Annotated in this window: 54 protein-coding genes (1 of these 54 only partly in view); 20 read left to right on the top strand and 34 right to left on the bottom strand. The window is 34.1% G+C overall.

What is annotated here, in order from left to right; all coding sequences use genetic code 11:
• The 3 genes from IMCC3317_RS12135 to IMCC3317_RS12145 form a co-directional block, all read right to left on the bottom strand.
• Positions 1–633 carry the 5' portion of an NAD(P)/FAD-dependent oxidoreductase gene (locus IMCC3317_RS12135; protein WP_160129761.1) on the bottom strand. It extends 423 nt beyond the left edge of the window, so 633 of the gene's 1056 nt are visible here — the first part of the coding sequence; the start codon lies at positions 631–633; its stop codon lies off the left edge, out of view.
• 226 nt (positions 634–859) lie between these two features.
• Positions 860–1102, bottom strand: a complete 243-nt coding sequence (locus tag IMCC3317_RS12140; RefSeq protein ID WP_160129762.1) for a NifU family protein — start codon at positions 1100–1102, stop codon at positions 860–862.
• Between the two features lie 20 nt (positions 1103–1122).
• A complete protein-coding gene (locus IMCC3317_RS12145) occupies positions 1123–2250 on the bottom strand; it encodes an Mrp/NBP35 family ATP-binding protein (protein WP_160129763.1) in 1128 nt (375 codons plus the stop codon).
• Positions 2251–2487: 237 nt separating this feature from the next.
• On the opposite strand from IMCC3317_RS12145, the gene IMCC3317_RS12150 reads away from it, so the two are divergent.
• On the top strand, positions 2488–6252 hold the full coding sequence (locus tag IMCC3317_RS12150) for a T9SS type A sorting domain-containing protein (RefSeq protein ID WP_160129764.1): 3765 nt from the start codon (positions 2488–2490) through the stop codon (positions 6250–6252).
• 101 nt (positions 6253–6353) lie between these two features.
• Here the strand turns inward: IMCC3317_RS12150 and IMCC3317_RS12155 are convergent, their stop codons facing one another.
• Genes IMCC3317_RS12155 through trmB form a run of 3 tightly spaced genes read right to left on the bottom strand, consistent with a single transcriptional unit; the run spans position 6354 to position 8004 of the window.
• Positions 6354–6689: an MGMT family protein gene (locus tag IMCC3317_RS12155; protein ID WP_160129765.1), complete on the bottom strand. Its 336-nt coding sequence runs from the start codon at positions 6687–6689 to the stop codon at positions 6354–6356.
• Entirely contained in the window at positions 6686–7330 is a 645-nt protein-coding gene (locus IMCC3317_RS12160) for a lysine transporter LysE (protein ID WP_160129766.1), read from the bottom strand. The genes IMCC3317_RS12155 and IMCC3317_RS12160 overlap by 4 nt, the downstream gene beginning before the upstream one ends.
• Positions 7330–8004, bottom strand: coding sequence for a tRNA (guanosine(46)-N7)-methyltransferase TrmB (trmB, locus tag IMCC3317_RS12165; protein ID WP_160131914.1), 675 nt, complete (start codon positions 8002–8004; stop codon positions 7330–7332). Before trmB ends, IMCC3317_RS12160 begins: the two co-directional genes overlap by 1 nt.
• 71 nt (positions 8005–8075) lie before the next feature.
• Here trmB and IMCC3317_RS12170 point away from each other — a divergent pair, with 71 nt between their 5' ends.
• Positions 8076–9137: a glycosyltransferase gene (locus IMCC3317_RS12170; RefSeq protein WP_160129767.1), complete on the top strand. Its 1062-nt coding sequence runs from the start codon at positions 8076–8078 to the stop codon at positions 9135–9137.
• Here the strand turns inward: IMCC3317_RS12170 and IMCC3317_RS12175 are convergent.
• Positions 9111–10154 carry a sensor histidine kinase gene (locus IMCC3317_RS12175; RefSeq protein ID WP_160129768.1) on the bottom strand — a complete coding sequence of 348 codons (1044 nt, stop codon included), beginning with the start codon at positions 10152–10154 and terminating at the stop codon, positions 9111–9113. The two genes, IMCC3317_RS12170 and IMCC3317_RS12175, sit on opposite strands and share 27 nt — an antisense overlap.
• A gap of 13 nt (positions 10155–10167) precedes the next feature.
• Complete coding sequence (locus tag IMCC3317_RS12180) at positions 10168–10851, bottom strand: response regulator transcription factor (protein WP_160129769.1); 684 nt, start codon at positions 10849–10851, stop codon at positions 10168–10170.
• A 465-nt stretch (positions 10852–11316) separates the two neighbouring features.
• Between IMCC3317_RS12180 and IMCC3317_RS12185 the strand changes: the two genes are divergently transcribed.
• From IMCC3317_RS12185 to IMCC3317_RS12195, 3 genes are all read left to right on the top strand, one after another.
• Complete coding sequence (locus IMCC3317_RS12185; protein ID WP_160129770.1) at positions 11317–13134, top strand: T9SS type A sorting domain-containing protein; 1818 nt, start codon at positions 11317–11319, stop codon at positions 13132–13134.
• 343 nt (positions 13135–13477) lie between these two features.
• Positions 13478–14455, top strand: coding sequence for a LuxE/PaaK family acyltransferase (locus tag IMCC3317_RS12190; RefSeq protein ID WP_160129771.1), 978 nt, complete (start codon positions 13478–13480; stop codon positions 14453–14455).
• A gap of 230 nt (positions 14456–14685) precedes the next feature.
• A complete protein-coding gene (locus IMCC3317_RS12195; RefSeq protein ID WP_160129772.1) occupies positions 14686–15987 on the top strand; it encodes an MFS transporter in 1302 nt (433 codons plus the stop codon).
• Between the two features lie 230 nt (positions 15988–16217).
• Here the strand turns inward: IMCC3317_RS12195 and tyrS are convergent, their stop codons facing one another.
• Positions 16218–17519, bottom strand: a complete 1302-nt coding sequence (tyrS, locus tag IMCC3317_RS12200) for a tyrosine--tRNA ligase (RefSeq protein WP_160129773.1) — start codon at positions 17517–17519, stop codon at positions 16218–16220.
• A 66-nt stretch (positions 17520–17585) separates the two neighbouring features.
• On the opposite strand from tyrS, the gene IMCC3317_RS12205 reads away from it, so the two are divergent.
• Positions 17586–18590, top strand: coding sequence for an NAD-dependent epimerase/dehydratase family protein (locus IMCC3317_RS12205; protein WP_160129774.1), 1005 nt, complete (start codon positions 17586–17588; stop codon positions 18588–18590).
• A 248-nt stretch (positions 18591–18838) separates the two neighbouring features.
• Here IMCC3317_RS12205 and IMCC3317_RS12210 read toward each other — a convergent pair whose 3' ends face one another.
• From IMCC3317_RS12210 to IMCC3317_RS12225, 4 genes are read right to left on the bottom strand one after another with little or no spacing between them, the layout of a single operon-like run.
• Positions 18839–19732 (bottom strand): TolB-like translocation protein, encoded by an 894-nt coding sequence (locus IMCC3317_RS12210; protein WP_160129775.1) that lies wholly within the window; start codon positions 19730–19732, stop codon positions 18839–18841.
• A 14-nt stretch (positions 19733–19746) separates the two neighbouring features.
• Positions 19747–20205, bottom strand: a complete 459-nt coding sequence (locus IMCC3317_RS12215; protein ID WP_160129776.1) for a DUF4296 domain-containing protein — start codon at positions 20203–20205, stop codon at positions 19747–19749.
• Positions 20202–21536, bottom strand: coding sequence for a dihydroorotase (locus tag IMCC3317_RS12220; protein WP_160129777.1), 1335 nt, complete (start codon positions 21534–21536; stop codon positions 20202–20204). The genes IMCC3317_RS12215 and IMCC3317_RS12220 overlap by 4 nt, the downstream gene beginning before the upstream one ends.
• Positions 21529–22266: a polyprenol monophosphomannose synthase gene (locus tag IMCC3317_RS12225; RefSeq protein ID WP_160129778.1), complete on the bottom strand. Its 738-nt coding sequence runs from the start codon at positions 22264–22266 to the stop codon at positions 21529–21531. Before IMCC3317_RS12225 ends, IMCC3317_RS12220 begins: the two co-directional genes overlap by 8 nt.
• A 272-nt stretch (positions 22267–22538) precedes the next feature.
• Here IMCC3317_RS12225 and IMCC3317_RS23890 point away from each other — a divergent pair, with 272 nt between their 5' ends.
• Positions 22539–23198, top strand: coding sequence for a DUF4271 domain-containing protein (locus IMCC3317_RS23890; protein ID WP_160129779.1), 660 nt, complete (start codon positions 22539–22541; stop codon positions 23196–23198).
• 21 nt (positions 23199–23219) lie between these two features.
• Positions 23220–23966 carry a uroporphyrinogen-III synthase gene (locus IMCC3317_RS12235; RefSeq protein WP_160129780.1) on the top strand — a complete coding sequence of 249 codons (747 nt, stop codon included), beginning with the start codon at positions 23220–23222 and terminating at the stop codon, positions 23964–23966.
• Between the two features lie 183 nt (positions 23967–24149).
• On the opposite strand, the gene pckA is transcribed toward IMCC3317_RS12235, so the two are convergent.
• Entirely contained in the window at positions 24150–25748 is a 1599-nt protein-coding gene (gene pckA, locus IMCC3317_RS12240) for a phosphoenolpyruvate carboxykinase (ATP) (protein ID WP_160129781.1), read from the bottom strand.
• 130 nt (positions 25749–25878) lie between these two features.
• Positions 25879–26277: a DUF423 domain-containing protein gene (locus tag IMCC3317_RS12245; protein ID WP_160129782.1), complete on the bottom strand. Its 399-nt coding sequence runs from the start codon at positions 26275–26277 to the stop codon at positions 25879–25881.
• Positions 26278–26367: 90 nt separating this feature from the next.
• On the opposite strand from IMCC3317_RS12245, the gene IMCC3317_RS12250 reads away from it, so the two are divergent.
• Together IMCC3317_RS12250 and IMCC3317_RS12255 are read left to right on the top strand one after the other, a co-directional pair.
• The gene (locus tag IMCC3317_RS12250) at positions 26368–27732 is read left to right on the top strand and encodes a saccharopine dehydrogenase family protein (protein ID WP_160129783.1); all 1365 of its coding nucleotides are present in this window, start codon (positions 26368–26370) and stop codon (positions 27730–27732) included.
• A 469-nt stretch (positions 27733–28201) separates the two neighbouring features.
• On the top strand, positions 28202–28672 hold the full coding sequence (locus IMCC3317_RS12255) for an Lrp/AsnC ligand binding domain-containing protein (protein WP_160129784.1): 471 nt from the start codon (positions 28202–28204) through the stop codon (positions 28670–28672).
• A gap of 143 nt (positions 28673–28815) precedes the next feature.
• Here IMCC3317_RS12255 and IMCC3317_RS12260 read toward each other — a convergent pair whose 3' ends face one another.
• The 4 genes from IMCC3317_RS12260 to IMCC3317_RS12275 form a co-directional block, all read right to left on the bottom strand.
• Positions 28816–30465 carry a MutS-related protein gene (locus IMCC3317_RS12260; protein ID WP_160129785.1) on the bottom strand — a complete coding sequence of 550 codons (1650 nt, stop codon included), beginning with the start codon at positions 30463–30465 and terminating at the stop codon, positions 28816–28818.
• A 133-nt stretch (positions 30466–30598) separates the two neighbouring features.
• Complete coding sequence (locus IMCC3317_RS12265) at positions 30599–31294, bottom strand: zinc metallopeptidase (protein WP_160129786.1); 696 nt, start codon at positions 31292–31294, stop codon at positions 30599–30601.
• Between the two features lie 107 nt (positions 31295–31401).
• Complete coding sequence (locus tag IMCC3317_RS12270; RefSeq protein ID WP_160129787.1) at positions 31402–31983, bottom strand: hypothetical protein; 582 nt, start codon at positions 31981–31983, stop codon at positions 31402–31404.
• Positions 31984–32290: 307 nt separating this feature from the next.
• On the bottom strand, positions 32291–35284 hold the full coding sequence (locus tag IMCC3317_RS12275) for a leucine--tRNA ligase (protein ID WP_160129788.1): 2994 nt from the start codon (positions 35282–35284) through the stop codon (positions 32291–32293).
• Positions 35285–35632: 348 nt separating this feature from the next.
• Between IMCC3317_RS12275 and IMCC3317_RS12280 the strand changes: the two genes are divergently transcribed.
• From IMCC3317_RS12280 to truB, 7 genes are all read left to right on the top strand, one after another.
• Complete coding sequence (locus IMCC3317_RS12280; protein ID WP_160129789.1) at positions 35633–36511, top strand: cell division protein FtsX; 879 nt, start codon at positions 35633–35635, stop codon at positions 36509–36511.
• 177 nt (positions 36512–36688) lie between these two features.
• The gene (locus IMCC3317_RS12285; RefSeq protein ID WP_160129790.1) at positions 36689–37198 is read left to right on the top strand and encodes a DUF3124 domain-containing protein; all 510 of its coding nucleotides are present in this window, start codon (positions 36689–36691) and stop codon (positions 37196–37198) included.
• A gap of 103 nt (positions 37199–37301) precedes the next feature.
• Positions 37302–38129, top strand: a complete 828-nt coding sequence (locus IMCC3317_RS12290; protein ID WP_160129791.1) for a hypothetical protein — start codon at positions 37302–37304, stop codon at positions 38127–38129.
• A gap of 232 nt (positions 38130–38361) precedes the next feature.
• Positions 38362–38721, top strand: coding sequence for a hypothetical protein (locus tag IMCC3317_RS12295; RefSeq protein ID WP_160129792.1), 360 nt, complete (start codon positions 38362–38364; stop codon positions 38719–38721).
• A gap of 56 nt (positions 38722–38777) precedes the next feature.
• The gene (locus IMCC3317_RS12300) at positions 38778–39056 is read left to right on the top strand and encodes a DUF3098 domain-containing protein (RefSeq protein WP_160129793.1); all 279 of its coding nucleotides are present in this window, start codon (positions 38778–38780) and stop codon (positions 39054–39056) included.
• A gap of 3 nt (positions 39057–39059) precedes the next feature.
• Complete coding sequence (gene uppP, locus IMCC3317_RS12305) at positions 39060–39860, top strand: undecaprenyl-diphosphatase UppP (protein ID WP_160129794.1); 801 nt, start codon at positions 39060–39062, stop codon at positions 39858–39860.
• Entirely contained in the window at positions 39857–40552 is a 696-nt protein-coding gene (gene truB / locus IMCC3317_RS12310; protein WP_160129795.1) for a tRNA pseudouridine(55) synthase TruB, read from the top strand. Before uppP ends, truB begins: the two co-directional genes overlap by 4 nt.
• A 212-nt stretch (positions 40553–40764) precedes the next feature.
• On the opposite strand, the gene IMCC3317_RS12315 is transcribed toward truB, so the two are convergent.
• The gene (locus IMCC3317_RS12315; RefSeq protein ID WP_160129796.1) at positions 40765–41376 is read right to left on the bottom strand and encodes a thioredoxin family protein; all 612 of its coding nucleotides are present in this window, start codon (positions 41374–41376) and stop codon (positions 40765–40767) included.
• Between the two features lie 161 nt (positions 41377–41537).
• On the opposite strand from IMCC3317_RS12315, the gene IMCC3317_RS12320 reads away from it, so the two are divergent.
• On the top strand, positions 41538–42119 hold the full coding sequence (locus IMCC3317_RS12320; protein ID WP_160129797.1) for a DNA-3-methyladenine glycosylase I: 582 nt from the start codon (positions 41538–41540) through the stop codon (positions 42117–42119).
• A gap of 54 nt (positions 42120–42173) precedes the next feature.
• On the opposite strand, the gene aat is transcribed toward IMCC3317_RS12320, so the two are convergent.
• The 4 genes from aat to IMCC3317_RS12340 all read right to left on the bottom strand — a co-directional run bounded on the left by aat (position 42174) and on the right by IMCC3317_RS12340 (position 45683).
• Positions 42174–42803: a leucyl/phenylalanyl-tRNA--protein transferase gene (gene aat / locus IMCC3317_RS12325; protein ID WP_160129798.1), complete on the bottom strand. Its 630-nt coding sequence runs from the start codon at positions 42801–42803 to the stop codon at positions 42174–42176.
• 26 nt (positions 42804–42829) lie between these two features.
• Positions 42830–44221 carry a short-chain fatty acid transporter gene (locus IMCC3317_RS12330; RefSeq protein WP_160129799.1) on the bottom strand — a complete coding sequence of 464 codons (1392 nt, stop codon included), beginning with the start codon at positions 44219–44221 and terminating at the stop codon, positions 42830–42832.
• 212 nt (positions 44222–44433) lie between these two features.
• Positions 44434–44817: a DUF3127 domain-containing protein gene (locus IMCC3317_RS12335; RefSeq protein ID WP_160129800.1), complete on the bottom strand. Its 384-nt coding sequence runs from the start codon at positions 44815–44817 to the stop codon at positions 44434–44436.
• Between the two features lie 5 nt (positions 44818–44822).
• Complete coding sequence (locus IMCC3317_RS12340; RefSeq protein WP_160129801.1) at positions 44823–45683, bottom strand: flavin reductase family protein; 861 nt, start codon at positions 45681–45683, stop codon at positions 44823–44825.
• A gap of 265 nt (positions 45684–45948) precedes the next feature.
• Between IMCC3317_RS12340 and IMCC3317_RS12345 the strand changes: the two genes are divergently transcribed.
• Positions 45949–47118 carry a sensor histidine kinase gene (locus IMCC3317_RS12345; protein WP_160129802.1) on the top strand — a complete coding sequence of 390 codons (1170 nt, stop codon included), beginning with the start codon at positions 45949–45951 and terminating at the stop codon, positions 47116–47118.
• A gap of 219 nt (positions 47119–47337) precedes the next feature.
• Here the strand turns inward: IMCC3317_RS12345 and IMCC3317_RS12350 are convergent, their stop codons facing one another.
• Positions 47338–47727: an HIT family protein gene (locus IMCC3317_RS12350; protein WP_160129803.1), complete on the bottom strand. Its 390-nt coding sequence runs from the start codon at positions 47725–47727 to the stop codon at positions 47338–47340.
• A gap of 108 nt (positions 47728–47835) precedes the next feature.
• The gene (greA, locus tag IMCC3317_RS12355; protein ID WP_160129804.1) at positions 47836–48312 is read right to left on the bottom strand and encodes a transcription elongation factor GreA; all 477 of its coding nucleotides are present in this window, start codon (positions 48310–48312) and stop codon (positions 47836–47838) included.
• A 200-nt stretch (positions 48313–48512) separates the two neighbouring features.
• On the opposite strand from greA, the gene IMCC3317_RS12360 reads away from it, so the two are divergent.
• Positions 48513–48956: a Rieske (2Fe-2S) protein gene (locus IMCC3317_RS12360; protein ID WP_160129805.1), complete on the top strand. Its 444-nt coding sequence runs from the start codon at positions 48513–48515 to the stop codon at positions 48954–48956.
• Positions 48957–49062: 106 nt separating this feature from the next.
• Here the strand turns inward: IMCC3317_RS12360 and IMCC3317_RS12365 are convergent, their stop codons facing one another.
• The 8 genes from IMCC3317_RS12365 to IMCC3317_RS12400 form a co-directional block, all read right to left on the bottom strand.
• The gene (locus IMCC3317_RS12365) at positions 49063–51450 is read right to left on the bottom strand and encodes a TonB-dependent receptor (RefSeq protein ID WP_160129806.1); all 2388 of its coding nucleotides are present in this window, start codon (positions 51448–51450) and stop codon (positions 49063–49065) included.
• Positions 51451–51839: 389 nt separating this feature from the next.
• The gene (locus IMCC3317_RS12370; RefSeq protein ID WP_160129807.1) at positions 51840–53387 is read right to left on the bottom strand and encodes a DUF4301 family protein; all 1548 of its coding nucleotides are present in this window, start codon (positions 53385–53387) and stop codon (positions 51840–51842) included.
• Positions 53384–53941, bottom strand: coding sequence for an AAA family ATPase (locus IMCC3317_RS12375; RefSeq protein WP_160129808.1), 558 nt, complete (start codon positions 53939–53941; stop codon positions 53384–53386). The genes IMCC3317_RS12370 and IMCC3317_RS12375 overlap by 4 nt, the downstream gene beginning before the upstream one ends.
• Entirely contained in the window at positions 53902–54600 is a 699-nt protein-coding gene (pnuC, locus tag IMCC3317_RS12380) for a nicotinamide riboside transporter PnuC (protein WP_160129809.1), read from the bottom strand. The genes IMCC3317_RS12375 and pnuC overlap by 40 nt, the downstream gene beginning before the upstream one ends.
• Before the next feature lie 150 nt (positions 54601–54750).
• Entirely contained in the window at positions 54751–55599 is an 849-nt protein-coding gene (locus tag IMCC3317_RS12385) for an IS3 family transposase (RefSeq protein WP_160129810.1), read from the bottom strand.
• Positions 55600–55601: 2 nt separating this feature from the next.
• On the bottom strand, positions 55602–55994 hold the full coding sequence (locus IMCC3317_RS12390) for a transposase (RefSeq protein ID WP_160129811.1): 393 nt from the start codon (positions 55992–55994) through the stop codon (positions 55602–55604).
• Between the two features lie 233 nt (positions 55995–56227).
• Positions 56228–56962, bottom strand: coding sequence for a geranylgeranylglyceryl/heptaprenylglyceryl phosphate synthase (locus IMCC3317_RS12395; protein WP_160129812.1), 735 nt, complete (start codon positions 56960–56962; stop codon positions 56228–56230).
• Position 56963: 1 nt separating this feature from the next.
• Positions 56964–57602 (bottom strand): 4'-phosphopantetheinyl transferase family protein, encoded by a 639-nt coding sequence (locus IMCC3317_RS12400; protein WP_160129813.1) that lies wholly within the window; start codon positions 57600–57602, stop codon positions 56964–56966.
• Positions 57603–57671 lie beyond the last annotated feature (69 nt).

Consider the following 57671-nt stretch of genomic DNA (forward strand, 5'->3'; position numbering starts at 1 on the left):
CGCAGGTGTAATTAGGTTGATTTTTCCAATATTTTTGAGTTCTTGTACTTTTTCAACAGAATCTAACGCGCCACGAAATTCTGATCTTCGGTGAACTAAAGTTACTTCCGAAGCAACATCGGCTAAAAAGATGCTCCAATCGAGTGCAGAATCGCCTCCGCCAGCAATGACTACTTTTTTATCTCGATAAATTTCTGGATCGCGAATGATGTATTCTACACCTTTGTCTTCGTAGTTTGCTAAGTTTTGAATAGGTGGTTTTCTTGGCTCAAAACTTCCCAATCCGCCAGCAATTGCAACAATTGGCGCTTGATGTTTTGTTCCTTTGTTTGTAGTTACGACAAATGTTCCATCGTCTAATTTTTCAATGGTTTGCGCACGTTCGCCTAAGGTAAATCCTGGTTCAAACGGCTCAATTTGCTTCATTAAATTGTCTACCAAATCGCCCGCCAAAACTTCTGGAAATCCTGGAATATCGTAGATTGGTTTTTTTGGGTATATCTCAGAGCATTGTCCGCCAGGTTGCGGCAACGCGTCAATTAGGTGACATTTTAATTTTAGTAATCCTGCTTCAAATACAGTAAAAAGTCCTGTTGGACCTGCGCCAATTATTAGTATATCTGTTTTAATCATATAAATGCCCGCGAAAGTGGGTATCTTTTATCTACATAAACCTGCCAGATTAGCAATCTTATCAGGAGTATAAATTATGTATTATTGTTTACTATTTTTTAGTATTGTTCACTTTTGCGTGAAGGATTGAGGCTTTGTTGAAGCTCTTTTGTTAGAAGTCTGAGGAACTCGAAGACTGATAGCAAAAAGCGACTGCCGAAAGCCTGACCCTTGTGGTCACGCCCAATTAAGCTTCAATATTGATCACCTTTTCTATTTGAGGAACATGTTTTTTAATCGTCATTTCAACTCCAGTTTTCAGTGTCATTTGATTTACACTACATCCGACACAAGCACCTTCTAGTTGTACTTTTACCAACGTTCCATTTTCAATTCCCACGAGTCTGATATCGCCACCATCACTTTGAAGAAAGGGACGAATTTCGTCTAATGCCTTTTCTACGTTGCTTGTTAATTCTTCGATTGTCATCTATATCTTGTTTACGTGATTTATTTTTTTACTGCTGAACAACCTGCCATTGTTGTAATTTTAATGGCTTCTGTTATAGGTAAACTTTCGTTTCTGTTTACTACTTCTTGCACAACATTTTGCGTCAGTTTTTCAAAAGCAGCTTCTAGTAATGTTCCTGTTTGCATTGCTGCAGGTCGTCCAACATCGCCAGCTTCTCGAATACTTTGCACTAATGGAATTTCTCCCAAAAATGGTACATCAATATCTTTCGCTAGGTTTCTAGCACCTTCTTTTCCAAAGATATAGTATTTGCTATTTGGCAACTCTTCAGGAGTAAAGTACGCCATATTTTCTATAATTCCCAATACAGGAACGTTTATACTTTCTTGTTGAAACATTGCAACTCCTTTTCTAGCATCTGCTAAGGCAACATTTTGTGGTGTACTTACTACAACTGCGCCAGTTATTGGTAGCGATTGCATGATGCTTAAGTGAATGTCTCCGGTTCCTGGAGGCAAGTCGATGAGTAAGAAATCTAATTCGCCCCAAGCGGCATCAAAGATCATTTGGTTTAAAGCTTTGCTTGCCATTGGTCCACGCCAAACTACGGCTTGATTTGGTTTTGTGAAGAATCCGATAGAAAGCATTTTGACTCCATAACTTTCCACAGGTTTCATTTTAGAAACATCGCCAACTCGGACAGATAACGGCTTTTCGCCTTCAACATCGAACATTATTGGCATTGATGGCCCGTAAATATCCGCGTCTAATACACCAACTTTGAAGCCCATTTTTGCTAAAGTAACTGCTAAGTTTGCCGTTACTGTTGATTTCCCAACGCCACCTTTTCCAGAAGCAACTGCCACAATGTTTTTGATATTTGGCAATGATTTTCCTTTGATTTGAGGTTTTTCAGGCGCTTCAACTTTTATATTTACTTTTACTTTGGCGTCTGCATGTACTTTTTTATGCAATACTGAAGTGATTTCTGTTTCTACTTTTTTCTTTGCTTGTAATGCAGGATTCGTAATAACAATATCAACTACAATTTCATCTGCAAATGTCATTATGTTTCGTACCGCTCCGCTAGCAATCATGTTTGCGCCTTCACCTGGAACAGTGATAGTACTTAATGCTGCTTGTATGTCTTTCTTTTCTATTTTCACAATGTTGTTTTTTGTTTGATCTTTTTCAATTAGTGAAACGTTTTGATATTGCTTCAATGTAAATTGATTCTAAATTACAAAGATACAGCGAAATGTTTAGATTTAGAAGCTGTTATATTGAAATGATTAATGCGGCTATTTAATTGTTTGTACTTTATCGAAAAAGTGATTATTTCATTTTTTTTGGCTTCAAAATTAACTTTCTTAGCATTCCTCCACGAACTAAATTCTTAAAAAATGAAGCATTTTCACCTACTTTGTGCATTTTTGTTATGTACATATATTTCGCATTCACAAATTGTAAATATTGGCGATCCAAGTCTTAAAAGTGAATTAATTGCCGATGGTGTTGACACAAATAACGATGGAGAAATTCAACTTAGTGAAGCCGCAGCCGTAACTATTTTGAATGTAACTAATAATTATGCCCGAACTTTTCAAGGTATTGAACAGTTTACAAACCTCATAGAGTTACACATTGGTTCTGGAACTTCATTAATTGGTACCGATAGTGAAAACCTAGATATTAGAAAATTGATACATTTAGAAGAGTTGTATTTGCGTTCTTTTTCGGGAGAAGTTAATCTTTCTGACTTAAGTTCTTTGAGAATTGTTGACACGAACTTGAGCTTTGGAAGCGCTGGCGATTTCAATTTAACTGGATTGACTAATTTGGAAAAGTTTTCTAATGGTGTTTTTAATTCTAATAATTCTGAATTTTATCTTAATCATTTAATTAATTTAACAGAATTGCAATTGGACGGACATGGACTCACACACTTAGATGTAGGTAACTTAATTAACTTACAAATGCTGAGTTTTGCCAACAATCAAATCACTAATATAGATTTGTCTAATTTAACAAACCTTACACAATTTGTCTGTTTTCAGAATCAGTTGACTTCATTAGATTTAAGTAATGCAAATGTTATTGGATCTTTAACACTCGCAAACAATCCATTGACGACATTAAATATAAAAGATGGAATCATAAATACTTTTGGCAACAATCCTTTTAATAATACTAATATTCAATCTATTTGTTGTGATGCAAGTGAACTTACAGATGTTCAAACGGAGGTTATGAATGCAGGATATACAGGTGTGACTTTTGAAACAAATTGTGCGCCAACACCTAGCACTCCTTATTATACAATTCAAGGAAAAAACACATTAGACACGAATCTTGATGGTTGCGATGCTGGTGATGGATTTTTATCTTCTGTAAAATATACCATTTCAAACGGTACTGATACGGCAACTATTTATACAGACAAATTTGGAAATTATGAGTTTATCGGAAAAACTGGTACATATACCATTACGCCAAGTGTTCCAAATACAAGTTACTATTCATTTTCTTCTGCAAGTGTTACTGTAAACCTTCCGGCAGATGGAACTACAGTTGTACATGATTTTTGCATAATGCCAAACGGACCGCCAATTGTAACTACACTTCCATTACAGTTAAAAAATGATTTAATTTCTCAAACAAATATAGACACTAATAATGATGGCGAAATACAAATTACAGAAGCAGAAAGCGTTACAAGTTTAACCATAAATAGTCCCATCATTAAAGGACTTGGTGATTTTATCAATTTGGAAACACTCAATTGTACTTCTAGCATTTATAGTAACAATCCTGTGCTGTATTTAGATGTAACGCCATTAAGTAATCTTAAAAATTTATATTGTAGTGGTAATAGTCTTGCAACCATAGATGTCAGTCAAAATCTACTTTTAGAAAGGTTAGAATGCGCCGCAAATAAACTTACTGGTTTGCTATTGCAAAATAATGTCAACTTAAAACGACTTGTGTGTGGAAACTTTACTTCTTCTCTTCCAGTTAATAATATTTTTGATGCAAATGATAATTCATTTAAAACGCTAGATGTCAGTGCTAATACACTTTTGGAATATCTATCCTGTTCATATGTAACGTTAGATTCTTTACAATTAGGAAGCAATACAAATTTAACAACGCTTTTGTGCACAAATAGTAATTTAACCACCTTAGATGTTACGCAACTTCCAAATTTAGTGACGCTATATTGCGGAACACGAACAGTAACACCTTATGCCGAAGGTGTATATATTCCGGCGAGTGTTCCAAATCAATTGACGGTTTTAGATGTTTCACAAAATCCAATGCTGCAAATTTTAAGTTGTAGTGAAAACCTTTTAACTACTTTGAATACAACTGGAAATACGGGCTTACAGACTTTAATTTGCAATGGAAATTTATTGAGCGCTTTAAATATTTCGCAAAACACGCAACTATACACACTTCAATGCAATGCGAATGATATTACAAGTTTAGATGTAAGTTTGCAGTCAAATTTAATTAGGTTGAATTGTACAAATAATCTTTTGACAACAATTGACGTAACTCAAAATCCGAATCTTTCATATTTAGATTGTAGCAATAATCAAATCACACAAAGTTTTGTAAAGAATGGAAATACCTTTATAACAACGGTCACCGAAGATTTTTCTGTTTTTTATGAGTTTAAATATTATGGAAATCCGATGGAATATATTTGTGCGGATGACTTTGAAATTGACGAAATTAATACTAGAATGCCTTCCAATATAAATGCAGCCGTTAATACCTATTGCTCTTTCACACCAGGCGGAAGTTACAACACAATTGAAGGAACAGTTCGTTATGACGCAAATGGAAATGGTTGCGATGTAAGTGATAATGCGTATCAATACTTAAATTTGAATTTAACGAATAGCACTAACGAAACTTCAACAGTTGCTACAAAAAACGATGGCACGTATAGTTTTCATTTTTCAGATGATGGAGTTTACACATTAACACCTGAATTGGAAAACCCAAGTTATTTCACAGTTTCTCCAGCAAGTGTTACTATAGATTTTCCAACAGATACAAGTCCGTTTACACAAAATTTTTGCATTACACCAAATGGAATTCACAATGATATTGATGTTACATTACTTCCTGTAAATGTTGCCAGACCTGGATTTGAAAGCAATTATAAAATAGTCTATAAAAACAAAGGAAGCACAACGCTATCTGGCGCTATTAATTTGATGTTTGAAGATGATGTTATGGATTTTGTAACCTCAAATCCAACAATTGCAACACAAGCTCTAAATTCATTACAATGGAATTATACAAATCTTGCACCTTTTGAATCGCGCGAAATAGTATTTACTATGAATTTAAACTCGCCAACAGATTCGTTTCCTTTAAATGCCGATGATGTGTTAGCATTTGAAGCAACCATTTCGCCTGTTATTGCTGATGAAACTATGGAAGATAACACTTTTGTACTTTCACAAATTGTTGTAAATTCTTTTGATCCAAATGATAAAACGTGTTTACAAGGAATTCAAGTGACTACTGATTTTATTGGAAAATATGTAGATTATATAATTCGTTTTGAAAACACTGGAACCGCAAATGCAATTAACGTTGTTGTAAAAGATGTGATAGATATTTCTATGTTCGATCCAACTACATTAATTGTTACAGAAGCAAGTCATGCGGTTGCTACTAAAATCACGAATACGAATACGGTAGAGTTTATCTTTGAAAATATCAATCTGCCTTTTAATGATGCTTCAAATGATGGATATGTGACGTTTAAAATGAAAACACTGCCAACATTAGTTGAAAATGATACGTTTGAAAATGAAGCCGAAATTTACTTTGATTATAATTTTCCTATTACAACAAATAGAAGCATCACGCTGATTAAAAATACGTTGAGCACTACTAATTTTGAGTTAGATTCCTTTGAAATATATCCAAATCCTGTGGAAGATGTATTGGTGATTAAAACGAAAGAAACTATTGAAACCATAAGTATTTATGACATTGCTGGACGATTAATTCAACAAAATTCATATTCAGGAACACAAAATAGTATTGAGATTTCTACTAGAAAATTTACGCAAGGAACTTATTTTGTAAAAATTAAAACAGCATCTGGAGCAACTTTAGTAAAGAAAATTGTGAAAGCGTAATTTGCCAATTACGCATAGAAAAATCGAGCGAAAGCGATATTACAAATTCATTTTAAGCAAACAAACACATTTTCAAATTGACAAATCAACAAATCATCAAATTAAGATAATTCAACAGTGGGATCCCAAAAGAGCTTTTCAAGATTTTGAATTTGATTGTCAATAACCTCAACACCTTCACTTTCGAGTAATTGTTGCATTAAATTTGTGCCTTGAAAGTGATGTTTTCCCGTGAGCAATCCTTTTTTGTTAACAACTCTGTGTGCATGAACATCTTCATGTTTCCCTGAACTGTTCATTGCCCAACCAACCATGCGCGCACTTCTCGCCGCGCCTAAGTATTTGGCAATAGCGCCATAACTGGTAACGCGTCCGTACGGAATGAGTTTGGCGACTTCATATACACGTTCAAAGAAGTTTTCGTTTTCTGGTTTCATGTAGTTGGTTGTGAGTTGTAAAAGATACGAACAAGCGTTACAATGACTAAAACTAACATTAACGCACTTAAGATATAATCTGAATATTTAGAGAATTTACCTGAGCCTGATTGCGATTTGTCAAAGTAGAAAACATACATATATAACATTGCAAATGTACCAAAACCTGCCGCAAATACGAATGTAATAATATCAATGATTGTAAATTCCATTAAGCCAGAGACTTTCCACAAAGCATTCAATCCTGCAAAGTATGGAATTGGCAATACATTGAGCGTCGCTAAAAAAATCCCTTTGAAAAAGCTGCTTTTTTTACTCACTTTAACCATTCGGATTCTTTTCTCTTTATTTTTTAGCGCTTTGATAAAAAAGTAAATCCCCAAGAGTCCAAAAATAACCAATGCCACTTTTAGTAATATGTCAATTACTTCTTGGTTGTAGTGTAAATATTTAGAGATGGTAACCGCAATAATTGCTTGAATGACCACAACTAACGAAGCACCAATAGCAAAGATTACGCCATTCATTTTCCCTTTTTGCGTACTTATTTTTGCCGCCGTAATGTTGATTAGACCTGGCGGAACAACACCTAAGAGTGCTGCTGAAAAGGTAACAAAAAAGAGAATAATGAGATCGGTCATTACTTGATTTTGAAGTGAATATAGGTAATAGGCTTGTTTACTTCCAAATATTGTGACTCATAAAATGTCTGAATTTCAGTAACATCGGCCGGACTTCCTTCATTTTTGTACACATCATGATTGGCGTATAATACTTCGTGTCCCGCGCCATGCAAGAGTCCTAAGGTATAACCATGCATAAATTCGCTGTCTGTTTTTAAGTGTACAGTTCCTTCATTTTTTAGCACTTTTTTGTAGCTCGCTAAAAACGATTCGTTGGTCATTCTGTGTTTGGTGCGCTTGTATTTTATTTGCGGATCGGGAAATGTAATCCAAATTTCGGAGACTTCATTTTCTGCAAACATACCTTCTATGAGTTCTATTTGCGATCGGATAAAGGCAACATTTTTCATTTCATCTTCTACGGCAGTTTTTGCACCTCGCCAAAAGCGCGCGCCTTTGATATCGATTCCAATAAAGTTTTTGTTTGGAAACTTTTTTGCCAAAGCAACTGTGTATTCTCCTTTACCGCAACCTAATTCTAATATAATTGGCGCGTCATTTTTGAAGAAATTGCTATTCCATTTTCCTTTGTATGGAAATTTGTTTTCTGTAATTTCTTCGCGTGTTGGTTGTATGACATTCGAAAACGTATCGTTTTCTTTAAAGCGTTTTAGTTTGTTTTTACTTCCCACAATGTTTTCTTGATATTTTGACAAAACTAAGGAAATCTTGCAGACCTTTTTATATTCTTATCTTTGATTTTATGAAGAATTCCAAAACTGTTCTTATTGCTCCGCTAAATTGGGGTTTGGGTCACGCCACAAGAAGCATTCCGATTATTAGAGGTTTGCTTGCGCATGATTTTACACCTGTAATTGCTTCCGACGGAATTGCGTTAGCACTTTTACAGAAAGAGTTTCCCGATTTGGAAACCATCACGCTTCCAGATTATCAGATAGAATACGCTAAGAAAGGCAAGAATTTCAAACTGAAAATGTTGAAAGATTCGCCAAAGTTGCTGAAAGCCATTTCTAAAGAGAAAAAAATGATTAAGAAATTGGTAAAGCAACGTGATTTTTGTGGAATTATCTCTGATAACCGATTTGGCGTGTATAGCAAAAAAGTGCCCTCTGTTTTTGTGACACATCAATTGAATGTTTTGAGCGGAACAACAACTTGGTTTAGTAGTAAGATTCATCAGTTAGTTATTAGAAAGTTTGATGAATGTTGGATTCCTGATGTCGCTGGAAAACCAAATCTTTCAGGCAAGTTGGGACATTTAAAGAATAGTTCGCTTCCGCTGAAATATATTGGACCGTTGAGTCGTTTGCTTCCGCAAGAATTACCAATGGTGTACGATTTGATGGTGATATTATCTGGTCCAGAACCGCAACGAACAATTTTAGAAAATAAGTTGTTTGAAGAAGTGAAGCATTTTGATGGAAAAGTTTTGTTTGTTCGCGGAAAGGTAGAAGCAAAACAAGACGATTTTCAGTTTTTGAATTGTGATGTGTATAATTTTATGCAAAGCGATGAACTCGAAAAATCGCTCAACGAGAGTGAACTCGTTTTGTGTCGATCTGGTTATACAAGTGTAATGGATTTGGCAAAACTGAATAAGAAAGCATTTTTTATTCCAACACCAGGACAGTTTGAACAAGAATATTTAGCCAACCGTTTACAGAAAAAGAAATTAGCTCCAATGGCAACACAAGACGATTTTTCTATACGAGATCTTTCCCGCGCAAGCGATTTTAAAGGATTGAGCAGTTTTAACCAAGAAGCTGATTATGAAGCTTTATTTCGCCTTTTCCAGCGTAAATGAAAATTCGGAACCAACACCATATTCACTTTCAATGTATATTTTTTCGTTGTGCGCTTCAATGATGTGTTTTACAATAGCTAATCCTAAACCTGAACCGCCTTCACGCCGCGAACCACTTTTGTCTACGCGATAGAAGCGTTCAAATAATCGCGGAATGTTTTCTTTTTGTATTCCTTCTCCATTATCTGTAATACGTACAATGACCTTGTTTCTGATTAAGTTTTCTACACTGATTTCCGTAGTTCCGTTTTCGCGTCCATATTTGATGGAGTTTACAACCAGATTTGTTAATACTTGCTGAATGCGTTCTTTGTCTGCCACAACTAGTATTGGGTTTGCATATTGCATATCAAACGCAAGTGAAATATCTTTCTTGGCGGCTTTCATTTCTAATAAGTCAAATACACTTTGCACCAATTCGATGATGTTAAATTCTTCTCTATCAAGATTTAAATCGCCCGTTTCCAACTTGGTAATCATATCTAAATCTCTCACAATATAGATGAGTCGTTCTACACCTTTTTCTGCGCGGTTTAGGTATTTTTTACGAATGTGTTTGTCTTCCATTGCACCATCAAGCAACGTCAAAATGTATCCTTGAACAGTAAATAGTGGCGTTTTTAATTCGTGAGAAACGTTTCCAATGAACTCTTTTCGGTAGTTTTCCCTAATTTTTAAGGTTTCTATTTCGAGTTTTTTGTTGGTGGCAAATTTTTCAATTTCTTTCGTTAACGTTGCCATGTCAGTTGTGATTGGATAGTTTTGAAAATCGCTCACATCTAACAATGTAACATCATCGTATATTTTTTTAACTCTTTGGTAAATGAATCGTTCTACTCTAATTTGAAGAATAAAGAAGCAGAACAAGAAACATATTGCCGTAAATATGATCGGTAATTCCACATGTTTGATACCGAAAGCATACAATAGCGCAACAAGTAAAACCGTTGCAAACAACGTAATGTATAAAGAAGATCTTAAAGCAAATTTATAGGATCTTTTGAGTTTTTTAGCCATGTATTATCATATATTACTCTACGTATTTATATCCAACTCCTTTTACCGTTTTGAAATGGTTATCACCAATTTTTTCTCTTAGTTTACGAATGTGCACATCAATGGTTCGTCCGCCAACAATGACTTCATTTCCCCAAACTTTGTCTAAAATATCTTCTCGTTTGAATACTTTTTCTGGTCGTGAAGCTAATAAAGATAGTAATTCAAATTCTTTTCTTGGTAAGATGATTTCTGTGCCGTCTTTTATGATTTTATATTCTTCTCGGTTGATGACTAAGTTTCCAACGGTAACAATTTGAGAGTTTTCTTCTTCGTTTTTAAGTCTGCGAAGTAATGCTTTTACTTTACTTACCAATACTTTTGGTTTGATAGGTTTTGTGATGTAATCATCTGCACCAGCATCAAAACCTGCAACTTGTGAGTAATCTTCGCCTCTAGCCGTTAAAAACGTAATGATTGTATTGGCGAGACTTCTATCTTTTCTAATGGTTTCGCAAGCTTCAATTCCGTCCATTTCTGGCATCATTACGTCCATAATGATTAAGTGCGGCTTTATTTTTTTTGCTTTTGCAACAGCTTCAACACCATTGGCAGCTTTGCTTATTTGGTAACCTTCAGACGATAAGTTGTAGCCGACAATTTCTAATATGTCTGGTTCATCATCCACCAATAGTATTTTAATGTCCTTTTTTTTCATTTGTGCATGTTTTGCTTAAGTAGTTGTGCATTGTACTCAACACTTCAAAAGTAAAGATAAAACTAAATATTGAAAACAGTTAACACTCTTTTAATATGATAACATTATGCTAACATATATATTATAAAGTTTTACTCTGCAAGGAACATTGTCTTTACACGCTGACCATTTCTTTGCTAAGAGAAATAAAAACATTGATGATACAAAAAATTACAATTACAAATGCTGATTTAATCACTAGAAATAGAAACGGAACTGGAACAGCTTGGACAGTAGGAAATTAATTCCAAAAAAAATACGAAACAAAAAACGCTTTCTGATCAGAAGGCATTTTTGCTATTTACACAGTAATACTTTTGTTACCAAATAGTTAAAACAGAGTATAAATACGCAAGTCTGCTGTTAAATTTCAAGTTCTTTTGTATATTTGCATTATATTATTATAAATAGTTAAAAACATAACATATGATTAAAAATTACTTATTATTAGTTGCTTTGTTAATATCTACCGTCTCCTTTGGACAGGTATTAACTGAAGACTTTGATTATGGAATGACTGGTGGAGACTTAACTACAGTAAGTGGTGGCGCATGGGTTCAACACTCAGGTTCATCAGGACCGGTTGCTTATGTTGCAGCGCCTAGTGGTTTAACTATGGCGGGATATCCTTCGTCAGGAATTGGCGGGCATGCAACTTTTTCAGGAACTTCTCAAGACATAAATAGAGCTTTTCCAGCAATTTCATCGGGAACTGTCTATGCAAGTGCACTTGTAAACTTAAGTGCTGTTGGAAGTGGAAACTACTTTATGCACTTTAATTCAGGTGGATTTAGAGCTAGAGTTGGTGCCAAAGATGATGGTGGTGGAAATATTCTTTATGGAATAGGATCAAGTAGTTCTACATTAACATATGGAACTACTCCTTACAGCTTAAACACAACATACTTATTAGTTTTCTCTTATGAGATTGCAACAGGAATTACTAACCTACACGTACTATCTGCTGTAACGCCAACTGAGCCTGCTACGCCAGAAGCTACAAACACGGGAAGTACAGGTACTGCAATTTCTGCAATTGCTTTTCGTCAATCTAGTAACATACCAGCTGTCGCTATTGATGGAGTTCGTATAGCTACAAACTGGAACGAAATTATGAACAACTCATCTGTTGCTTCAGTAAGTATCGTAACGCCTGCGGATAATAGTACGTTTACTCCAGGAACATCAAGTGTAGATGTAACGTTTACTACGCAAAACATTGACTTAATGACAGCTGGGAACCAAGTAAACATTACAGTTGGAGCAAATCCTACAGATGCTGATGTTACGAGTCCTTATGCAATTCCTACTACAGATGGAACATCTTACGTAGTAACTGTAGAGTTATTAGAAAACAATATGGTAATTGATACTAAAATGGTTTCTTTCTCTGTTGAAAGCGAAACACAAGTAGCTACAATCACAGACTTACGTGCTGGAACTGTTGGAAACTATTACGAATTAACAGGTCAAGCGTTTATTTCATATATCGTAACTGAAGGAACAAGAAATCAAAAATATATCCAAGATGGTGGTGCTGGAATCTTAATTGATGATACAGCTGGAACATTAAGTGCTCCATTAAACATCGGAGATGGAATCGTTGGATTAAAAGGTCAATTATCTCAATTTGGTGGTGTACTTCAATTTGTGCCAACGGAAAACATTCCTGGAGCTGCTACAACTGGAAACACACTTACGCCACTTTTTGTAACTGCTGCAGAATTAGCTACAAACGGAGAATCATACGAAAGTAGATTAATTAGATTATTAAATGTTGAGTTTGCTGATACAGGAATGTTCGCTGACAATACAAATTATACGGTTACTACAGCTGGAGGAACAGATATGACAGTTTGTAGAGTAGTTTTTGGAGATGAGGATTTAATTGGAACTGCGATTCCTAGTGCGCCTGCTGATATTATTGGTATCGGTTCAGAATTTAATGGAACATATCAAATATTCCCTAGATATGCTAGTGATATCAATACTACATTAGGAACTGAAGAATTTGGAACAACTTCTTTCAACATGTATCCAAATCCAACTAACGGAAGTACAGTAACAATTTCTTCTGCTTCAAACAATGCAAAAAGCGTAAAAGTTTATAGCATTATTGGTAAGCAAGTAATTAATACTACAATTACAAACACATTAGATGTTTCTGGTTTACAATCAGGAATCTATGTGGTTCAAATTACAGAAAATGGTAAATCGGCTACTAAGAAATTAGTAATCAAGTAATTTTACCAAACACATATTTTATAAAAAGCATCTTGAAGTTTCAAGATGCTTTTTTGTTTTAGTGAAACTCAACTTAAAGAAGCTTGTGCTGAACTTAATTCAATATCTAAGACGTACTTAAAGTTGTTAGTTGAACTAAAGATTTTCTAGAAAGTATAATTTACGTCACACTGAGCTTGTCGAAGTGTGATTCGGTTTCTCATCATAATTATAATTTATTGTTATGTGATTCTGAATCAAGTTCAGAATGACGTTATCTAGAAATAATTTTAAATCGAGAAGTAACACACAACTCATAATTTTCTCCTTATTTTACCTATTTTTGTCTTCTCAGTTTACACGAATGAATTCCAACACAATTTTCAAAATCACCGATGATGCAACTTTTGAAACTATAACGTTTCAAACGTTCAAGCATCAATTTGAAAATAATAAAACCTATCGTTCATTTTGCGATTTATTATATAAACATCCAAGCGATATTTCAAAAATTGAAGACATTCCTTTTCTTCCTATCGAATTCTTCAAATCGCACGAAATCGTTTCCAACAGTAATCCAATTCAAGAAACATTTACAAGTTCAGGAACTACAGGAAGCATTCCTAGCAAACATCATGTAACGGATCTTACTATCTACGAAGAAAGCTATCTAAAAGGATTTCAACATTTCTATGGAAACATTGAAGACTATGTAATTTTGGCTTTATTGCCTAATTATTTAGAACGAACTGGCTCTTCATTAACATACATGGTAAATGACCTCATCAAGCGAAGCAAACATGCGGAAAGTGGTTTTTATTTGCATGATTTAAATGCGCTTGCTGCAAAACTCATCAAACTAGATCAGGAAGGAAAAAAAGTGCTTCTCATTGGCGTTTCTTTTGCCTTATTAGATTTGATTGAAACAACTCAGTTCTGCTTGAAACATACGATTATCATGGAAACTGGCGGCATGAAAGGTCGTAGAAAAGAAATGATTCGGGAAGAATTGCATCAACAACTTTGTACAGGTTTTGGCGTGACCGAAATTCATTCCGAATATGGCATGACCGAATTACTTTCACAAGGATATTCCAATGGAAATGGCATCTTTCAAACGCCACCTTGGATGAAACTATTCACACGCGATCCTGAAGATGCATTGACACTTCAACGGAAAGGGAAATCGGGGGGAATCAACGTAATTGATCTGGCAAATATCAACTCCTGTTCATTCATTGCTACGCAAGATTTAGGAAAAATTCATTCAAATAATACATTCGAAATTCTCGGGCGTTTTGATCATTCAGACATTAGAGGTTGTAATTTAATGGTTTTTTAATACTTCTTTAACACAATCATATTGAAAGGTTTACACATAAAAACGACTTAATAATAGAGAGTTTCATCTCAAATTGAGTTAGTTATTTAATAAGTAAAACCCTGAATATTGTTCCTACTACGCACTATTCAGGGTTTGTCATTTCTACGAGGAAATTCTAAAAGTAATCATTCAAAAAAAAGTATCTTTATACACGGAAAAATTCGACTAAAAAAAACCTCAGTATTTACATGTTTGAAAAGTTATATCGTTATTTAAATGACGAAAAAAAAGAGGAACGCGTTTGTACAGACATTACAGATGAAGCTTGTAAACATGTTGCGAAAAATTACTTTCTAATTCTTTTCAGCAATGTTGCTATCAAGCTTGGCGACACGTTAAGCAATCCAAAAACCGTCTTAACGTGGTTGATGAGTTACGTAAACGCGCCTGTATATTTAATCAGTTTCATAGTTCCGATCCGAGAATCAGGTTCTATGGTTCCGCAAATTGCGTTGGCAAAATATGTCAGCAAACAAGCCATCCGAAAGTGGATTTGGGTTCTTGGTGCATTTCTTCAATTTTTGGCAATTGCTTCTATTGGTTTCATTGCCTTATATTTTGAAGGCGTTACTGCTGGTTGGCTTATAATTATCGCCGTCATTGTATTCAGTATTTCGCGGAGTTTATCGTCTTTATCATCCAAAGATATTACAGGAAAAACCATTCCAAAAACTAGACGTGGAAAACTAAAAGGCTACACGGTTGCCATATCAGGAATTTTAGTATTAGCCGCAGGATTATACATTTTATACGCTTCCAAAAGCGAAACAACGATTACATTTTACAGCTATCTCATCTTTTTTGCAGCGGCAACTTGGTTAATTGCTGCGATTGTATTTTCAAGAATTAGAGAATTTCCAGGAGAAATTGAACCTAAAAAAGAATCACAAGGCGGAATTTTATCGAAGCTGAGTTTACTAAAAACAGACGCACAATTCCGAAACTTTGTCATTGCGCGTTCGTTATTATTATGTTCGGCATTAACAGCGCCATATTATATACTATTAGCGCAAAAATATGTTGGTAAAGAAAGTTATTTATTAGGATTATTTATCATTGCAAAAGGAATTGCTTCCATTGTAAGTTCGCCAACTTGGGGAAAACTCGCAGACAAATCGAGCAAAAATGTGATGGCAATTGGTGTGTTAATTGCTTCTATTTTAGGAATCATTATTTTCTGTATTGTTGCTTATTTTGAAGATTTCAGAAATGCAAATTGGTTGTATCCGATTGCTTTTTTCATCTTAGGAATTGCACATGAAGGCGTACGACTCGGACGAAAAACCTACATTGTAGATATGGCTACAGGAAACGAACGCACCAATTATGTTTCGGTGAGTAATACTGTAATCGGAATTATTTTACTAATCACTGGCGGATTGAGCGCATTGGTTTCACTAATTTCAATTGAAGGCGTTATTTTAGTACTTTCCGTATTCGGGATTTATGGCGCGTACCGAAGCTACAAACTTCCGAATGTGGAAGCGTAAAATGAATTTTAAATGTAAAATTTTAAATGCTAAATGTAAAAGTAGTTTACGTCAGTTCGAGTGAAATCTTGCAAAGATTTTGTATCGAGAACCTTTTGTTTTTCAAATGGTTCTCGATAGCTCTACTGAGTTTATCGAAGTGCAATTTTTTCGTTCTACTACAAAAATCACTCGAACTGACGACTCACATAAAACTGTAAACCGACAACTGAAAACTGTCAACCGACAACTTACTTCACAATCAACAAAAAATTCTTCTTCTTTCCACGCTGAATTGTCACAAATTTATCATTAATCAAATCGTCCGTTGTAATTTTATAATCTTCGTTAACTTTCGCTTTATTTACCGAAACTGAGTTTTCTTTTAACGCTCTTCTTGCATCTCCGTTAGAGTTTAGAAAGTTCGTTTTTGCAGCTAAAGCTGCGATCATATCCAAACCTTCTTCAATATCAGCACGCTCAATTTCTGCTTGCGGAATTCCTTCAAAAACATCTAAAAATGTTTGTTCATCAAGTTGTTTCAAATCGTCAGAAGTCGATTTTCCAAATAAAATATTCGTTGCTTTTTGAGCATTTTCTAAATCTTCTTTACTATGAACTAAAATCGTAATTTCTTCAGCCAATTTCTTTTGTAACAAACGTATATGTGGTGCTTCTGCGTGTTCAGCAAGCAAAGCATCAATGGTTTCTTTATCTAAAAATGTAAAGATTTTAATGTACTTTTCAGCATCTTCATCCGAAGCATTCAACCAAAATTGGTAAAAACGATATACCGAAGTTTTATCAGCATCTAGCCAAATATTTCCGCCAGCCGTTTTTCCAAACTTTGTTCCGTCTGCTTTTGTGATTAACGGACAGGTCATTGCGTATGCTTTTGCAGCTTCTTCCGTGTTCATTCTACGAACCAATTCGGTTCCTGTGGTAATATTTCCCCATTGATCCGATCCGCCCATTTGCAGCAAACAATTGTGTTCTTTGTGTAAATGGTAAAAATCGTATCCTTGAATTAATTGGTATGTAAACTCTGTAAATGACATTCCTGCACCTTCTTCTCCAACACGTTTCTTTACAGAATCTTTCGCCATCATGTAATTTACCGTGATTCTTTTTCCAACATCACGAGCAAAATCGATGAAAGAGAAATTTTTCATCCAATCGTAATTGTTCACTAAAATTGGTGCATTTTCTTCTTTCGAATTAAAATCTAAAAAACGAGATAATACACGCTTGATTCCAGCTACATTTTTAGCCAAAATATCTTCTGTCAATAAATTACGTTCGTCCGACTTTCCTGATGGATCGCCAATCATTCCTGTTGCGCCACCAACTAATGCAATTGGCTTATGTCCAGATTTATACAAATGCATCAACAAAATAATAGGAACCATACTTCCAATGTGTAATGAATCTGATGTTGGGTCAAATCCAATATACGCAGTCGTCATTTCTTTCACCAATTGTTCTTCTGTTCCTGGCATGATATCGTGTATCATTCCTCTCCAACGTAACTCTTCTACTAAATTGCTATTCATTTGTATATTCTTTATTAAGCTTCGCAAAGATATAAAAGTGAAAAGAAAAAAGTTTATTTTAGTAGCATGATATTAGTAACTGGTGGAACTGGATTGGTTGGCGCGCATTTATTGGCGCATTTGGTACAAACGGAAACGCGTGTAAAAGCGATTTACAGAACAATTGATAAATTGGAAGCTGTAAAAAATGTGTTTTCATATTATTTTGATGACTCAATTCCTTTTTTTGAGAAGATAGATTGGCACAAAGCTGACGTTGTAGATGTTCCATCATTGGAAGTTGTATTTCCCGAAATTACACATGTATATCATGTAGCAGCGTTAATTTCGTTTGATCCGAAAGATTTTGACTCCTTACGGAAGATTAATATTGAAGGAACTGCCAATGTTGTAAATTTATGTATCGCTTATGGCGTGAAAAAACTCTGCTTTGTAAGTTCGGTAGCGGCTGTTGGCGAAAATGAAGATCCTACAATTCCGATTACGGAAGAAACAGATTGGAATCCAGAAGCTGATAATAATGTGTACGCAATTTCAAAATATGGTTCCGAAATGGAAGTTTGGCGCGGTTCGCAAGAAGGTTTGGATGTTGTCATTGTAAATCCTGCGATTATTTTAGGTGCTGGATTTTGGCGTTCAGGAAGCGGTTCATTGTTTAGAACCATCAAAAAAGGACTAAAATATTACACGAAAGGAATTTTGAGTTATGTAGATGTAAAAGATGTTGTTTCCGTGATGATTCAATTGATGAATAGCGATATAAAAGGAGAACGTTTTATTTTAGTTGCTGAAAATTGGAGTTTGGAAAAATTCACGCAAGTGACAGCAAAAGCATTACACGTACAACCACCGCAAAAAGAAGCAAGTGCATTTTTGTTAGGAATCGCTTGGCGAATGGATTGGTGGCGACAATTTTTTACAGGAAAACGACGAAAGTTAACCAAGCAAACGGCGCAATCTATACAATCGCAAAGTTTTTTTGAGAGTAGCAAGATTCAGAAAGCATTGAATTTTACATTTATTCCAGTGGAAGAAAGTATTGAGCGTGTGAGTGAGCGTTATAATGGTTAGTTACTCTAAATTTTAATTCCTTAAGAATATCTTTTATTTAGTAGCACATTTTCTACTATTTATTTTCTTTCTCTTTGCTCGCACAAAGAAAAGAAACAAAAGAAAGTGCATTTTTCCAGAGGTGTTTTTAGTTTTTTCTCTGAAAAACTAAAACCGCATTCATTTTTCTAAATTTTTTCCAAGGCTTCAAAAATTCTTAACGAAAAATGATTGCTACACTTCGGAAAAAGAACAGATTGCGTAAAAGACTAATTTTCAATTTCAGAAGCTATATCAACCCATTTCACTTTCCAGTTCTTTTCTAGATGATCGCCTGTTGTGAAAAAAAGAAATTTATGATCAGGCGTTACATATGGATTTCCTTGCCCCAAATTATTTATGGTGTCATTCAACCTTTTTGTACGCGTCCAGTTACCTTTTCCATCATTGAAACTTATCATTAAATCAAGTTGTTTTCCTATGGAAGCAAAAATTATATATTCTTCATTTGCTGAAACATAAGGTGTACACGTTACTGAATTTAATGGCATTGAAATTGACGTTTTTTCTGAGTCTTCAAATGTACCATTCACTTGTTTTGAATGATAAATATTCATTTCACTATAATCTAAATTGCTTGAGTGAAAATATAAAGTTCCAGAGTTTGTAATTATTGGATGCGAAACTAATTTAGTTCTCAAGTTTGGAATATCTACAAAAGTAGATTCTTGCCATTTTCCATCAACTTTATCTGATTTCCATATATGCCAAGTTTGATGAATTCCATTAATATTCGTTGGTCTTGTAGAGCTGAAATAAAGTGTATTTCCGCTTGGCGAAAAACTCATTCCATGTTCGTTGTATGTACTATTAAAAAATGCTTTTTCAGGTTGAGACCAATTTTCGCTCTTCTTTTTAATTACATAAATTTCAAAATTCTCAAAGTCTTTATCAGAAATTGTATAATAATATTCTTGTAAGTCAGGACTAAAAATTCCTTTGTGAATACGTTTATTTTTTGGAATTATATTTTGATTGAACTCAATAGGAATATTGTCTGGTATTTTTTCAGTTAAAAATTGCATTTTAGCTTTCTCTGTTTGGTTTTCACAACTCAAAAAGCCAATTACAAATACTACTAAAATGATTTTGAATTTCTTCATTTTGACTGAAAACACTATTTCTTATTCTTCTCCTTCTGCACTTGCTTAAACTTAGGCTTCGGCAACGTATCGTTCTTTTTACGTTCTAATTTTTTTGCTTCTTGTAAAGAATCTCTGCGTTTTTGTTCGGCTTTTAATTCATTTTCAATTCCTTTGCGCTCTTTGTACAATCGTGCTTCAACCAAACTATAAACCTTGTCATATTTCAACGGATTTGCCGCGTAGTAATTGTTACTCGCTAAGAATTGTAAACTATCCGTATCATGCTTTTTGTACAAATAGGTGTCTAAATGCATGAAACTTTCTTCCAATTTCTTTTTATTGACTCCTTTAATAGAATTGATCAACGTAACATCGTATAAAATTGCCGCCATTTTTTCCTCTGACAATAAATTATCAGGTTTTGGCACGGCTTCTTCTCTACAAGAAACTGTAATCAATACAAGCAATAAACACGTTATATATTTTTTCATCTGTTAAATTCTAACTGTTTTACATGGCGTTTTTCAGAAAATATTCCTTCTGCATACGCTAAATTTCCATTGACAAATGTGTGCGTTATTGTCGAATCAAACGTTGTTCCTTCAAAAGGCGACCAACCACATTTATACAGAATGTTGTCTTTGGAAACTTCCCACGGTTTTTCTACATCAACCAATACCAAATCGGCATAAAAACCTTCTTTTATAAATCCTCTATCTTTTACTTGAAATAGTCTAGCTGGATTGTGACACATTTTTTGTGCAATTTTCTCTAGCGAGATTTTTCCCTGTTTGTGCGCTTGAATCATGGCAACTAACGCATGTTGCACTAACGGTCCGCCAGAAGGTGCTTTGGTATACACATTACTTTTTTCTTCCAATGTATGTGGCGCATGATCGCTTGCAATCACATCAATACGATCATCTAATAAAGCTTCCCACAATTGCGCGCGATCATTGGCTGTTTTTACCGCAGGATTCCACTTTATATGTGTTCCTTTTTCTTTGTAATCTTCATCCGAAAACCATAAATGATGAATGCAAACTTCCGCCGTAATTTTCTTTTCTTCTAATGGAATCGAATTGTCAAATAATGCGGTTTCTTTTCCTGTTGACAGATGAAAAACGTGCAAACGTGCGCCTGTTTTCTTTGCCAATTCAATTGCGCGCGAAGATGAAATATAGCAAGCTTCTTCACTTCGTATAATCGGATGAAACTCCATTGGAATATCGTCTCCGTATGTTGATTTGTATTCTGCTAAATTCTTTTTAATGGTTGCTTCATCTTCACAATGCACAGAAATAACCATATCCGTACTTGAGAATATTTTTTCCAAAACTTTTTCATCATCCACCAACATATTTCCCGTAGATGAACCTAAAAATAGTTTTAATCCTGCAACTTGCGTTGGATCAACCTTTAAGATTTCATCCAAATTATCATTCGTTCCACCAAACATAAACGAATAGTTTGCAAACGCGGTTTCTTTGGCAATGTTTAACTTATCATTTAACTTTTCAATAGTAGTTGTTTGCGGATTTGTATTTGGCATTTCAATAAAAGACGTAATTCCGCCAGCAATGGCAGCTCTAGATTCCGTTGCAATGTTTGCTTTGTGCGTTAATCCAGGTTCTCTAAAATGCACTTGATCGTCAATAACTCCAGGAAAAACATGCTTTCCAGTTGCATCAATTACTTCATCGGCTTCATCGGTAAGATTGCTTCCTATTTTAGAAATTCGTTCGCCTTCAATCAAAATATCAGCCGTTTTTATGTCTGATTCACTAACTATTTGTGCGTTTTTTAGTAGTATTTTATGCATTGTGTTTCTTTTTAGTAAACATACTTCTGACTTTCATTTTGATAATTCCAAAAACAGCTTCCGAAAATATAGAACTGTCCATTTTAGATTCTCCTTTGGTTCTGTCGGTAAAAATAACAGAAACTTCTTTGATGTTAAAATCGTGTTTCCATGCTTTAAATTTGAGTTCTATCTGAAAAGCATAGCCGACAAACCGAATATTATCCAAACCGATTGTTTCCAACACTTTTCTGTGGTAACAGATAAAACCTGCTGTTGTATCATGAATTGGAATTCCCGTGATGAATCGCACGTACTTAGAAGCGAAATAAGACATCAACACACGATTCATTGGCCAATTGACAACATTGACACCTTTTACATATCGAGAGCCGATAGCGACATCTGCGCCATCATTTGCACACGCATTATACAAACGAATTAAGTCTGTTGGATTGTGTGAAAAATCAGCATCCATTTCAAAAATATATTCATAATCGCGCGCCAAAGCCCAACGGAAACCATGAATATATGCAGTTCCTAAGCCAGTTTTGGCTTTTCTTCGTTCTAAGAATAGTTGTGTTGGGTATTTCTCTTGGAGTTTTTCAACCTCTTTATAAGTTCCATCAGGAGAATTGTCGTCCACAATCAAAATATGAAACGCTTTCTCTTGAGCAAAAACTGCTTCAATGATTGCTTCTATATTTTCAATTTCGTTATACGTTGGTATGACAATAATTGCGTCTGACATGTTCTAATTTAAGATAATACCAAATAAACTTTAAAATAACCGATAAATTTGTTTCTATTTCCTTTACACTCTCAATATAAAACAGAACCGTAACTAAGGCTATGCTTATATTTTCTATTTCAACTAAAGAAACTATAATTCAAATTTTACATCAATCATTTTAAAGCTTATTTGGCATAGCAAAAGTAATCAAATTATAAGTTTTAAAAATAGGTATGTTATTTTGTGCTAATTTTTTATGTATTATTTAACATACTCACTAATTTTACCAAATGTTACAAACTGTTGAAAGAACGATTATTTCCAAAGATTGGTTCACGTTATTTTTCGTGATTACCTTTTGTTTGTTAGTTTTTACGCGTTTTGTTTTCAGAAAGCAGTTTGGATTATTTTTAGAGTTTTTAGTTTCTAATAAATATCAGAATAACTTTCTTGCAAAGCAAGAAGATTTAATCAACGGTTTTACCACTTTATTATTTGGCATTCAGATCATTTCATTTGCAATATTTGGGTATGTTGCGGCTACTTTTTTTCGCCCACATTTGGTCAATACGCCGTTACTTTTTGTCAAAATCATCTCTTTCCTACTATTTTTCAGCATCATTAAGTACATTATTGAAAAAATAATTGCAGTAATTTTAGACATAGAAAAGTACGTAAATATTTATAACTTTCACAAGATTAGCGCTAGAAACCTATTTGGACTACTTTTGATTCCAATCAACTTACTCATTGTTTATTGGTTAGATGGTAATAAGTATGTGTTTTTCTCAGTAATTCTTACATTTTTTGCATATAATTTCATCGTATTCTTTTTTCTCCTGAAGAATCATCAAAAATTGATAATCAGCAAGTTGTTTTATTTTATTTTGTATCTTTGCGCACTTGAAATTGCCCCCTATTTCGTTATCTATAAATTTTTAATTAAGTAACGCAACATTAAATACAGGTTTATGAAAGTAAAAACCATTTTAGTTTCTCAACCGGAACCAAAAATTGAGAATTCTCCTTATTCTAAGCTTATTGATAAGCAAAAGGTGAAAATTGATTTCAGGCCGTTTATACACGTTGAAGGAGTATGTGCAAGAGATGTAAGAAATCAAAAAATTGACTTAACAAAGTTTACTGCTATCATTTTGACCAGTAGAAATGCAGTTGACCATTTCTTCAGAGTAGCGGAAGAAATGCGTTTTAAGGTTCCAGATAGTATGAAGTATTTTTGTCAGTCAGAAGCAGTAGCTTACTATTTACAAAAATATGTTGTGTACAGAAAACGTAAAATTTATGTTGGAAAACGCACATTTCAAGAATTGTCTCCGCTTATTAAGAAATATAAAGACGAATCTTTCTTATTACCTTCATCTGACGCTTTGAAACAAACTGTTCCAGATACTTTAGATACTTTAAATATTTCTTGGGAACGCGGCATATTTTATAAAACTGTAGTAAGTGACTTGTCAGATTTACGAGATGTATATTATGACATTTTAGTGTTCTTTAGTCCTTCCGGAATTAAATCTCTATTAGCTAATTTTCCAAGTTTTGAACAGAATGAAACTCGAATTGCTGTCTTTGGAAATTCAACCATTGATGCAACTACGGAAGCTGGATTGAGAGTAGATATTAAAGCTCCAACACCAGAAACACCTTCTATGACAATGGCATTGGCAAAATACATTGACGAAGTAAATAAGAAATAATTACTTTTTTACAATATATAAAAAACGCCTGAATCATATGATTCAGGCGTTTTTGTTTTGGATTGGTTATGTACTATTCTTGACGTAAACTTATAAACATTCAAAAATTATTCTCGATACATTTTTTTATCTTTTCAACTATGTTGACACGATAAAAAATCATTCGAATTGCCGTTTCTTGAATTAATTTATTGGTCCGCCATTCATAATTTCTTCATTTGCATACGCTGAAAACTGCGCAAAGTTTTTCTTAAATGAGTTTGATAATTCAGCAGCTTTCGCATTATAATTAGCAGCGTTTTCCCAAGTATCAATCGGATTTAATACTTCCGTTGGTACGTTTGGACACGCTTTTGGCATTGCCAATCCGAAAATTGGATGCGTATGGAAATCTACATCATTTAGTTTCCCTTCTAACGCTGCCGTAATCATAGCACGCGTATATTTCAACTTCATACGACTTCCTGTTCCGTAAGGCCCGCCAGTCCAACCTGTGTTTATTAACCAAACATTTACATCAGCTTCTTGCATTTTATTACTTAACATTTCAGCATATTTTGTTGGATGTAATGGCATAAAAGGTGCTCCAAAACAAGCCGAAAAACTTGGTACAGGTTCTGTAATTCCTGCTTCTGTTCCTGCAACTTTAGCCGTATATCCTGAAATAAAATGATATGCCGCTTGTCCTGGCGTTAATTTTGAAATTGGAGGCAACACACCAAATGCATCCGCCGTTAGGAAAAATATATTCTTAGGATTTTTCCCGATAGATGGCACTTGAATATTGTCAATATGATAAATTGGATAACTTACACGTGTATTTTGTGTGATAGACGTATCAGCGAAATCTACATTTTTGTTTTCATCCAACACCACATTTTCAAGAATTGCTCCTTTTTTAATAGCATGATAAATTTCTGGTTCTTTATCTTCACTTAGATCGATCACTTTTGCATAACAACCACCTTCAAAATTGAATACTGTATTTTCGTTTGTCCAACCGTGTTCATCATCACCAATTAACTTACGTTCTGGATCTGCTGACAACGTTGTTTTTCCTGTTCCTGATAATCCAAAAAAGATAGCAGTATCTCCATCTTTACCAACATTCGCGCTACAATGCATAGGCAATGTGTTTTTGAATACTGGCAGCACAAAGTTCAACGCAGAGAAGATTCCTTTTTTGATTTCTCCTGTATATCCTGTTCCGCCGATTAAAGCGATTTTCTTTTCAAAGTTCAAAATAGCAAAATTATGCTGACGCGTTCCGTCAACTTCAGGGTTTGCCATAAATCCTGGCGCGTTTACCACTAACCATTCTTCTTCAAAACCATCCAATTCTGCTTCCGTAGGACGTAAAAACATGTTGTAAGCAAACATATTGCTCCAAGGATATTCATTGATTACACGAATGTTTAGCTTATAATTTTTATCTGCACACGCATACGCATCACGCACATATATTTCTTTTTCTGATAAATAATCAACTACTTTATCATACAAAGCATCAAAAGCTGCAGGTTCAAAAGGAATGTTGATGTCTCCCCACCAAACTTTGTCTTCTGTAATGCTATCTTTAACTATAAATCGATCTTTAGGCGATCTTCCAGTAAACTCTCCTGTATTCACAGTAATAGCTCCTAAAGAAGTTTCAATTCCCTGTTTCTTGTTTATAGTTTCTTCATGAAGTTGATCTGAGGAAAGTTGATAATGCACTTTGGCATCTTTGATTCCATATTGATTTAACGAAATCGTTTTCGTTGAGAAGGTGTTATTTGTCATAACTTTTAACTCTTTGTTGTGTTTTTTGTAAAGCACAAAAGTATAAATATTTTTATAGATAGCGCATTTTCAAGCAATTTAATCCACTTTAATTTAAAAAAGTATCTCCATTTTTGGAAATACTGCATTTTTAGGTCGTTTTATCCATTTTCAGCTTAAAAAAACTCACGATAAGAATAATCCATCCAATGATTAATAAAGTTCCTCCGATTGGTGTAATGAAGCCAATTACTTTAAAATTGAAAGGAGTAACATCATTTGTAGCTAATAAATAGATGGAACCTGAAAACAAAACGATTCCCCATAAAACAAAAACATACATTAGTTTTTGCGCTTTAGGCGAAATAAACGCAGTAGCACCTACAAACAGCAATAATAATGCATGATACATTTGGTACCGAACACCAGTTTCAAAAGAACTAATTTGATCAACTGTAAGTATCTTTTTGAGTGCGTGTGCGCCAAATGCTCCCAAAATTACTACCAAACAACCTAGAATTGCGCCTGTGATTAGAATTTTTTTTCTCATAAAGCAGTGAAGTTATATTTATAAATGTAACAATTTGCTACATTCGTGTTATATTTGTCTTTTTACAAAATTACGCAACAAAACTCACTTATGCGAAACATTTTAATTATTGGAGCAGGAAAATCTGCTTCCTATCTCATCAAATATTTTTTAGATAAAAGTCAGACCGAAAATTTACATATAACTGTTGGAGACATCAACCTTGAAAATGCTCAAAAGCTCGTCGGAAATCATCCGAATGCTTCTGCCGTTTTATTAGATGTTTTTAATGAAGAAAGCAGAAAAGCTGCCATTGAAAAAGCGTCCATCGTAATTTCAATGCTTCCAGCGCGTTTTCATGTTGAAGTCGCAAAAGATTGTGTGCATTTTGGAAAAAACATGGTGACTGCTTCCTACATCAGTCCAGAAATGCAAGCACTAGACGAAGCCGCAAAAGCGAAAGGACTCGTTTTTATGAACGAAGTTGGAGTTGATCCAGGAATCGATCACATGAGTGCGATGGAAGTAATTGATCGCATTCGCGAAGATGGCGGAAAAATTATCCTTTTTGAATCGTTTACTGGCGGATTAGTCGCTCCAGAAAGTGATACCAATTTATGGAATTATAAATTCACATGGAATCCTAGAAACGTTGTATTAGCTGGACAAGGTGGAACTGCAAAGTTTATTCAAGAAGGAACTTATAAATACATTCCGTATCACAGATTGTACCGCAGAACTGAATTTTTAAAAGTAGAAGGCTTCGGAAAGTTTGAAGCGTATGCAAATCGCGATTCGTTAAAATACAGAAGCGTTTACGGATTGGACGATATTCTGACCTTATATAGAGGAACAATTAGAAGAGTTGGGTTTTCTAGAGCTTGGCAAATGTTTGTGATTTTAGGAATGACAGACGATAGTTATACGATTGAAAACTCTGCCGAAATGAGTTACCGCGACTTTGTAAATTCGTTTTTACCGTACAGCCCAACAGATTCTGTAGAATTGAAAATGCGCCACAATTTAAAAATAGATCAAGATGATACACTTTGGGAAAAACTGTTAGAATTAGACGTTTTTAATCCGAAGAAAATGGTTGGTTTAGAAAATGCAACGCCAGCACAAATTCTTCAAAAAATATTGATGGATAGTTGGACGCTTGCGCCAGAAGACAAAGATATGCTTGTAATGTATCATAAATTTGGCTACGAAAAAGATGGTGAAAAACATCAAATTGAGTCAAAAATGGTGATTCTTGGTGAAGATCAAACCTACACTGCAATGGCAAAAACCGTTGGATTACCTGTTGCAATTGCTGCCTTGAAAATTTTGAATGGCGAAATTAAAACGCCAGGAGTTCAATTGCCAATTACGAAAGAAGTTTATGCGCCTATTCTAAAAGAATTAAAAGAATTTGGGATTACTTTTAACGAAGAAGAAGTTCCGTATTTTGGGTATGATCCTTCTAATATGTAAGGATACTTTTGATGTACGATTGTTGATTGTTAACTTACATTAGTTATAAACTCAGCGTCGTCAGATCGAGTGGTTTTACGAAGTAAAATTGTTATTTCATTCCGTCATTGCGAACGATAGTGAAGCAATCTGCTCTTCAATAAACAGATTGCCACGAACTTTTACAAGTTCTCGCAAAGACGTATCAAAATCGCTTGGTACTAATTGTTGATTTCAATGTATTTCAATTCCGAAGTATATCTTCACTAAAACTATCAATTATATTTTAATAGTTGCTTTTTGATTAAAAATTGAAACAAATATCTTAATTTTGGCTTTCATTTATTAAATAACTGTATCTCCATAAAGCGTTAGAGTGCGTCATTCTGAACTTGATTCAGAATCACACATTATTTATAGTCAAGAGTATATAATGAGACCCTGAATCAAGTTCAGGGTGACGTAGCGGATATACAAATACATAGATTTTATGAAAGTGATTAATGACCAAATAGAAATTGACGGAATTGATAAAGAAATTCTTCGCGCGTTGATGAAAGATGCACGAACGCCAATTTTAAGCATTGCACGAACTATTGGTATTTCTGGCGCAGCCATACATCAACGGCTTCGGAAATTAGAAGATTCAAAATTAATTGTAGGTTCAAAATTTGTCATCAATCCGAAAATATTGGGTTATAAAACAATGGCGTTTATAGGTGTTCATTTAGATAAAGCGATTCGAAATCCTGATGCTGTAAAAGCATTGGAGCAAATTCCTGAAGTGATGGAAAGTCATTATACAACGGGAAATTGGTCGCTTCTCATTAAAATTTTGTGTAAAGACAACGAACATTTAATGCATATTTTAAATCATAAAGTACAAGCTATTAAAGGTGTTTCACGAACAGAAACATTTATTTCGTTAAACCAACAAATTGATCGACAGATTGAAGTGTAGCATTTCGACGCCGCTCAATGCACTTTGTTTGTGAAAAAATTAAAACGTCATCCTGAACTTGATTCAGGATCGCACATCATTATATTACAATGATTCTGTGAAGCTGAATCAAGTTCAGCTTGACGAAAATTGTTCTTTTTTTATTAAAAATAATCTCTTTTAGTTTTTTTAGCATCCAAAATAATTTCTTCAGGATATTCGTATAATTCTAAAATTTTGATGGCATTTTGCGTTTTCAGCTTTCCAGCTTTTATTTTATGATCAAACACTAAAACTTCATTTGCAATCGTTTCACTAAAGTGATATAACTCATAACTTTCAGCTTGCAATAATTCGGTGAGTTCTATATCGTGCGTAGACACGAACACCATATTATTTTGTTTTCCTAAATAAGTCAAAATGCCTTTTCCGCCAGAAATACGTTCTATTGTATTTGTGCCTTTAAACAGTTCATCCAAAATAAATAAACAAGGTTCTTTAGCTGCGGAAGCATTAATTAATTCCTTGACAGCTACTACTTCTTCCAAATAATAACTCGTGCTTTTTAAGACATCATCAGCAATACGAATGGAAGAATATAGCTTGAAAAATGGTGCTTTGTATGCTTTCGCAAAACACACATTCAAGGTTTGCGCTACTAAACTATTGATTGCAATTGCGCGAATAAACGTCGTTTTTCCAGACATATTTGAGCCTGTAATTAAAACGTTTTTGTCCTGAATATGTAAATTATTCGAAATGCAATCTTCTACTAATGGATGTGAAATGGCTTCCGCCGAAATTTGCTTTTCGTTGGTAAATACTGGCGTACACGTTTCTATATCGCGCGATTTCAAAGAAGCTGTCGCGATTGCTGCATCTATTTCTCCAATAAAAACAAACAATTCTTCTATACTATCTTTTTCTTTCGTTACGCCTTCAATAAAACTATTAAATATGATATATTCTATATTGAAAAGCACTTTTACCAATTCTATCAGCATCCAAATTGCTAGAAAATATTCATTGGTTAACAACGTAGTTTCAAACCCTAAAAATTCAGTTTTTAATTTAATTGCATCTATCTTTTTTAGAAATGGAAACGTGCCATACTGTTGTTTTATTTCTTTGAATTCGGAGAGTTCTTTCGCAACCCTAGAAGCTTTTGAAAGTTGTTTTACACCGCTCAAATAATAACTGACATTCTTCTTGTTTTTTACATGCAGAAACATATTTACAAGATAAATAGGCACTATAAAAAAGAAGAAAATTGAATTGTAAAAACCTAAACAGAAAAATAAAATAGTTGCAATATTTAAACTATATACAAGCCAAAGTATGTTGGATTTCTTGACTTGTTTGCCATGAATCAACTTCTCCAAATCGTACGCACTATTTGTATTTAGTTGCGATAATAGGAGTTGACAATTGATCCGCAACGTTTTATGTTGCAGAAAAAGCTGTGTTAAACTGTCAAATTTTAATAGTTTTTCTATGGACTGAACAGTCCGTAATTTGAAGTATAAATATTGTTGTCCAATTTTGGAACACGTACTGTCTATATTTTTGAAGAGTTCATGAAGATCTAAATCAATTTGAGTTTTTTCAGAAATGATATGAAATGCTTTTTCTCTATTTCTATTGTTTAAAAAATAGTTGCCAATTATAGTAAAATCGAAACGTTTTTCTGCTGGTTTCTTTCCCCAATTTTCGAGCAAGCTATTTTTGAGCTTTTTCAATGCTTTTTTCTTTGCATTGTGTCTATATAAATAGATCAAAACAAGTACTAAAAGTAAGCCTAGAAACCAATTCATGCCTGTTGTTGTTGAATAAATCTAACGTGTTTTGAAAACCAAACTCGTCAGATTGAGTGAAATGAAGCAATCTGCTATTTTATGAACAGATTACTTCGAAATTAAAATTTCTCGTAATGACGTTTCATATATTTTATCTCCTATTAAGATATTTCATAAAGTATAATAAAGTCGCTAATGAACCAAGGGCGGCAACTACATACGTTCGTGCTGCCCATTTTAAAGCATCTTGCGCGCCTGCAAATTCTTCTTGCGTTACCATATTTTTGTTTTTCAGCCATTTCAAGGCTCTGTTACTTGCGTCATATTCCACAGGAAGTGTTATAAAACTGAACAATGTTCCAGCCGCAAACATGATTAATCCTGCAATTAAAACCGTTCTTCCAACTCCTAAACCTTGCATTGTCATTAACGCAATTCCACCAAAAATAACCCATTGCGAAAATTTAGAAGCAATACTTACCAAAGGCACCAAGTTCGAGCGCATTTTCAACCATTTATAGCCTTTTGCATGTTGTACAGCGTGTCCAACTTCGTGTGCGGCAACTGCTGCTGCTGCTGCATTTCGTTGATTAAAAACACCTTCACTTAAGTTGACCGTTTTTTTCTGAGGATTGTAATGATCGGTTAACATTCCTGGCGTTGAGATCACTTTTACATCGCTGATTCCGTGATCTGAAAGCATCTTTTTCGCGATTTCTTCTCCGCTCATTCCGTTGCGTAATTGTAATTTAGAGTAATGCGCAAATTTGCTTTTGAGTTTCGAACTCACAAACATACTAATCAACATTATTGCGCCCACTAAGAGCATATATCCACTTGAAAACATAATTTATTTTTATTTGTATGTGTTCTAAAATACAAAAACCTCGCCAAATTAGCGAGGTTTGTATGCATATGAGTTCATCTTTTTATCATTTGAATACAGAAAACATACTAATCACGATCTACTTTTCGTAATGCTGCTTTCTGAATTACGATTGCATGATAACTTGTCACAACGGTTTTGTCATCACCAGTTTTTCTTGGATCGCCTTTTTCTGTAACGATAATATTAAAAAATACGCGTCCATCATTTTTAAATTCTACGCTACTATTTAAGATTCTATTATTTACTTCAAACGTACTAAATAAGGTTTGTCGCATGTAATTAGCTCTTAACACAACACCATTATTTTCATCTAAATCATAAAACCCTTTCTCAGGATCAACTACAATTAGCGTATAATTGCGTTCATCACGTTTTTTACTAATGATATATGCTAATGTGTATGAAAACTTTTTAGGATCTTCCGTTGGCTTGATGATTAATTCCATTGGAATATTTTGCAATACACCTGAAGCATCTGCTATGTTTAGGTTTCCTGCATACGTACCAACATATTCTTTTGGAAACGCATAATTTTTAGGAAACGCTTTGTCTTCCGCATTTTTTCCTGCACGTTCTTTTACTTGTTTCTTTTGCGCCAAGCACGAAGACATACAAATAATTGCTAGTATAAAGACTATTTTTTTCATTTATATAATTTTATTGTGATGTAAAGTCAAGCGAGCGACTATAATTCTACTTAGATTGATCGTTTTTAATTTTCTATTTCTTTGCTCGCACAAAGAAAAGAAACAAAAGAAAATGCGTTTTTCCAGAGGTGTTTTTAGTTTTTTCTCTGAAAAACTAAAACCGCATTCATTTTTCTAAATTTTTTCCAAGGCTTCAAAAATTCTTAACGAAAAATGAATACTACACTGCGGAAAAAGAAACTCCGTGCTCACTTCACTTTCAACTTTTCACTTTTCACTTTTAACTTATAACTTTTCACTTTCAACTCTACCCTACGATATTAATGATTTTTCCTGGAACTACAATTACTTTTTTAGGAGTTCTGCCATCTAGTTGTGTTTTCGTGCGCTCATCTTCTAGAATAATTCTTTCAATTTCTTCTTTCGATAAATCAAGTGGTAATTCCTTTTTAAAGCGCATTTTTCCGTTAAACGAAACTGGATATTCCTTTGAACTTTCTACCAAATGTCTTGCTTCAAAAATTGGAAAAGGTACTTGTGAGATAGAGCCTTCATTTCCTAAACGAAACCATAATTCTTCCGCAATATGTGGTGCATACGGAGAAATTAAAATGGTTAACGGTTCAAATATTTCTCTACTTGTGCATTTTTGTTGTATCAATTCGTTTACACAAATCATAAACGTACTAACCGATGTATTGAACGAGAAGTTTTCAATGTCTTCTTCTACCTTTTTAATCGTTTTGTGCAACGTTTTCAAGTTGTCTTTTGTCGGTGCAGTTTCTGTTACATTTGGTCCACTGTCTGCAATATATAATTTCCATAATTTTTTTAAGAAACTAAAAACTCCTGAAATTCCTGCGGTATTCCAAGGTTTTGCTTGCTCTAAAGGTCCTAAAAACATTTCAAACAAACGCAAACTATCGGCACCATACGCTTCACAAATCTCATCAGGATTTACGACATTGTATTTCGATTTCGACATCTTTTCGACTTCTCGAGAAACCTGAAAAGTTCCATCTTCTTCGCAAATGAATTCAGCATCTTTAAAATCAGCACGCCAATTTTTGAAGGCTTCAATATCCAATTCATCTGAAGCATTTACAAAAGTTACATCGGCATGATGCTTAATGAAATCTGCACTTATTCTAGTTAAATTATAATTTTTTTCTAATTTTTTAATTTTTTTAAGATAAAAAGAATACGCCTCTTCATATTCTTTAACTCCAGAAGTTTCAAACCTCTTTTTTACTTTTTCTACCAAGTCCGATGAAACAAAAAGTTCAGGAGTCTTCTTTTTATCATATTCTCCTTGCTCATAAGATATAGATGAAGGTTTATACACAAAAGCACTAGTTCCCAAAATCATTCCTTGGTTAATCAACTTTTCAAACGGTTCATCAACACCAACAAAACCTCTATCTTTTAAGAATTTTGTCCAAAAACGCGCATATAGTAAATGTCCTGTTGCGTGTTCGCTTCCGCCAATGTATAAATCTACATTTTCCCAATAGTTCAACGCTTCTTTGCTTGCAAAATCATCTTCTCGCAATGCTTTTTCCATATAACGGAAGAAATACCATGAACTTCCTGCCCAACCTGGCATTGTGTTGAGTTCTAGCGGATAGATTCCGTTGTCTTGCTTCTCGACTGCGCTCGAAGTGACAAGTTTTTCATTAGAAACCACCGTATTTGTATTCGTGTCCCAAGCCCAAACCTCAGCATTTCCTAATGGCGGTTCGCCAGTTTCGGTTGGTAAGTATTTCTCCACTTCTGGCAATGCAATTGGTAAATGCTGTACATCAATCATTTGCGGCATTCCATTTACGTAATACACTGGAAATGGTTCGCCCCAATAACGCTGACGCGAGAAAACCGCATCGCGCAAACGATAGTTAATTTTTCCTTTTCCAAAACCACGTTTTTCCATTTCATAAATGACAGTTTTCATCGCTTTTTTATACGATAAACCATTTAAGAAATCAGAGTTTGCAATTTTAGTTCCTTCTTTTCCTGCGTGTGCTTCTTCTGAAATGTCAACGTTTTCAAAGATATTTGGAATTTCTAACCCAAAATGATTTGCAAAGTCATAATCACGTTGATCGCCACACGGAACTGCCATTACTGCGCCTGTTCCGTAGTTTGCCAATACGTAATCGCCAATCCAGATTTGTACTTTTTCTCCTGTAAAAGGATGCAACGCAAAAGCTCCTGTAAATACTCCAGAAATGGTTTTTACATCTGCCATTCGTTCGCGTTCACTTCGTTTTGAAGTTGCAGCTCTATAATTTTCAACTGCTTCTTTTTGATCGGCAGTGGTAATTTTTGCAACTAATTCGTGTTCTGGCGCAAGCGTCATGAAACTTACTCCGAAAATTGTATCTGGTCGTGTGGTGAAAACGTCAATTTTTGCGTCGTGTTCGTCAACTTTAAACGAAACCATTGCACCTTGTGAGCGACCAATCCAATTGGTTTGTGAGTCTTTTAATGGTTGTGGCCAGTCAATTGTATTCAAACCGTCTAATAAACGTTGTGCATACGCAGAGATTCGCATGCTCCATTGTGTCATTTTTTTACGAATAACTGTATGTCCGCCACGTTCTGAAACGCCGTTTACAATTTCATCATTTGCTAAAACTGTTCCTAATCCTGGACACCAATTTACTTCCGTTTCTGCTAAATAGGTGAGTCTATATTTTAATAGTATTTCTTGTTGTGTTTTTGAATCATACTGAGTCCATTCTGCGGCAGCGAAAATAGCAATTTCATCATCACAGATTGCTTTTACTTCGACATTTCCGGCTTCGGAAAATTTCGCAATAAGCGTATCAATATGTTCCGCTTTGTCAGTTTCTATATTGTACCATGAATTGAAAAGTTCGATAAAAATCCATTGCGTCCATTTGTAATACGCAGGATCTGAGGTGCGAACTTCTCGGCTCCAATCGAATGAGAAACCAATTTTATCCAATTGCTCACGATAGCGTGCAATGTTCGTTTTAGTCGTAATTGCTGGATGCTGACCAGTTTGAATTGCATATTGCTCAGCAGGCAATCCGAAACTGTCATAACCTTGCGGATGCAATACATTGAAACCTTTGTGACGCTTGTAACGCGCGTAAATGTCTGAAGCAATATAACCTAGCGGATGACCAACGTGCAATCCAGCTCCTGACGGATATGGAAACATGTCGAGTACGTAATATTTTGGTTTGTCGGATTGATTTTCAGCATGAAAAGTTCCTCGTTCTTTCCAAATTTTTTGCCACTTGGCTTCAATTTCGTTGAAATTGTACTTCATTTTGATGATTTTTAAAGAAGCGCAAATTTAACGGTTATTGTATGAATGGCAAAAGATTCTTTTGGTTGTTTGGTTGTTCGTTTTTTTGTTGTTTCGTTGATTTGGTTGTCGGAAAGAAACACTTTTATATTTTATATTTTGAGTTTTGCATTTTTAATTTCAATAATTCGTTTATTCGTTTATTCGTTTGTTCGTTTGTTCGTTTGTTCGAAAGTAATTTTTGATTTATAATTTAGCATTCAACATTTATAATTTCAAAACCTATAACCATTAAACTGATAAACTTTTTAAACTTATAAACGCTTTTGTATTTAAAATTTCTACTTTTACACATCTAACGCACTATTTATGGGTTCTTCTTTTGAAAAGTATCAAAAAAAACGATTGATTTCTTCGTATTTCTCGGTTGTACTAAGTACTACGCTTGTACTTTTTTTATTAGGAATGCTCGGTTTGTTAGTGTTGAATACGAAAAAAGTTGCTGATTATTATAAAGAAAAAATCGCTTTGACTGTTTATTTGAAAGATAGCGCAAAAGATGTAGAGATTAAACAGTTACAGAAAACATTAGCGTTGGCAGAATATACAAAGTCTGCCGAATTTGTTTCAAAAGAAACCGCTGCGGCAAATTTAACCGAAACTATTGGCGAAGATTTTGTTGAATATTTAGGCGAAAATCCATTGTTAAATTCGTTAGATGTCTATGTACTTGCACAATTTGTTTCCGCTGAAAAGCTAGAAGAAATTGCCGCTGAGATTTCTGAAAAGAATTTTGTGGAAGAAGTTTCGTTTGACAAACCGTTAGTTTCCAAGTTAAATGCAAATATTAAAAAGATTGGACTCGGAATTTTGATAACCTGTATTTTCTTTGCGTTTGTTGCCGCGTTGTTGATTAATAGTTCTATTCGTCTTTCGGTATATGCAAAACGTTTTACGATTAAAACCATGCAAATGGTTGGTGCCACCAAAGGTTTTATTCGCAAGCCTTTTATTTGGAATAGTGTAAAAATGGGCGTTATTGCTGCAATTCTAGCTTTGGCAGGAATGGCTGGCGCATTGTATTATGCTAATAAATCAGTGCCAGAATTACAATTGACAAGCGATAAAGTATTGATTGGCTCTGTATTTGGAGGAATTTTGGTGATTGGCGTTTTGATTACATTACTGAGTAGTTTCTTTGCTACGCAACGTTTCTTGAATTTACGAACAGATCAATTGTATTATTAGACTTGCTTAGATTTTTAGACGTACTTAGACTTCTTAGACATTGTATGCTGAGCGGAGTCGAAGTATAGACTTGTTGGAAAATATAATTTAATTGAAAACATCTAGCCAAACTATTGAAGCATAAATTTTATAACTATCTTTCGTTGTAATTATTTGAATCATCAAAATACACAATACATGAAGTCATTTTTATTCATTTTTTTTAGTGCAATTTTACTCGTGAGTTGTAAAGATAACGACGAAATTAGCTCGATTCATCCTGAAAATTGGTCTAAGAGAATGATCGATATTAGCAATAAAGATTCGCTTGCATATGGCAAAACCTATCTTTCTATTTATGCACAAATTTATAGTTTATCTGAACATAAAAAACACAATTTAACTGCCATGGTTAGTTTGCGAAATACAAGTGATGAAGACACTATATATGTTTTAAAAGCTAGGTATTACGATACACATGGAGTTTTAGTTCGTACGTATTTTGACAAACCTATTTTTTTAGCTCCACTAGAAACTGCCGAAATTATTATTGACGAAAAAGATATTTCAGGCGGTACAGGTTCTAATTTTATTTTTGAATGGAAAACACCAAATGGTTGTTCCGAACCGCTGTTTGAAGGCGTTATGAATTCTACGATGGGACAACAAGGACTTTCGTTTACAACACAAGGGAAACGCATAAAATAAGTGTAATGAAAGCTATTTTAATTAATCTATTTTTCATTATTTCATTGATTGATCCTATTGGTTCGCTTTAACGAAAATTATGGAAGTTCTTAAATTATCAACTATGGAAAAACTTAAAAAATACAATCAGAAATTATTAGCTGTTTTGGGAACATTAACGGTCATATTTTTAATCGTTCTACTCATCGGATTTATTTCTATGTTAATTATGGAAAGCCAAAGATATTCCCATTATGACTCGCAAGATGATGGAATTTTATCCGAAGAAAAGATTGAAGAATTACAGAAAGAAAACAAACGCGAGCAAGTTATTTCATATGAGACACCAAGATTAGTTGACACGTTACAGCAATTGTATATTATTCCTGTTTCGCAGAAATCTCTGGAAGAACAAGAAGATTTGAATTCAGGTTTGCTAAATATGTATTCAGCGGATTCATATAAAGAAAAGACCGATCTGAGATATTCTAAAAGCTATTACGGAAATTACAATAATATTTTAGTGCTTGATGAAAAAACCGGAAACACTCAAAAATTGTTCACAGAGCGTGTAAATTTTAATAATATCCGAACGGTCTATTTTGAGGATGATATTTTTTTATTGTGCAAAGTAGCATCGAAAGATACTTTTAAAGATGGTGTAATTAATTTAGTCGATTTTACCTCGTTGTATATCTATTCTTTCAATACTAAGAAACTTCAAAAAGTTGGAAATGGTGAATTGCCCGTTGCAGATTACAAATTTATAAACAATAGCAAAGAATTGATAATTAGCTTTGGAATTGATAAAAATGGTAATGGGAAATATGAAGAATATCGTGAACCTTCAATATTAAAAAAATATAATTTTCAAACAGAAACACTTACTGATATTATTGATTCAAAACTTCATAATGAGCTTCAAGAACTGCTTGAAGGTTCAACGAAATAAGTATAGATTCTGCCTGCGAGCGCGAGAAATATTCAACAAGAAATTAAAAAAAAGGCAATTAATACGCTAAAAACACAAAATTGACTTCCAAACATTAACAGCCTTTAACCTTTCATTATAAAATAATTAGGAGTTTATTGAGTTATCTTTATACCAACTAAGCAAACCAAAATTTATGATAAAAATATTTACATGACCAAGTAGGCATTTTAATTTTTAAAAATTATAGATCATGAAAAGATTCACATTTATATTTTTCGGTATCGCATTAGTTGTATTTTTAGCATACTCTTTCAAACCAGTAACTACGGTAAATTCGGATGATTGCGTATTGATTTCTGGCAAAATAGTTTCCATTGAAAAAGGAACATCAAATGATATTCAAATTCGATTGGAAAACGACAGTCATTATTACTACATCAATCGCAGCTCAGAGAAAGGCGTAAATTTAGAACAATTAACTTCAAAAGTTTTAAATAAAACCGTTACTTTGTACTGCCCAAACCGATGGACAATCGTCAATCCTGACGGAATTGTTCCGCATATTTCAAGAATGGAAAAAGGTACAACCATTGTTTACAGTGAGTTTTAAAAAGCTTTTTTTTGATAATGATATGTTTCGGTTGGGAATTGAAAATTTGAGCGTACATGAAAAATAAGAAGTCAGAAAGCACTAAAACTGCTCCAAAAAATACTCCGCAATCACAACCAGGATTTGTTTTCGGAAAGAAAAACTATCTCTTTATGATTATCGGATTGGCTGTTATTGCATTAGGTTTTATCCTAATGTCTGGTGGCGGAAGCGATGATCCAAACGTTTTTAACGAAGCTATTTTCAATGCTCAAAGAATCCATATTGCACCAATGTTAGTAATCGCAGGATTTGCCATTGAGATTTACGCAATATTATTGAATCCAGATTCCTAATTCATGGACACAATTAATGCAATTATCCTTGGAATTATTCAAGGATTAACGGAGTTTCTACCAGTTTCTTCTAGCGGACACATTGAATTGGGAAAAGCCATTTTAGGTGTTGAACCCGAAGAAAACATCTTATTTACTGTCGTTGTACACTTTGCAACCGCATTGAGTACGATTGTAATTTTCAGAAAAGATATTTTAGAATTACTCAAAGGAATTTTTCAGTTTCAATGGAATGAAGAATCTAAATTTGCTGTAAAAGTCATTATTTCTATGATTCCTGCAGCAATTGTTGGTGTTTATTTCGAAGAACAACTCGAAGCTTTATTCAAAGGAAACATTCTATTAGTTGGTTGCATGTTAATTGTCACGGCTATCTTACTCTACTTTGCCGATAAAGCCAAAAATACCATTAAAAAAGTCAGTTATTCAAATGCCGTTATCATCGGAATTGCACAAGCAATTGCCATGTTGCCTGGTATTTCGCGTTCGGGCGCAACGATTTCTACTTCGGTTTTGCTTGGAAATGATAAAACAAAAGCAGCACGTTTTTCATTCTTAATGGTAGTTCCGTTAATTTTTGGAAAAATTGCTAAAGATATTTATGACGGTGAACTTTCGTTAGAAAGTACTCAGATCATTCCACTTTCAGCAGGATTTCTAGCCGCGTTTATCGCTGGATTATTTGCGTGTACTTGGATGATAAATCTTGTAAAGAAAAGTAAACTTATCTATTTCTCCATCTATTGTTTATTGGTTGGATTGATTGCAATTGGATTTGTAGGATACCAAAATTTTCTACAATGAAAACAGTCGAAGAATATTTAGCAGGAGAAACTTTATTGATAGATAAACCGCTAACATGGTCTTCGTTTCAAGCGGTAAATAAAATAAAATTAGCGCTCAAATCACGCTTCAATTTACGAAAATTAAAAGTTGGTCATGCAGGAACGTTAGATCCATTAGCAACTGGATTATTAGTAGTTTGCATTGGAAAAGACACAAAGAAAATCACGAACTTTCAAGGTCAAAAAAAAGAATACACAGGAACTTTTACACTCGGAAGCACAACGTCTTCGTATGATTTAGAAACGGAAATTGATGAAACATTCCCGACAGATCATATTACGGAACGAATGATTTACATCACTAATTTAGATTTTTTTGGTGAAATAGATCAAGTGCCGCCTGTATTTTCTGCATTAAAAGTAGATGGACAACGCTCGTATAAATTGGCAAGAGCTGGCGAAGTTGTTGAAATTGATTCTCGAAAAGTTTTTATTCATGAATTTGAAATTACCCGAATTGCACTTCCAGAAGTTGATTTCAAAGTAGTTTGTAGTAAAGGAACGTACATTCGTTCGCTTGCCTACGATTTTGGAAAAGCCTTAAATTCTGGCGCGCATCTTTCTGCGTTGCGTCGTACAAAAATTGGTGATTTTGATGTTGAAAACGCAATTACACCTGATTTTTTTGGTGATAGTTTGAGGGGAAATTAGTTGTGAGAATTCAGATATTAGTATTGAGATTAGTCTCTTTTGGCTTCTCTTTATGTGAACTGAATCACACTTCGTTCAGCAGAACGTCAGATTGAGTGAATTTGCAAAGCAAATTTGTATCGAAATCTACTTTGAAACCAAAAAAGGATCAAACCATTTTTCAATACTTCAATCCTTAATTTTTTTAATGTTTAAATTATTTAATCTTTCAATCAAATTAATTTCAACAAATCATCAACTGTATTTTGTCCTTTATCTTTATTATACCAAACTTGTAAATCTTCCTTAAATTCTGGTGTTAATGTTCCGTGTTCGGCTTTGTAATCGTTTACGAGTTTCGTTGCTTTTGTAGGTCTCGGTCCCCAATCTCCAATCACGTTTCCTGAAGTATTATCAATAGCAATTAACTTCGGAATCGATTTTCCTCCATTGGTTAAAAACTCGTTCATTAACGCTTCATTTTCATCTCTCAACACTACTTTTAATGTAATATTATTGCTCAATTCGGCAACTTTATTAATTACTGGCATTGTTTGCGCAGCATCGCCACACCAACTTTCTGTCAATACCAACCATGTTACATCGCCATGATACGATTTAATTTTTGCTATTGCTTCTTCGGTTAATTTTGTTGTTTTATCCAATCGCTTCATACGTCTATCATTCAACATAGAATAATTAGACAAATCTTCTGTTTGCTCTTCGCCTGTTGATTTTCCATCAGCGACTAAATTCTGAACTAAGGTTCTATATTCTTGATATGAAATTGCTTTCGTTAGACTTTCGTCAATGATATTTTTTAATGTTGTATCTGTTATTGTCATTTCTTTAATTTTTACAAAAATTCAGTCGTAGTTTTATAAAAACCTTACGAATGCGAATTTTGATGGCTTACTTTGTCATTTGTCTTTAGCTTTGTAAATTTACAAAACGACAAAAAACTAGGATATGATTTTTGTCATGAACTAATTAAAAACGAAAAACCATGGATTTTTTAGATAAAAAAAGATGTACTTGGTGCGGAAATGATCCTTTATATATTGCATATCACGATGAAGAATGGGGAAAACCAATTTATAATGATGATACCTTGTTTGAGTTTTTAATTTTAGAGACGTTTCAAGCAGGTTTGAGTTGGATTACCATTCTGCGGAAGCGAGAAAATTTCCGAAAAGCATTTGATAATTTTGATTATAAAAAAATCGCGCAATACGGAGAAGATAAATACAATAGTTTACTTGAAGATGCTGGCATTATTCGAAATAAACTTAAAATAAAAGCAACTATTTCTAATGCACAAATGTTTATGAAAGTGCAAGAAGAATTTGGTAGTTTTTCCAACTATATCTGGGAATTTACCAACGGAAAACCGATTCAGAATGCTTTTAAAAAGAACGAAGATGTTCCTGCAACTACAGAATTATCAGATGCTTTAAGCAAAGATTTAAAGAAAAAAGGGTTTAAATTTATTGGTTCTACAGTAGTGTACGCGCACATGCAAGCTACAGGAATGGTAAACGATCACACGACGGATTGTTTTCGGTATGAAGAAGTGAAAAAGATGTAATTAAGCGTTTTTCAATGCTTTAATTCTTCAGTCATTCAATCTTTTAATCCAAAATCACAAATACGATAAAAACACTTCTCGTGGAACTTCATACGCGCCCAAACTTGCTAAGTGATTGGTGTGCATCTGACAATCGATGAGTTGACAACCAGTTGTTTTCAATTTTTCAACTAAGTGAATGAAACCATATTTACTCGCATTACTTTCTAAACTAAACATACTTTCGCCACAAAAAACATGTCCTAAATCGATTCCATAAACGCCGCCAACTAATTTTTCGTCACGCCAAACCTCAACGGAAGTTGCATAACCCATTTTATGAAGTTGTATGTACGCTTCTTCCATTTCAGTAGTAATCCAAGTGTCGTCTTGTCCTGGTCGTTGAATGATTGCGCATGCTTGTATGACACGTTCAAAAGCTGTATTGTAAGTTACTTTAAAAGTTTCCCGTCGCAACAATTGTTTCATGCTTTTGGATACTTTTAAATCTTCTGGAAACAATATCATTCGCGGATCTGGCGACCACCAAATAATTGGTTCATCATGACTATACCAAGGGAAAATTCCGTTTTTGTATGCTAGCAATAAACGTTCAGGTTTCAAATCGCCACCAAATGCTAAAATTCCTTCTGGGGAAGTTTCTTCAATTGGTGGAAACGCTATTTCATCTGTTAATAAATACATGTAAAATACAGTTGTCTTTTATTTTTTTATAGCAATAATAATCCTAAAATGTATACTGCCGAACCAACCAACATTAAAATTATAGTATACGGTAATATTTCTTTTGCTTTCAATTTTGTAATTGCTAATAGTGGCAATGCCCAAAATGGTTGTAACATATTGGTAATTTGATCTCCGTACGCCAACGCCATAATTGCTTTTGGTAACGGAACGCCTAATTTTAGTGCAGATTCTATGACTATTGGACCTTGTACTGCCCATTGTCCGCCGCCACTTGGCACAAAAATATTGACCAATCCTGAGCTGAAAAATGTAAATACTGGCAAGGTAGTTTCGGTGGCAACCGATACAAAACTATCTGAAATCATTCCGACCATTCCTGAACTTTTCATGATTCCCATAATTCCAAAATACAGTGGAAATTGTATTAATATTCCCGAAGTTCCTTTAATAGCTTCTTCCACAGCATTGAGAAAACTTTTGAAATTTCCGTGTAATATAATCGCCAAACCTAACATGAAAAAGTTCAGCATATTTGGTGTAATTTTTATTTCTGATAGCGAACTTAAATTGCCTGAATATTGAATGAAAAACGTCACTAATAACAAGATTCCAAATACACTAGCAAACCAAGGAGAATAATCGAGTTTTTCTGCGCCTTCTAGGTCTTCTTTATTTTTTGTGTCAAATTTATACTTTGGTAGATTTAGTTTTGTTGGTTTCGCTCTTTTTGAAAGTATGCTTAATGTAAACGGAATAACTACAAGTAAAATTCCGAATAATAACAAATTCCACCAACTGAATATCGTACTACTTGATGTGATGACTTCGGGAACTTTTCCAAATATATCTACACTCAAAATTCCATTCATCATATCCAATAAATGTCCTTCTTCTGCTACTTTTGAAGGTGCCGAACCGCTAATTCCGCCATGCCAAACCATTAAACCAACATAACCTGCCGCGCCAACTAACGGATAATTGATTGGTATTTGATGTTTTTGTGCGTGTTCGCCAACTTTTCTGGCTAGAATTGCGCCGAAAATTAAACCCAATCCCCAATTAAAAAAAGCTACTAACATCGTTGTTACGCTGACTAAAATAACTGCATTTGTTGTATTTGTTACCGATTTTGTAATTGCTAGAATGATGGAATTGACAGGTTTACTCAACACCAAAACATGTCCTAAGACTAAAATTAGCATCATTTGATAGGCAAAAACTAATAAGCCTGAATTCCAAATTCCGTCTTCCCAAAATGATAATACTTCTATAAAATGACTCGCTGTAGTTTCTGTTACTGGTTTCGTGAAAAATGTAGCCAATGCAATGGTAATCAACGTTAGCAATACCGCAATGGTAAATGGCGAAGGCAAATATCGTTTAAAGATGGTTTCGATGGCTTTGGTAATTTGCATGGTTGGTTTTTGTTGATTCGTTATTCGTTATTCGTTATTCGTTATTCAAAAATACTTTTTCTTAAGACAAAAACGTCACTTCGAGTAAATTTGAGAACAAAAAAACCTCATAACAATTGCTATGAGGTTTTACGTATTGCTACAGCATCTCGACTGCGCTCGATGTGACACACTCAATTTGCTAGTATATAATTATATGTTATTGATTTTTCTTAAAAAGGCAAATCGTCATGATCTTCTTCTTTGAAATCGCTTGCAGGCTCAAAAGCATCTGCTGGTGGAACTGGCGGCATTCCTCCTGCTGCTCCAGCATTTTCTTGTTGTGCCATTTCAATTCTCCAACCTTGAATAGAGTTGAAATATTTTGTTTCTCCTTGCGGATTTACCCATTCTCTACCACGCAGATTGATACTGATTTTTACAGCTTGTCCAACATTAAAGTTGTTTAACAAGTCTACTTTGTCTTGTACAAATTCCACCATAATGTGTTGTGGATATTGCTCTTCTGTTGTTACGACAACTTCACGCTTTCTAAACCCATTGTTTCCAAACGTTTGAGTTTCTCCGATCATTTTTACTTTTCCTTGTACTTCCATGTTGTTTATTTTACTAATAATATTTTCCAAGCAGTCTTGACATCTCCTTTTGCAAGAAATTCTTGTGCTAGTTTATGATTTGTTTCTGGTAGTTCTGAAATTGTAATTTCAGTTGTATTTTTAAATTCTTGAATTTCTTCAGATGAAGGCAATTGTTCTACGTTTCCTAAAATTCCAAGATCGTTTCCTGTTAGTATGTTGCTTGTGCGAATGTTTGCTGGAATTTGATCTACACCAATTCCCAAGGTAGCAATTGGTTTCGGAATTTCAAAAAATCCGTCACGCGCTCTGCTGTAAAAACTTCCGCCTGCTCTGGCAACTAAGTCAATTTTATAATGATCAATCGTTCCATTTTCGTTTAAAATGTCTTCATTAATGTGTAATTTGACAACTTCACAAATGATTAAGTTTCCCGCGCCACCTTCATTTCCTAAAGAAACAACTTCGTTCACTTTGCATTCAAATTGCACTGGCGATTCAGCAACTCGAAACGGTTTTACTTTGTCAGAAGCAAGCATTGTTAAGCCCGCTTTTTCAAACTCGTTTACGCCTTCTGCATATTCTGTACTACTGAGCGACATTTGTTGTACAATATCATAATTTACCACATTGATCACGACTTCTTTCGTTGCAATTGCATTTTCAAGTGTGTGTTTTGTGGTATTATTTTTAACTCTTCGCGCAGGCGAAAATATCATGATTGGCGGATTGGCACTAAATACATTAAAAAAGCTAAACGGAGATAGGTTTGAATTTCCTTCTGCATCAATCGTACTTGCAAACGCTATTGGTCTTGGCGCTACTGCACCTAGCAAATACCCGTGTAATTTAGCCGTAGGAATTTCTTTCGGATCTATCGATAACATTATACTATTTTTAGTGCGACAAAATTAGTGTAAAAAAGCGGAGATCACAACTTAAATTTGTGAACGTCGATTATTGTTCATAAGCGTAGTGTTTCATTCCGAATCGCACCTAATTCTACTTTGATAATGAGAAGCTGAATCAAGTTTAGCTGGACGTTTGTAAGTATGTTTTAGACAATCTTATGATCAATTCTTTTTTACATCTTTTCGTTTAAACAATAAAACTGTAACTTTTCGTTTATATTAGTGTTTTCAAAGAATTTTTATGATTTTAAAAAATAAACCAGTCCTAATAAGAAGAATACTAATTTTAGTTTCTTTCATCATAGTAGCAGGTATTTTATGGAATACGTATATCTTCTTTCAAGAATTTAAACAAGAAGAACGTGCTAAAATGGAAATTTTCGCGGAAGCAGTTTCAGAAATAACACAAAATTCTTTAAAAGATGATTTAAGTAATTTATCTCTTAAAATAATAAGTAATAATCTTTCCAATCCTAGAATTTCTGTCACCGTTAATAATGTAATGGAAGCTCAGAATATGGACGAAGAAAAAATTAAAGATTCTCTCTATCTGAAAAGAAAAATTGAACAATTTGCAAAAGAAAATAAACCGATCAATATTTCTTATTATGACGACCAATTGAAACGTAAAGTGGATTTAGGTGTTTTATATTATGGAGATTCAGAAGCTTTAAACAAACTCAAATATTATCCGCTTGCTTTATTATTGATTATTGTGTTGTTTGCCGCTGTTGCGTATTTCTTTTTTAGTGCGTCGAAAGCTTCCGAGCAGAATAAATTGTGGGCAGGAATGGCGAAAGAAACCGCACATCAAATTGGTACGCCGTTGTCTTCTTTAGTCGGTTGGGCAGAGATTTTGAAGACCGAAAATGTAGATCCTCAATATGTGAAAGAGATTGAAAAAGATATTGATCGTTTGCAAACGATTACGGAACGTTTTTCCAAAATTGGTTCTATTCCAAAACTAGAACGATTGGATATTGTACAAGAAACGAAAGACTCGTATGATTATTTGCTAACGCGAACTTCTAAGTTGGTAGACTTTACGTTTGAAGCGCCTGAAACTCCTATTTATAGTGAGATTAATGCACAATTGTATAGTTGGACGATTGAGAATATGGTGAAAAATGCCATTGACGCCATGAAAGGAAAAGGTGCGCTGTTGGTTGAAATTATTCCTTCTGCCACTTTTGTAAAGATTCAAATTACCGATAACGGAAAAGGAATTCCAAAACGAAATTTTAAGAGAGTTTTTCAACCTGGATTTACGAGTAAGAAACGTGGTTGGGGATTGGGCTTATCGCTCGCAAAACGTATTGTTGAGAATTATCATGACGGAAAGATTAAAGTATTGAAATCAGAACTTGGGAAAGGAACGACGATGCAGATTTCGCTGAAAACGGTTGTTTAGACTCGCTACGCTCTTGGAAACGGCTTCGCCTTTAGTATCGCTGCGCTCTTGGTATGCTTGCATTGAGCGGAGCCGAAATGTTGGTACGTAAATTATTCACATTTTAGATAAACTTTTTAACTTTTAACTTTTAACTTTTAACTAAGATTAAGTATTTTAAAACTATCAAATTCTCATGTAACGACAATTTTCAAATTGATTCATCATCAAATCTTCAAATTAAAGCTCTGCTTGAATCTTTTTTACAATTTCTTGAAATTCTTCTGACGATAGTTGCTGTTTGTTTTTGAAATTCATGTTGTCCATTTCGTTCAACGGAATTAAGTGTACATGCGCATGTGGAACTTCTAAACCAATAACCGTTAAACCAACACGTTTGCAAGGAATTGCTTTTTCGATGGCAATGGCAATTTTTCGTGAAAAACGCATTAAACCAATATAAGCTTCTTCCGACAGATCGAAAATTTTATCAACTTCCTGTTTAGGAATGCACAATGTGTGACCAATAGCATTTGGGTTAATGTCTAAAAACGCATAATAATGTTCGTCTTCTGCAATTTTATAAGATGGAATTTCTCCGTTCACTATTTTTGTAAAAATAGAAGCCATGTACAATTAATTTGTGTTGTTGTAAGATAAAAAAGTTCTTTCGTTTTAATGTAAAAAAATCCTTTTTTAACAAGTAAAAAAGGATTTTTCTATGTGTTTAATGTTTTGTTATTTTCGCGTAATTTCCAAAATTTCAAAATTCATCGTTCCATTTGGCACATTTACTTCTGCAATGTCACCGACAGATTTTCCTAATAATCCTCTTCCAATTGGAGACGTTACCGAGATTTTTCCAGAAGCTAAATCTGCTTCACTTTCAGCTACCAATTTATAGGTAACTTCCATTCCATTAGTTGTATTTTTAATACGAACCGTAGATAATACTAATGCTTTAGAAGTATCTAACTGACTTTCATCAATGATTCTTGCTGTTGACACTATTGCCTCCATTTTTGAGATTCTCATCTCTAATAATCCTTGTGCTTCTTTGGCGGCATCGTACTCTGCATTTTCACTTAAATCGCCTTTATCTCTGGCTTCTCCAATAGCTTGAGAAGCTTTGTGCCTTTCAACATTTTTTAAATGCTCTAACTCGGCTTTTAATTTTTTTAATCCTTCTGCTGTATAATAAGATACTTTACTCATAATTTCTTCGTTTTCTATACTATCGATCTATGTCTGCATTGTATAATATAACAAAAATACGCTTATACTATACAACGCAAAAAATCCCATCGAACACGGGATTTGCTTTACAAATATAAGAAAATATTTAAAGTGCATGCAGATGTGACTTTTTAAAAAATGATTTTACGTAAATTGCAGAACTAAATATGAATATTCCTATGAAACGTTTTTTGATTTTATGTTGTGTTGTTATATGTATGTTTTCATGTAATTCTGATGATGGGGGAAATAATAACAATCCATTTATTCCGAATGCTTTAGTGCAGTTTCAGATTAATTTAAACTTGCCATTGTATGATAATTTAAGTTTTGCTGGCGGTTCTCATTATGTTCCAAATGGCGGCGGCGTGCGTGGGTTTTTTGTGTTTAATTTGTCAGGAGATCAGTTTTTAGCGTGGGAAGCAAGTTGCCCAAATCATATTCCTAGTAATTGTTCTACAATGACAATTAATGGCGTTTTGGCAACGTGTGCATGTGAAGATTACGAATATAGTTTGGCAAATGGTCAATTGTTGAATCCTGTGGAAGGTAGCGACAGTTTTCCAATGGTTAATTATCGAATTACGAAATCTGGAGATGTATTGACGATTTCGAATAATTGATTTTATAGTTATGAGATTTTAGTAGTGAGTATTGAGATACTAAACTTATAAACTTTTTTTAAACTTATAAACTTTAAAAAGCGACTCTTTCAAGTCGCTTTGTTATTTAAAATTTCAATGTCATTCCAACTAAGAAGTTTCTCGTTGCTTGCGGATAGAATCCTGCGCCTTCAACCGTAGTTGTTGTTCCTGGCACGGAGAAATCATCATCATACGTAAAGAAATATCCGTTCGATACATATTCTACACCAAAAATATTATTGATTAATCCTGAAAAGGTAATTGATTCAAAAATAGTATTTAGCTTGATTTGGTATGTGAGATTCAAATCATTGATAAAATAACTATCTAGTTTTGAAACGTCTGAATCAATATTTCCCATGTATTGTTCGCCAACATATTTAGATAATAACGATACTTGAAAATTATTCGTTGGCGCATATGTAAAGATGTTTCCAGCTACAAAGTCGGGCGAAAACGAAATGTTTGTGTTTCCTAAGTTTGCCAAACTTCCATCTTTAGAAGTCACAAACTTCTTGTTTTTATTGGTGCTAATTGCCACATTTGGCTGCATTGTGAATTTGTCTCCTAATTTGATTGAAGCATCAATTTCCAAACCTAAACGGTAACTTTTTCCACTATTTGTTCGTAATGGCGTTCCTGTGTCATCCAACGCGCCTGTTAAGACTAACTGATCGTTGTATAACATGTAATATACATTTGAGTTTACCGTAAAGTTTTCACCTTTCCAACGCCAACCTAGTTCAAAATCGTCCAATTGCTCAGGTTTTACAGCATTGTTGTTTTCAAAATCGCTTCTGTTTGGCTCTCTGTTTGCTCTCGCATACGAAAAGTATAAACTGTTGTTTGGATTGATTCGATAATTAATTCCTGCTTTTGGATTGAAAAATGTATAGTTTTCATCAATATTAAAAGGCACTAAATCTGACGAAATTCCAGAAGTTTTGTAACTCACGTTTCGAAGTTGCAAATCTCCAAATAAACTTATTTTTTCGTTTACACGAATTGTAGCTTTCGTAAAGAAACTTAAATCATTTTTCTTTCCATTTCCTTCGTAATACCGATCTCTGATTTCGCTATCGCTGGCAAAACGCGCCCAAATTACTTCTCCAAAATGATCTCCATCATATACGCCTAAAAACACGCCGAAATCCATATCCAAATTATTCTTTTTGTAGTTTGCATTTAGATTGATTACATAAAAATCATTGTCTAACCAACGTCTGCGAATTAAATCTGTTTCGTTAATTGTAGTCCCGTTGATTACAATTTCTTCAAAACCATATTCGTCAAACGGCTCATCTTCTTTGTATTGCTCAAAATATCCGCGACCTTGTGTATAATTTAGTCCAAGATTCGTTGTCCAATTTTCTGAAACTTTTTGATTCCAATGAAATTGATAATGATCTTGTCGGTAATTATCGACTTCGTTGTCATAAAAACGATCGTTTCCGTTTTCGTCGATAAACTGTCCTGAAGGATTGAAAGTTCTATCATTTTCCAACGTTGTTTTATCAATTCCGTTCCAAGCTTGATATGTAATTTCGTGTCCACCAAAAGCCAACGCTTTTATCAAAGTAGTTTCATCAACATATGAACCTTGTAAAAAATACGCGCTCAAATCAGAAGTCGCACGATCAATATAACCATCTGACTTGATTTTTGATAAACGCCCAGCCAATTCAAAATGATTATCTAGTTTTCCTGTGCTAAATTTTACGGTGTGTTTACGCGTGTTGAAGCTTCCAAATGTATTTGAAATTTCTCCGTTGGCTTTTTCAGAAGTTGCATCGGTTAGTAAACTTAGACTTGCACCAAAAGCTCCAGAACCATTTGTGGAAGTTCCGACGCCACGTTGCAATTGAATACTTTCCGTAGACGAAGCCAAATCGGGCATGTTTACCCAAAATGTTCCTTGACTTTCTGCATCGTTAAACGGAATTCCGTTAATCGTTACATTTACGCGAGTTGCATCGCTTCCACGTACACGAATTCCTGTGTATCCAACACCTGCACCAGCATCTGTAGTTGTGACAACTGAAGGCATAAAATTCATTAAAATAGGAATGTCTTGCCCAAGATTTCGCTTGGTAATTTCCTCTTTTTCTAGGTTGGAATACGTAATTGGCGAATCGGCATTGACACGAACTGCCGAAATTAATACGGCGTCTAAAGCTTCCATTTTCGCGCCAAGCGTACTATTCAAAACAGTATCTTTTGTAATGATTACTGTTTTTTCAATGGATTGTGAAAACATACTTACTACAATAGTGTATGTTCCTTTGGAAAGTTTTAAAGTATACTTTCCGTCAAAATCAGAAATCGTTCCATTCGTGGTACCTTTTGCCAAAATAGTTGCGCCTGACAATGGCTCTCCAGCTTCATCTGAAATTGTTCCTGATAGTGTGAAATTCTGCGCCTGCATGCTGACTGACAGCACGAGAAGGCTTAAAAAAGCGAATAAATTCTTCATATTCGTAATACGTTTTGTTACGAATAAAAGGGGTAATTATTCTAGATTAAAATTTAAATATATGATTTTAACAGACTATGACTGTCGGCATATCGAATCTTTCAAATAAAAAGATTTGATCCATCCCTTGGCAGCATTACCTGCCCAGGTTCATTGGGTATAATCTCAGCTTTTTGAACATGATTCAAATCGCACCCCTTTGAGATGGTGCAAAAGTAATTCAGTTTTTTTGATTTTTTATCTTTTTTTGAAAATTTAAAGTAGGTCTTGATACAAATTTGTTTCACAAATTCACTCGATCTGATGATTTGATGATTCTAGTTTTAATCTGCAAAGCGTATTTGTGAATTACCAAACGTACTAGATTCCTGCCTACGCAGGAATGAAAATTACTTTACCTGATGTGTTGGTTTTAATAAGTCGTTGATAGTTTTTACAGGATTGAAAGTTACTAATGGAACCTCAACAAAGACTGTGTTCCAAAACGCCATTCCGCCATTCCATAAACCCGGTAATTCTAATGCTTTTATTTTTTTGCCACTTTTCGATTTTGAAGCAATGAAATACGATTTACGATCTACAAATTGCGTGAGATCGTATTTGTTGCCTTGATAGTCTTTTACGCCGCAAACAATATCTACGGGATTGAAGTGTGTTGATAGTTTTTGAATGCCTTGATGATACTCATTTTTTCTATCTATTTGTGCAGATTCAACAATTTGCAGTGAGATAGAACCATTTTCATGTTTTACCCAAAATGGTCCGCCGCCTGGCTCGCCTTCGTTTTTTACCATTCCGCAGATGCGAATTGGTCTGTTGAGCTTTTCTATGAGATATTCTATTTGATATTTTTGCGAGTATTTTTCAAATTCTTCACTGAGTTGAATGTTGAGTTCTGTGTACAAGAAGTTTAAAACAATTATTAATTCATCATTTGAAACGCCATTGTGAAGCATTTTCATGAATTTGAATGCTTTTTGTTGTAAATCAATCAGTTTTCCTGCGAGAATTTTTTTGTAGCGCGAAATTTCTTCCGCATAGGTATTTACAACAACATTGTCTATGTTTTTTATGAAGATTAAATCTGCGTCAATTGCATTTAGATTTTCTATTAAAGCACCATGTCCACCTGGTCTAAATTCTAAGTTTTTTTCAGCATCAAGAATTGGTCTGTTTTTTAAATCGACAGCAATTGTATCTGTTTTTTCCGATTGATAAGAGTATGAAATTTCAAATGTACAATCCGTTTTTTGTGCTATGTGTGGTAAGATTTCTTGCTCTGTTGCTTTGAATTTGTCGTAATGTTGTTTTGAAATGGTAAAGTGTAATATTGCTTTTCCACCTTGACATGCATAGCTTGCCGCTTCAAATAGATGTTCTTGAAAAGGAGTTGCGATGTGGCTTTTGTATTTGTGAAAAGATAGTAATCCTTTTGGGTAGTTTCCGTAGTTTAGTCCTTCTTCTGCAAGTAAAGCATGTACAAAATCACGATTGAACTCATCAGGCTTTCTGATTTTATCAATTTCTGTTTTGTCCATTATTTTCAATACATCATCGTAAAAAGGAAATTTTTCTAATCCGATAAAGAATAAACGAATTTCAGGTTCTTTTTCTTTATTGATATATGAGTTGATCGATTCTTTTTTCGGATCATACGTTTCTAAAAACTTGTATAGAAAATTAAACATTCGTGTTGCTGCGCCCGAAGCTGGCGTAAATTTTACAATTTTGAACATTCCATGTTGTTCCCGATATAATTGTATGTACGTTTCTTCCGTTTCCGAAGTTAGTTTCAAAATTCCGTGATCTACACGTGCATGTGCTGTGATATCTGTGAATGGAATTTTTTTCCTGAACTTATCTAGTTGTTCTTCTATTTGAAGCAACGTGAGTTCTTTTGCTTCTATTTGCTCGGTATGTTTTTTTGAAAAATTCAATACGCTTTTAGTCGTTTGTCAAGCTCTGCAATTGCTTTTTGAAATCGTGCTTCGATACTTCCTTTGAGCAATATGTGAGGTTGGTTATAGGTTTTTAGGGTTTGCTGAAATTCTAAAAATGCTTCTTCTCGTTTGTGAGGCAAATCGCGAATTCCATCTGCTTCCCAAGGTGTATCAATATAGGTTAAAAAATAGAAAGCTGCCGTATTTTTTTCTGCATATTTTTTTAGCGTTTCACTTTTGAATTCAGGATAGTATAAACGTGCATACGTAATCGTTGATAGAATGTCCGTATCGCAAATTAAGAGTCGGTTTTCCGAAGCTTTGCATTCTAAACGCAATTGTCCTTTCGCAATCGGCACTACATCTTCTGAGGTTAGTTTTTCGCCTTTTTGTTGTTTCGCTTCCGCGTAGATTCGAGCATATTCTGGCACAAAAGCAGCATTGTAATGTGCTGCCAATTGTTTGGCTAGCGTTGTTTTCCCTGTTGATTCAGGTCCAAATACGACTATTTTTAAGCTGCTTCTATGTTGTTGTTTAATGTTTTTCTCCATGCGATGTATCCAAAGATGGCTAAAATTAAGAAAATTGTGAATTGTATCGCCGTAAATCCGAGTCCTTTAACAAAGTACAACGGAATTGATATGATGTTTCCGAAAATCCAAAATAGCCAATTTTCTATTTTTTTCTTTGCCATCAGCCACATTCCTGCAAAGAAAATTCCCGTAGTAAACATATCTAAATATGGCGTAATGGTTCTGATTTCTGCAATAGAACCTACATTTGCCTTTATTAAATCAAACGTTTCGTTGAATCCTAATGTGTCATCAATTATTTCGTATTGAATGTATACAACGTACGTAAAAATTGCCGTAAATAGGAAGATGAAAATCGTTTTTAGTTTGTCTAAAAAACTCGTTCTTGATATTTCTAGCTTTGTACTTTCGCGAACACGCGTCCACAAATACCAACCATATAAACTCATAATGGAGTAATACACATTAATAATCATATCGCCATATAATATGAATTTGTAACAGAGATAGATGTAAATTAGCGTACTAATGATTCCTGTTGGATATACCCAAATTTTCTCTTTTTTAGCAAACCAAACACTCGCAATTCCAAATAATGCTGCGGTAATTTCTAAAAAGATGTCTAACCTAATAGCATCTTTGTATGGTTCTAAGAAAAATTCAAAAAGTTGGTTCATGGTTTGGTTGTCGGTTTTGGGTTTTAGGTCGCTTTGCTCCTTTATTGTTAATTTGGTTTTTTGTTATTCGTGTTTTGTTCTTTATGTTTTGTTTACTGTTGATTCGTTTATTTCTGACTTTGTACTTCCCTAAATAGTGTTGACCGTTTTTTAGGTTAATATTTCATTGTTAAAAATAGTAATAACTTTTCTTTGTTGGCTAGCCAACAAAGAAAAGTTTGTTCTAAATTGAGTAGGTATTCTTCTCTCAATATTATTGTGCAATCTTTTTTCATTGTAATTATTGACTGCTTTTTTAATCATTCTTTTTAGTTGAGTAAAGCTTTTAGGCTTCCAGTAATTAAGATACTCTTCTTTGATGGTTCTATTTATACGCTCTGCATATGCATTATCTTGTGCGCTTGTCGCCATGCTTATCATTGTATTGTTTTGATTTAATATCTTAATGTATCCCTTGTATGTATACTGACTACCTCTATCAGAATGATGAAACTTCGGTGGCGGATGTACTCTTAAAGCCATTTGTAATGCCTTTACATTAGCGGTAGCTCTCATATGATCTGTAACACTATAACCAACGATTTCTTTGGTATAAACATCTATAATAAAAACAGCGTAGTAATGTTTTCCATCTACTTTAATATAGGTAATATCACTCTGCCAAATAATATTGGGCGCATTAACCTGCATGCCTTTGATAAGATTTGGATAGTAGATTTTACCTGCAATAGTGGTTCGTTTGTAATTCTTCTTTCGCTTTAAACGATACCCTAACTGCATCATTGTTTCTACAAAACGATCTCTACCAATAAAATCTGGTGCTAAACTATAATACATTTTCTCAACCCCACAACCCGGATGTTCCTCTCGTAGCTCATCTGCTTCCATAACTAGCTGTACTAACTTAGTATCAAAAATTTCTTGACGCTTTTGATACTGAAATACCGCTTGTTTACTGATGCCGATGGTTTTATATAACTCATTTAAACTATAAAACATGGCTACTTGTTTTTTGGTGAACTTTTGGATGGTGAGGTGTTGAAGTTTTTTTTGATATCAATATTAAGTTCTTCTTTAGCGACTTCCATCATCGTCTCTAAATAATCTACCATAATCTGTTTACGACCTAAAGCGGCTTCTAACTCTTTGATCTTTGATTCTAAAGACTTTACTTTTCTAGTACTACTTGATTTGTGTTCCACTACGCGATATCCTTTTTGGTTAAAGTTAGAAAATTTATAAACCCATCTGTAAATAGCTGAATTGGAAATCCCATGAAGTTTTTCTAATTCAGGAACGCTATGTTTACCTGACTCAAATTCTAAAACTAGTTGTTTCTTAAATTCAATACTGTACTTACGATGTTTACGGACACTTCTTAAATTTGCTTTCATTGTTAATCACTCTTTGTTAAAAGTGGTCAACTTATATCAGGGACGTACAACGTACACTTTTCACTTTTCACTTTCAACTTTTCACTTCTTTCTTTGTTCTTTGTTATTCGTTCTTTTGTTCATTTGTTAATTCGTTCTTTGGATTCGTAAACTAATAAACTTTTCAACTTATAAACACTTTAACTTTAAACTTATTTTTTTATTTAAAATTCAACATTTATAATTTAAAATTTTTATCTCTTCAACTCTTCTAAGAAACCTTCATTTTCTTCAAAAGCAGTTCCGATAACGACTAAATCTGCGCCAGCATTGAAAGCTGCATTTAGTTGGGTTTTTGATTTGATTCCGCCGCCGACAATTAACGGAATTTGTAATTGACTTGATACTTTTTTTATTATTTCTGGCTTGACCATTTTTTTAGCGCCGCTTCCAGCTTCTAGATAGATGAGTTTTTTTCCTGAGAATTGTCCCGCCAAAGCGGTATGCAAAATTTCAGTTTCCGCTTCTTGCGATATTGGTTGCGTTTTGCTCACACGTTGTACAGCCGTTTCCACGCCGCCATCTATTAGAATGTATCCTGTTGGAATGATTTCTAAGGTGGAATTGATAAGTTTTGCAACCGATTGCACTTGTTGCTCTATTAAGTATGTTGGATTTCGTCCAGAAAGTAATGATAAGAATAGAATTCCGTCTGCTGCTTCCGTGATTTGCTCGTGACTTCCAGGAAAAATTAATACAGGTAATTTTGTATGTTGTTTGATCGTTTTTACAACAGTTTCTAGCTGATTTCCTTCATCTGTACTTCCGCCAACAAATACATGCGTAATGATAGATTCGTGTATTTTTTTGAAAAATGCTGGAATGTGTGCGATTTTTATTTTTTCAGGATCAATCAAAACTGCCAATAGTTTTCTATTCTCTTTTTTTGCTTGAATGATTGCTGCGTACATCGTTTTTGATTGATTCATCTTAGCGATTTTCTTCTAAAGCATATACACATGTAAATCCTTCAAACTCTAAAAAATCTAATGAATAGGTTGCTATGTCTTTATCGTAATATACCGTTCCAATAGTTTTGGTTTCTTCCATCGAGAAATCGTCAATATCAATGTGTTTTAGAAAGTTTAATCCTTCTTGCGCGTATACTTTGTAAATGGATTCTTTTCCGCCCCAAACTATCGTTATTTTACGAATTAACGCTTCATGATTGGCAAAGGTATTGTATTCTTCCAACGGCGTAAATCTGTTTGCAATGCGTAAAATTTTATCGCGTTGTTTTTCTATGTCAATTCCCACAGGAATGGAATCACTGACAATGATTCCTGAAAAGTTAAACGAATGTGTGATAGAAATGTGTTTTCCGTCTCTTAGGAATGGTTTTCCTTTTTCGTTATAATATAGATCAAAATCTGTATAACCGAACTCAGCCAACAAATGGCGGATACTTAGAAAGCCACGCTGATGAATTTCAGAGCGCATTCCGTCAAGTCGCTTTTGGCAATGATTTGTTAATTTTATCGTACGATTTAATTCTTCAAAAGACTCTTCTATCTTCCAAATCAGCACTTTAGTATGTTTATCAACTGTTATAGTTTTGTAAAGAGCCATTTTATTAAAAAGTTATTTAGTACCTTTGCACTCGCTAACTTTTAGCGTGTAAAACCGCGTTGTAAAGTT

Source organism: Kordia antarctica (assembly GCF_009901525.1).
GTDB lineage: Bacteria > Bacteroidota > Bacteroidia > Flavobacteriales > Flavobacteriaceae > Kordia > Kordia antarctica.

Excerpts from the sequence above, each read along its gene's own strand:
- IMCC3317_RS12140 (WP_160129762.1), bottom strand. The coding sequence starts at position 1,102 with ATGACAATCGAAGAATTAACAAGCAACGTAGAAAAGGCATTAGACGAA.
- IMCC3317_RS12150 (WP_160129764.1), top strand. The coding sequence starts at position 2,488 with ATGAAGCATTTTCACCTACTTTGTGCATTTTTGTTATGTACATATATT.
- IMCC3317_RS12155 (WP_160129765.1), bottom strand. The coding sequence starts at position 6,689 with ATGAAACCAGAAAACGAAAACTTCTTTGAACGTGTATATGAAGTCGCC.
- IMCC3317_RS12160 (WP_160129766.1), bottom strand. The coding sequence starts at position 7,330 with ATGACCGATCTCATTATTCTCTTTTTTGTTACCTTTTCAGCAGCACTC.
- IMCC3317_RS12170 (WP_160129767.1), top strand. The coding sequence starts at position 8,076 with ATGAAGAATTCCAAAACTGTTCTTATTGCTCCGCTAAATTGGGGTTTG.
- IMCC3317_RS12175 (WP_160129768.1), bottom strand. The coding sequence starts at position 10,154 with ATGGCTAAAAAACTCAAAAGATCCTATAAATTTGCTTTAAGATCTTCT.
- IMCC3317_RS12180 (WP_160129769.1), bottom strand. The coding sequence starts at position 10,851 with ATGAAAAAAAAGGACATTAAAATACTATTGGTGGATGATGAACCAGAC.
- IMCC3317_RS12185 (WP_160129770.1), top strand. The coding sequence starts at position 11,317 with ATGATTAAAAATTACTTATTATTAGTTGCTTTGTTAATATCTACCGTC.
- IMCC3317_RS12190 (WP_160129771.1), top strand. The coding sequence starts at position 13,478 with ATGAATTCCAACACAATTTTCAAAATCACCGATGATGCAACTTTTGAA.
- IMCC3317_RS12195 (WP_160129772.1), top strand. The coding sequence starts at position 14,686 with ATGTTTGAAAAGTTATATCGTTATTTAAATGACGAAAAAAAAGAGGAA.
- tyrS (WP_160129773.1), bottom strand. The coding sequence starts at position 17,519 with ATGAATAGCAATTTAGTAGAAGAGTTACGTTGGAGAGGAATGATACAC.
- IMCC3317_RS12205 (WP_160129774.1), top strand. The coding sequence starts at position 17,586 with ATGATATTAGTAACTGGTGGAACTGGATTGGTTGGCGCGCATTTATTG.
- IMCC3317_RS12210 (WP_160129775.1), bottom strand. The coding sequence starts at position 19,732 with ATGAAGAAATTCAAAATCATTTTAGTAGTATTTGTAATTGGCTTTTTG.
- IMCC3317_RS12215 (WP_160129776.1), bottom strand. The coding sequence starts at position 20,205 with ATGAAAAAATATATAACGTGTTTATTGCTTGTATTGATTACAGTTTCT.
- IMCC3317_RS12220 (WP_160129777.1), bottom strand. The coding sequence starts at position 21,536 with ATGCATAAAATACTACTAAAAAACGCACAAATAGTTAGTGAATCAGAC.
- IMCC3317_RS12225 (WP_160129778.1), bottom strand. The coding sequence starts at position 22,266 with ATGTCAGACGCAATTATTGTCATACCAACGTATAACGAAATTGAAAAT.
- IMCC3317_RS23890 (WP_160129779.1), top strand. The coding sequence starts at position 22,539 with ATGTTACAAACTGTTGAAAGAACGATTATTTCCAAAGATTGGTTCACG.
- IMCC3317_RS12235 (WP_160129780.1), top strand. The coding sequence starts at position 23,220 with ATGAAAGTAAAAACCATTTTAGTTTCTCAACCGGAACCAAAAATTGAG.
- pckA (WP_160129781.1), bottom strand. The coding sequence starts at position 25,748 with ATGACAAATAACACCTTCTCAACGAAAACGATTTCGTTAAATCAATAT.
- IMCC3317_RS12245 (WP_160129782.1), bottom strand. The coding sequence starts at position 26,277 with ATGAGAAAAAAAATTCTAATCACAGGCGCAATTCTAGGTTGTTTGGTA.
- IMCC3317_RS12250 (WP_160129783.1), top strand. The coding sequence starts at position 26,368 with ATGCGAAACATTTTAATTATTGGAGCAGGAAAATCTGCTTCCTATCTC.
- IMCC3317_RS12255 (WP_160129784.1), top strand. The coding sequence starts at position 28,202 with ATGAAAGTGATTAATGACCAAATAGAAATTGACGGAATTGATAAAGAA.
- IMCC3317_RS12260 (WP_160129785.1), bottom strand. The coding sequence starts at position 30,465 with ATGAATTGGTTTCTAGGCTTACTTTTAGTACTTGTTTTGATCTATTTA.
- IMCC3317_RS12265 (WP_160129786.1), bottom strand. The coding sequence starts at position 31,294 with ATGTTTTCAAGTGGATATATGCTCTTAGTGGGCGCAATAATGTTGATT.
- IMCC3317_RS12270 (WP_160129787.1), bottom strand. The coding sequence starts at position 31,983 with ATGAAAAAAATAGTCTTTATACTAGCAATTATTTGTATGTCTTCGTGC.
- IMCC3317_RS12275 (WP_160129788.1), bottom strand. The coding sequence starts at position 35,284 with ATGAAGTACAATTTCAACGAAATTGAAGCCAAGTGGCAAAAAATTTGG.
- IMCC3317_RS12280 (WP_160129789.1), top strand. The coding sequence starts at position 35,633 with ATGGGTTCTTCTTTTGAAAAGTATCAAAAAAAACGATTGATTTCTTCG.
- IMCC3317_RS12285 (WP_160129790.1), top strand. The coding sequence starts at position 36,689 with ATGAAGTCATTTTTATTCATTTTTTTTAGTGCAATTTTACTCGTGAGT.
- IMCC3317_RS12290 (WP_160129791.1), top strand. The coding sequence starts at position 37,302 with ATGGAAAAACTTAAAAAATACAATCAGAAATTATTAGCTGTTTTGGGA.
- IMCC3317_RS12295 (WP_160129792.1), top strand. The coding sequence starts at position 38,362 with ATGAAAAGATTCACATTTATATTTTTCGGTATCGCATTAGTTGTATTT.
- IMCC3317_RS12300 (WP_160129793.1), top strand. The coding sequence starts at position 38,778 with ATGAAAAATAAGAAGTCAGAAAGCACTAAAACTGCTCCAAAAAATACT.
- uppP (WP_160129794.1), top strand. The coding sequence starts at position 39,060 with ATGGACACAATTAATGCAATTATCCTTGGAATTATTCAAGGATTAACG.
- truB (WP_160129795.1), top strand. The coding sequence starts at position 39,857 with ATGAAAACAGTCGAAGAATATTTAGCAGGAGAAACTTTATTGATAGAT.
- IMCC3317_RS12315 (WP_160129796.1), bottom strand. The coding sequence starts at position 41,376 with ATGACAATAACAGATACAACATTAAAAAATATCATTGACGAAAGTCTA.
- IMCC3317_RS12320 (WP_160129797.1), top strand. The coding sequence starts at position 41,538 with ATGGATTTTTTAGATAAAAAAAGATGTACTTGGTGCGGAAATGATCCT.
- aat (WP_160129798.1), bottom strand. The coding sequence starts at position 42,803 with ATGTATTTATTAACAGATGAAATAGCGTTTCCACCAATTGAAGAAACT.
- IMCC3317_RS12330 (WP_160129799.1), bottom strand. The coding sequence starts at position 44,221 with ATGCAAATTACCAAAGCCATCGAAACCATCTTTAAACGATATTTGCCT.
- IMCC3317_RS12335 (WP_160129800.1), bottom strand. The coding sequence starts at position 44,817 with ATGGAAGTACAAGGAAAAGTAAAAATGATCGGAGAAACTCAAACGTTT.
- IMCC3317_RS12340 (WP_160129801.1), bottom strand. The coding sequence starts at position 45,683 with ATGTTATCGATAGATCCGAAAGAAATTCCTACGGCTAAATTACACGGG.
- IMCC3317_RS12345 (WP_160129802.1), top strand. The coding sequence starts at position 45,949 with ATGATTTTAAAAAATAAACCAGTCCTAATAAGAAGAATACTAATTTTA.
- IMCC3317_RS12350 (WP_160129803.1), bottom strand. The coding sequence starts at position 47,727 with ATGGCTTCTATTTTTACAAAAATAGTGAACGGAGAAATTCCATCTTAT.
- greA (WP_160129804.1), bottom strand. The coding sequence starts at position 48,312 with ATGAGTAAAGTATCTTATTATACAGCAGAAGGATTAAAAAAATTAAAA.
- IMCC3317_RS12360 (WP_160129805.1), top strand. The coding sequence starts at position 48,513 with ATGAAACGTTTTTTGATTTTATGTTGTGTTGTTATATGTATGTTTTCA.
- IMCC3317_RS12365 (WP_160129806.1), bottom strand. The coding sequence starts at position 51,450 with ATGAAGAATTTATTCGCTTTTTTAAGCCTTCTCGTGCTGTCAGTCAGC.
- IMCC3317_RS12375 (WP_160129808.1), bottom strand. The coding sequence starts at position 53,941 with ATGGAGAAAAACATTAAACAACAACATAGAAGCAGCTTAAAAATAGTC.
- pnuC (WP_160129809.1), bottom strand. The coding sequence starts at position 54,600 with ATGAACCAACTTTTTGAATTTTTCTTAGAACCATACAAAGATGCTATT.
- IMCC3317_RS12385 (WP_160129810.1), bottom strand. The coding sequence starts at position 55,599 with ATGTTTTATAGTTTAAATGAGTTATATAAAACCATCGGCATCAGTAAA.
- IMCC3317_RS12390 (WP_160129811.1), bottom strand. The coding sequence starts at position 55,994 with ATGAAAGCAAATTTAAGAAGTGTCCGTAAACATCGTAAGTACAGTATT.
- IMCC3317_RS12395 (WP_160129812.1), bottom strand. The coding sequence starts at position 56,962 with ATGAATCAATCAAAAACGATGTACGCAGCAATCATTCAAGCAAAAAAA.
- IMCC3317_RS12400 (WP_160129813.1), bottom strand. The coding sequence starts at position 57,602 with ATGGCTCTTTACAAAACTATAACAGTTGATAAACATACTAAAGTGCTG.